We start from the raw sequence: 57,671 nt of genomic DNA, 5'->3' as shown, positions 1-57,671 counted from the left end.
TTTGCTCCTACCAGTCCGCATTCCTCTTCCACTGTGAAGATAAATTTCACCTTCCCATTGAAGGTTGAAGATAGATGAAGGGATTCAGCAATATGGAGCAGTACGGCCACACCTGCACGGTCATCCGCTCCTAAAATCCCCTTACTGCTGGACCAGATTTTCCCCTTCTTAATAATTTCGCGGCCTTCCTCAATTTCATCTACCGTATCTAAATGTGCATTCAATAGGATGACAGGTCCATGTCCAGTTTGATATGTCTTCTCAGCCAGGATATTGCCTGTTCTATCGATGGTGAGATGATCGACGAGGGGCCTTAATTTCTCCACTACATATTCCCTGGCCTTGGCTTCCTTACCGCTTGCACCTGGAATCATCAGAAGTTCCTCCAATTGATGCTGAAACATCTTTTCTCTGATGAATGTTTCTCCCTTACTAACCCAATCTGCTTCTATCAAGCTGAGCTTTTCTGCCAGATCAAGGAGATGGTTACGCTTTAAATGAAGTGCTATATGGTTACTGTTCTTCTGTTCACTTGAATAAATCTTTTTGATTCCTAGTGCCAATAACAAGCCCACTAACTCAATAAGGTTGCTTTCCTTTGTAATCATGACATGGGCAGGTCTTCTTTCATGCCCATCACAGGAGCCCATTGTATGAAAGCCGAGTCTATTCAATTGACGTACAATCCCACTGATATACGTATCTAGTTCAGCAACTTTCGGCTGTTCAATACCTGGGCGGAACCAAAGCCCTTCTCCATGTCCGCGCCCCTTAAAATCGACAGCCTTCAGCCACTTTTCTTCAGCGACCGCTTCATCAAACAGTATCACCCTTCCATTATTGAGGGCATAATTGACACCAGCACCATCCAGACTTAAGATAAGAAACTCAACATTTTCTTCAGTTTCCCTGCTGTAATCAAAGATATTTTCTTTCACCTCATACAATGACCATCCCTGTCTGACAAATAACTGATTCCACGTTTTCTTCATCTCATCATCTCCCCTTCGTTTGTAAATTAATTATCTCAAAAGGGCGATGACAGACCTGTCATCAGTTCAAAATGAAGGTTTCATCTGTTCGATGTATAATGATATATGGGATGCTTTGCTCGCAATAATAACCTGTTTCAGGGCTCCCAACTTTATTAACAATCATTCCCTTAGGGATCCCAATCTCCCTAAGCTTACGTCTAATCCTAGTGATATTTTGAATATATGTGTTTGAAGAAATTTCTCCACTGGCGTTAGAAACCGAAAAAATATCATAAAACACATTTTTCGTTAGTGGTTTGTTCTCTTCGCTTTTTATAAGAAGGAGTCTAAGAATCTCAGCATGATTTCCTGACAGGGTTGTCATCCGCCCATTGTATATCAAGGAAATACGCCTATCCGTAAAATCAAGGATTAACTTCCCTTTTATGTCCTGTGCTTCTTCACATTCCTCTCTGCCGCAATACTTTGTATTATTCTTAGAAACCATACAGTATTCGTGTTGACCTAAATACTGCTCATTATCCCTGATTAACTCATAATACGGAGATACTACGTAATTCAGGACCTTTTGCATTTCAGCTTTAAGGTTAAGAACTTTCAGTTCCTCATATGCCTTCTGGGCAATAAATAGTCCACAGTTTGCTAAGTATAGACGACAATTATAAAGCTGCTGCTCATTCATTTTGTACATTCCGTCACCTTCTCTTTCCTCATAACGGAGGGCATCCTGGAAATGTAGAAGTGCCACTGTATAGGATCTTTTCTTATAATGCAGAAATCCTAACCGATAATAAGCAATGGGTAAGTTCTTTTCGTAGAAAATTGCCCTTTTCATACAGCTTTCAGCTGTACGGTCATCCTTTTGATAAACTGTCTTCAAATATGTACCATGCTTTATGAGGTGAAATATGAGTTTATCTTTAATGTTATTTAAACTTGGTTGATATTCAGAGTCGGTGTCTCTCGCTATTTTTTTATACATAGTTTCATAGACTTGAATCAACTCATAATAAGAAGCATTTTCTTCAGTTTGAATTTTATCCTTTAATTCCTCTTCCAAATCCAGCAACTCTTCTATTGTTTTATTATTATTTACCGGCAAAAGAAGCACCCCTCTAATGTTTGTCTTCCACGGGTTAATGATCAATTTCATTGAAGAATATATCTTATAGGCCCATATTTCATACTTGGAAATAAACTCATATGCTTGCTTCAATAATAAGCGGTACATGATCACTTAACTCTCCCCATTCCTCCTTTTCACCAATTTTGAATGTTTGTGTATGCTTTAGGATCTCTTTTGATACAAAGCAATAGTCGATGTGGAACGGCTTATCAATCTTTTTGTGATGGTAATACGTACCTCTCCCCTCTGAGCCAAAGCTTTCTTTATATATATGATGGTAACAGCTTTCAATTTCATGGCCTCTTAATAAATCAATTATTCTATTGAATCCTTCTTTTCCCTGAATCCCTGAATAACTGGCAGGCAGTTTTTGATCAATGTTAAAATCACCTACCACCATTACCTGATTGTTAAGAAAGAAGTGCCGATATTCTTTCAAAGCAGAATAAAGTACTTTCCCATATGAGACTCCAGGAAGTCTTTTTGTCCAAACAGCAATCAACACAAAGTCAACCTTCCCAGACACCTTAATAGGAACAATCCATTCATACTTCATTTCATCGACTAACAGTTTAAGACTAATATCTTCCGAAAAGGAGAAAACACCTATGCCTATTCCGTCCTCTTTCCCTGCCCATATAACATCATTATGTTTAAGCGTATCTTTAAGACTACCAGGATGGATGCACTCTTGAATTAAAGCAATATCAGGCATAAGGTTCAGTATCTTTTCATGTTTCTCTTTCCTCAAGAATCCTCTTTGACAATTCCATGAAATCAGTTTCAATTTAATCCAACTTCCTTCCCGATGTGCTATTAGTTAAAATTAATATTTATACTTATACTCCGTTTTCCCCGCAGCAACCATTCTCCCATTCTTAAAAAACTCATTGTTTCCTATATTTTAAATCGGTTACAAATTTAATTGAATCAATCCTCCACCTCAATCAAAAACACCTTCTCCTGAAACCCCCCACGTTTCTCAACCTTATCTATCCGCCCTGCTTCCACTTCTTCTATAGAAGACCCATGTTGCACTGCCAAAGCACGGATAACCTCTAACAGATCAGCAAGCTCTTCCATTGCTTCACCATCTGTTTCGGCAGCACAGCACTCATCCAATTCCTCATAAGCTTTTTCTTTTAAATACTTTATGTAGTCTTCATCGTTAAGGACCTTTATTGAAAACTTCTTACCTTTACTTTCAATGATTTGTGGGATTTTATCCCTGACTAACTTATTGTAGGTGGGCATGTTGGTGACCTCCTATTGTTTGGATTATCTATATTTTAACATTTTGATAGGTGTTCATGAATTTAAATAGAGTCAAACATTCCACTTTCTGTCCAATTATTCAAGCAAACTTCTGACAATCCTTCCCTTATAGTTGATCGGCCAGTAGTAATTCTTTTGATAAAGACAGAGACAAAAAATAAACTTTATATATTTTACATATTTTGTAATAATCCAACTATCTGTTTGTGGTGCTCGGTTTTCCCCGATTTGATAATGATTGTAAAAAGGGGAGAAACCTTTGGTAAAAGAAGAAAATCAACAATTTGCGAAATTACTGGGTGAACATTTGAAACGGGGAAGATATGAACTTGGAATGACCCAGGCTGAGTTTGCTGAGACAACTGAATTGTCAGAAGAAGGCTACGGGATGATCGAGCGCGGGCAAAGAATCCCTAGTGCTCTAACACTGTGCATCATACATATTAAAACAGGAATTAGTATGGATTTGATTTTCAAGGAATTCGCTAAGATAAAAAATAGATGAAGTAAAGAAGATTGACTTGGTAGTCAATTGGGGGTATTAACATCAAAAAACAAGAATTCATCCTATTAAAAGATAAGCAAACATACAATTTTATGATTGTCGGATTTAACCGTAAACATGACTATGGGGAGGTTTATTTTACAGATCATGATAAAAAGACTTCTATTTATAGAGGTGCCGATGTGAAAGAAGTTATTAAGTTAGCCAAGAAAGAAAGCAGCAGCTTACACCAATAAGCTGCTGCTTTCTTTTACAATATTCCACCAAAGCTGTTACTTCTTAATCTTAATCTTCGACGTTTTTTCTCCCTCTACCCCATCACGATCAATCACAAGGATCTCCCAATACTCCAGGCTCGGTACAGTGATGACCAATTCTTCCTGATCCCAGCTGTACTTAAGTTCCTCCATTATCCCTTCTCGTTTGTCAGGGCTTGCTGCATAGACTTTCAGTTCCGGGAGTTCTTCAGCTGACTGCCCGATCGGGTATCTGACCGTCAGTTCTTTTTGAGTTTCAGGCTTGGCAGCCGCGTTTCTCCAATTAGAGTCGTTGTTTAAGAGATTGATAAGATGAACGACCTCATAGTCCTCAAAACCTTTATTGTCCTTGTTATTCCTGACGATTGACCAAATGCTGTTTTGCTCCCCGTTGTCACTCACGTTGACTTCTTTTCCGTCCTTCTCGACTTTTATTTGGGTATCTGTCTGGGTGCTGTCGTACAGAATGTTTTCATAGGCGGCGAAGAATTTGTAGTAATCTTTCATTGATTCTTTGAGTGATCCGCTCATTTTCTTGCTGCGGTTCGGGTAGTATTCGTGGGCCAGCATGTTCGGCCCTTCCTCGAATTTTTCGGCAGTGCCGATTTCGATATGCGTCGCACCCATTGCGGCGAGGCCTGCGTCCATCAGGCGGACGGAAGGTTCGTCGAATAATCCGATGGTCATACGGCGCAGGTGGATCGTTCCTTGTTGTCCTTCTTCCTGCTTCAGTGTGATTTCATGCTTTCCTGCCGACAGCTCAGGCAGTACGACATATCCGTCTTCGCTGTATGAATCGATATTGCCGGTGCTTTTAAAGACGACTTTGTAGGGCTTGCCGTTCTCATCAAGGACAGGCTCGCCGTCGACATAGATGGTTCGCTCCGTGTCGCTTCCGGCGTTGGCATACGTGAAGATGAAACTTGTTTCCCCTTTTTCAGCGACATCGACGTCGAAGGTCACTTCATCGCCCGTATGACCAAAGTTCAGCAGTGTATCCTTATAGATGTGCATCGGGGATAGACTGTCTGCCGTTTCTGCATGTATCCGTTGATTTCCTATTTGAAGATAATCCAGCTTGACGCCGTCATCATCTATATCCTGGACTTCCATCCTGATGATGTTCCGGCCTTCTTCCAGCTGAATATTCTTCATCTCAAGATCTTCCCATCCATTCGAAGATGAAAATACGACCTCGCCCGCTTTCTCTTTGTTGACAAAGACTGCACGTTGAGCCTCTCGTTTTGAAGCTGAATCATTGTTGTATCTCCATTTCAAGTCATATGAACCGGCTTCAGGCACTTCGACGGCAAAGTTCAGGAAGTCGCCTTCATCCTTGAAGTCATAGATATGCCCTGTAGTGGTGGTGATCCCATGGCCTTCAGGGGCAAAATCGGCTTCTTCCACCTGATACTCCACGCCGCCTGCATTCATACTGTCGAGATTGATGTATTCCCCGTTTGAAGCCATTTCGAAGATCACTTCATGCTCTCCAGGCGGTACCTTGGCGTTGATGGTCTTCTCCACCATGGCTCCGTCCCAGCCTCCCGGGGTGCTTGAGAACACCGTTTCGGAAACCGTCTTGCCGTCCACATATTGATTATTGGAAGGAATCAGCTCTCCGTCCACATAGATGTTGATATGAGGGTTATTCGCCGTCCTGTATTTGAAGCTGAGTGTATCGGTTTCTTCCTTATTGTTGACGTTGAACAGGACACGCTGGCCTTTGTTTCCGAAGTTATTCGTATAGCCAGGGTCGACCGATACTTCGCTTGTCCTTGAAACGACCGGAAGCCAGCCAAGTTCCGCTTCTTCAGCTTCTATTACTTGAGATCCAGATTCGATCTTATCGATGGCTATGCCTGTTTCTTCAGTTTCTTCTTCCATCTGGATGGAAATCTTATTTCCCCCGTTGTACAGATAGATGGATACTTCCGCTGTTCCCCATTGACTTTCTGCAGTTGGTGGCAGCGTCATAATACCTGCCTTCTTTCCATTAACAAAGATGCTGCGTTTCGTTTCTTCTCCAGGATTTTGATATCTGACTGAAATAGCCGTTTCTTTCGATTCCCCGGCATTCATCGGGAAGGAAATGAAGTCTCCCTGCTGTTTGAAGTCCGTCACTCCGGCGTCATCCGCTTTTACGAGAGGTTCCTGTGATGGTTCCCAGCCGACTTTGGCTTTCTCTGCCTGATAACGGTCCTCCCCTACAGAGAGATAGTCGATTTTAGCACCTGTATCATTGACGCCGTCGGCTTTCAGTTTGATCTTGTTCTCTCCCGCTTTGAGCTTGACTGCGGTCTCTTCCGTGGATTGAAATGATTCCCAACCGCCTGTCGGATCCAGTTGAATGGAATCGCTCGCCAGTTCTCCATTTACATACAGATGGCGGCTGACCGCTGTACTTTCCACTCCGTACTGGAAGCTGACCGGATACGTTCCGGCTTCGGCGGCATCGACGGTGAATTCAATGAAATCGCCATCCGTCTCAAAATTGTATACATGGCCATGCTTATCAACTTTACTGCTGATCAGTTCAGCATCCTCTGCTTCATACTCTTTCTCATAGTCTTCTTTTTTAAGGACGAGACTGTCTACGTTAAGCCATAAATTATTTGTGTTCAGTGACAGCTTGATCTCGTTTTCCCCTTCTTGCAGATCGGCTGTAAGGCTTGTTTCCGCAACCGGGTTCCCCCAGCCGGTCTTCTCACTGAATGGAATCGCGTCTTTTACGAGAGCGTCATTCACGTGGATTTTCCCGACAGGGCTTTCCCCGTTGTCATGGCCGTACTTAAGGTCCACCGTATAGGTGCCGGACTCTGGTGCATCGACCTTCCAGATGATTTGGTCTTCATCTTTCATCCCGAAATCCCCTACCCATCCAGGCATCTTCTGAATCCGGGAGATGAAATGTTCGGACCTCGGCACTCCCTCTACATCCGCGACGTTGTAATGCTCGCCGGTCGCCTGCTTGTAGTTCATGTATCCGGCAATGACGACTGCTTTCCCGCCGTTCGTTTCCCTTGTTTCTTCCACTACCTTCAGTAAGTCGCGGTAGTGATCTTTATCCTGCCAGATTTCGCTGTAGTCAAAGTCGGTCTGTGTAGACGGCCGCGGCACGTCACTATATCCGTCGTTGCCCCCGACCATATTGAAGGTGACAAAGTTCTTGGATTTATCGTTGTCGGTCAGTGAGCCCTTTACCGAGTTGATAAGAGAATCATAGTCTTTCGAGAAGTGGCGTTTATTGCCTTCATAGTCATAAAGATAATCGTTGTCATGGAATCCCCACTGATCGAGGTGCATCCCGTCGAAGCCGAATTCATTTACACCCCTCACAAACTCCCGGTTGATGTATTCCTGCCATTCGGTGTTCCCCGGGTCCTGGAGGTAGAGTCCGGTCGGCGGGTTCACCCAGTCGAAATAGAATCCTTCCTGGTCGCTTAAAGAAGGGTCCGGGAAACTAGCATTCTTCTTATACAGTCCCCATTCCTTCTTCACCCCGAAAGCTTCATAGTTTTCCCTTGCGGCATAGTTCATTTGATAAGCCATGGCTGCCGCATTGTATTTCTGCGCTGCATCGATCTGCTGCTTCACCGTGATCGGATAAAGCTTGCGTCCGAGCAGATCATTATAAGCCGTGTCTTTATCGATATCTTCAGTGATGAAGTTTCCGTCTTCATCAAGTACGGGGTTCCCTTCACTGTCGGTCTTCGAGTAGACGGATACATCATGGCGCCACATCCAATCATAGAATTGGAATCCATTCAAATAATACTCCTGGGTCAGCTGCTTCATCTTCTTTTCACTTTCGGCTGTTGTTTCTTGAGGGAATTCGGTTGCATAACCATAACGGGGATACTGGGTCCAGTCACTTGAGACATCGATGGCTGCCGTGACGATTTGGTCGGATCCCTTGAATGAGGCTTTTACTAGATATCCTTTAAAATCATCTGACGGCGGTGTCCAATCCACCTCTATCCCTTTCAGGCCGTTTTTCACGTGGATCTTCTTGCTGCCCTCCGCGACTTTTTCATTGAGATGATAGACTTCTAGTCGGAGATCGCCTTTCCACTCTTTTTCGGTGTTGAATAAGAGGGAGAGCTTCACTTTTTCACCGGGATTATACCTCGATTTGTCTACAAGGAATGCAGAGATCGGTTCTGCCGGGAGATTTTTTTTGCTTTGGGCTTTTTGCACGGTCTCTTTTTGATTGTCTTTGGCTGCAGCATCTTGGGGCAGCGTGAATGGTGTCAGGGCAAGGTTGAAGGCAACCAGGCCGGCCAGAGGCAGTTTCAATTTTCGATTGATATTCATTTCCTTCCTCCTCATGTATTGGCAGGGACTGAACCCTGCCGTATTTACCTGCTTTCGAGCGGCTGGACATTCCCCAGTTTCAGCTCAGGGGAACCCTGTTCAGGACTTGCCCACAGCACCGCATTCCTGATCACCTGCTGAATGTCTTTGTGATAATACGTCGGATAGGTTTCATGTCCCGGTCTGAAGTAAAAGATTTTCCCTCTTCCGCGCCGGTATGTACAGCCGCTCCTGAACACCTCTCCACCCGAGAACCAGCTGATGAAAATGAGCTCGTCAGGCTTCGGGATGCCGAAACGCTCGCCGTACATTTCTTCATTCTCGAGTTCGATGACTTCCGGGATGCCGTTCACGATCGGATGACCTTCCTCCACAACCCAAAGCCTTTCTTTGTCATCGGCTTCACGCCACTTCAGTTCGCCCGTCCTGGTGCCCATCAGCACCTTGAAGACTTTAGAATTATGGGCGGAGTGCAGCGGGATGAATCCCATCCCATCAAGGATCCGTTCCTTCACTTTCTCTACAATGTGGTCACTTACTTCATCATGGGCGATATGTCCCCACCAGATCAGCACATCGGTTTCATTGAGGATGTTGTCCGTTAGCCCGTGCTCCGCTTCATCAAGCGTTGCTGTCTTCACTTCGAACTCTTCCTGCAGGAAACCGGCAAGCGCCTGATGGATGCCGGCAGGATAGATCTCCTGTACAGCCGGATTCGTTTGTTCATGTCGATATTCATTCCAGATTGTCACTCTGATCATTGTGATTCCTCCATTTTTTCAAGTTCTTTTACGGCTACTTCTTTTCTCAATTGATCGGATAAGAGAACGGAATCGATCACCCGCTGTACGACGTAACCATCCCTGAATGTCGGCCTGTCCAGTTCTTTCTTTTCGTTTATGGCGTCCACCCACTTCCAAATTTCGTTCTTTTCAGTAAAACGCCATGGACGGAATCGTTCTTCGGATGGCTCGGCCGCATCATCCCACGGATATATGTTTGCTAGTTTTATATCCTCCCAGGGACCGTTTACCGGTGCGTACCTCAACCTGATTCCCAATTCGCTGGAGAGGAGCTGCAGAGCCCCTTTCCCGCCTTTCACCATCAAATCGATTGTCTGGTTCCGGTCCCCCTGGGTTGAAACCCAGCTGGTATAAAAGGATCCCTGGATTCCTGATGGAAACGAAGCTTGGAAGAAGGCGGAATCCGCAGAACGGTCTTTATCTTCCAAGTCGGCCGCCCTTTTCATACTGCCGCCTTCCAAATACGAAAGGGAAGCCGATACATGCTCGATGTTTTCACCAAGGATATAGTGGACTGCGTCTATGAGATGGGAACCCAAGTCAGCGAGAACACCGCCTCTTCCTCCCACAGAACTCGTGCCGCGCCATCCGGGCGGTCCAGATAATCCGTAATCACCCGAATATTCAAATTTGCCTTCATAGACTTTACCTATCAACCCACCCTCAATCAGTTCCTTCAACCGGACGACGGCAGGGTTCTCTCGATACGTAAAATTCACTCCATGGATGATGTTGTTTCGTTCTGCCGCTTCCCACATCGCCTTTGCTTGCCGAGCCTCCATTGCCAGCGGCTTTTCGCACATGACATGGATTTGCTTTTCTGCTGCCAGCAAGGCAATCTCGTGATGGCTGACGTTCGGGGTCACTATGCAGATGCCGTCAATGTCTTCTTCAAGCATTTCCCTGTAGGACCGGCAGCTTGACGGTATGCCGTATTTGGCAGCCAGCCTGTCTGCATTGGTTCCATTTTGACTGCAGATTGCCTTGAGGATGACGGAGGGAAGTTTCTTCAAAATAGGAAGATACCACAGGTCCGTGAATGAACCGGCTCCTGCGACGGCAATCTTTACTTTTTGATCACTCATACATATCTCCTTTCTATTCGTCTATGTTTACTGACTGGCCCTTTTCAGCTGACTCGATGATGCGCTCCAGCACTTTTTGATTTCGATAGCCATCATGAAAGTCAGGGATCCCTTCTTGCTCCTGTCCAGTCACTAAAGCGATGAAATCCTCCAGCTGTTGTCGTCTGTAGCCCGTCGGAACTTCCAGGACCTCTTTCGATGTTTGAAGCTCCTTGGCATCCACTAAACTAAGCAGGACTTCATCAGGTTTTTCACAATTCACGTATATCGACCCGATATCCCCGTACAATGTCACTTCATGCTGATTCCCGGACCCGATTGCATTTCTGGTAGTCAGGAATGTGCCCACTACATCGTTCTCAAGCTCGGCTAGGAAACTGGCGTAATCATCCACTTCTACTTTTCGCATACTGCCGCTTGCCGGATCCCTGCGTTCAGGTACAAAGGTGCTCATTAACGCAGAGACTGATTTGAATTCCCCGACAAGGAATCTTGCACTGTCAATCATATGGGCACCGAGATCTCCGAGGGCCCCGGTCCCGGTAACCGTCTTATTGAACCGCCATAAATACGGGACATCAAAGATCGGCGCACCGAACGATTGAAGATAGCGGACCTCCATATGCCGCAGGGTGCCGATCTTATTTTCTTGAAGCAATTTCTTCGCATATCGGAAAGCCGGTATATAACGGTAAGAAAACCCGACCATGCAGGGAATCGGTGTCTTCTCATAGAGTTCCGCCAGATATTCCGCTTCCTTGAAATTCAAGGTGAATGGCTTTTCTGCCATGATTGGTTTCTGATGCCGGATGCACAGTTCCAATACGTTCGCATGCAGATCATTCGGCACAATCGAAATTACAGCATCAACATTTGGATCCTGGATGAGCACCTCCATTTCATTGAACCGCTTCTCTTTCCCGATTCCCTCTTCATCTCCCACCTTATGCAGGAGTTCATCGTTCACATCGCATAGAGCGCTCAATTGAATCCGCTCCAGTTCAGAAATCATCTTCCGGTGTGCATTGGCCATTCCGCCAAGTCCGATCAGGCCGACCCTGATTGATTGATTTTTTGTCAATTTCGTTCCCCCTCCCCTTCTTACTTCCTATTGTAAAGAGAACCTTCGGACAGTAAAATAGCTAGAATGAAAGCGCTTAACTTATGACACTCACTTGTGTATATAAAACACTCTTTCAGTATGAAAATTAAAAGCTTTAAAAATATGAATTTTGATCAAGAAATGAAAATATATATAAAATTGGTGTTAGCACGTTATAATTGACGCACTTGTGTCAGAAAGGAATGGTCAATTGAAAAGAGAAGAAGTTTTAGCTGCCCTTAAAGCAGGAGAATTTGATGGTATTAGTCATACGTATCAACCATACAGTGATGGTTACAGTAAAAATAGTTATCAATTAGAAATGAGTGTATCCGGTGGTACTATTGAGGTTACGAAGATTACTACAGGCAAATTCTTTGACGGTAAGGAAAATGAACGATTTGAAGAAGAGAAAACTGAAACCTTAAGTGATTATAAAGCGATTGATTTTATAGAAAGTCGTCCGTATTACTTTTCACAGAGAAGACCCGATTTGTTTTAGACAGAGACCCATAACTCGTCCGAAGAGGAACTGTCTTGCCGTCTTCTTATTCAAATAATGCCAGCTAAAAAAAACGGTCAGTGGGACATTAACCTCTGACCGCTTTCATATGCAAATAACATTGTTTGCGCAGCGAATAGCTCAAACATTTTGTTTGTTAATCCAAAGTGTATAATTTCAAACAGAACCTGTACCCGCCCGCCTTTTTCCCATTATTAATTCAATCTATAAACTCTCGCTTCATACGGCCTCAACTGAAGTCCTTCTATACGCTCTTCTCCCGTCCCTTCGCCATAATTGCCGATCAAGAGGGAAGCCGATTCATACTGGATATCTTCGGGCAATGTAAATGTCGCTTGTTCCTCCGTGAAGTTGCACATGATGACCAGTTTTTCTTCCCCTAAGGAACGTGTGTAGGCATAGATCTGTGGATTATCCTCAAGGATAAGGTCGTACGTGCCATAGACGATAATATCATGCTCTTTGCGAAGGCGGTTCAATTCCTTGTAGTAGTAGAAGATGGATGACGGGTCTTTCAGCGCATTCTCCGCATTGATTTCCTTGTAGTTTGGATTGACTTTCAGCCACGGTGTCCCGGTCGTGAACCCGGCGTGTTCAGTGTCATCCCACTGCATCGGGGTTCTTGCGTTGTCCCGTCCCTTAAGGTAAATGGCTTCCATGATCTTATCGTGATCCTCTCCGCCTTCTGTCACTTTTTCACGGTACATATTGTGAATTTCGATATCGTTGTACTCTTCCAGGGAGTCGAATTTCACATTGGTCATGCCCAATTCTTCCCCTTGATAGATGTAAGGTGTCCCCTGCATCATGTGAAGGAAGGTGGCAAGCATCTTAGCCGACTCAACGCGGTATTCCTGGTCGTTTCCGAATCTCGATACCATTCTTGGCTGATCGTGATTGTTAAGGTAGAGGCTGTTCCATCCCTTGCCTTCAAGATCCTTCTGCCATTTGGTCATCACATCCTTGAGATCAGCCAGCGTCCAATCCTTGACGTCCCACTTCCCGCCGGGACCGGAATCGAGGTCCATATGTTCAAAGGTAAAGATCATGTTCAGCTCGGTGCCTTCTTCATTGGCATACCGGGCAGCATCCTCCGGGGACGCACCCGGGCATTCTCCGACCGTCATCATATTGTATTTCGAAAGCACTTCCCTGTTCATTTCCTGCAGATACTCATGTACACGGGGTCCGTTCATAAAATAATCCCCGCCCCAGTCATATTTCTTTCCGCCAGGTGTACTCGGGAGGCCGTCCTCTTTTGAGATCAGGTTGATGACATCCATCCGGAATCCGTCGACCCCTTTATCCAGCCACCATTTCATCATGTCGTAGATTTCATTTCTCAGTACAGGATTTTCCCAGTTAAGGTCAGGCTGCTTTTTACTGAATAGATGCAGGAAATATTCTTCCGTCGCCTCGTCATATTGCCATGCCGACCCGCTGAAGAAGGAAGTCCAGTTGTTTGGTTCATTTCCGTCCTTGCCGGGACGCCAGATGTAATAATCCCTGTAAGGATTGTCTTTCGATTTCCGGGATTCGATGAACCATGCATGTTCATCCGATGAATGATTGACCACAAGATCCATCATCAGCTTCATCCCTCTTTTGTGCAGGCCTTCCAATAATTCTTCCCAGTCTTCCATCGTCCCGAATTCGTCCATGATCGCTTTATAATCGCTGATATCATATCCATTATCATCATTCGGGGATTCATAGACGGGGGACAGCCAGATAACACCGACTCCCAGTTCCTTTAGATAATCAAGCTTGCTGATGATTCCTTGCAAATCACCGATCCCGTCTCCGTTACTGTCTTTGAAGCTTCTCGGATAAATTTGATAGACGACGCTTTCTTTCCACCATTTCTTCTCCATTTCCCTCTTCCTTTCTATGAGGCTCTTTTCGCAACCTTTGTTCTTTACACGCAAGAAAATACCGGAACTTGGGTATTTTCGGGTTGTATGCCCATTCCTTATTTAAGCTGGAGTTCGAATAGAGCACGTGCACTACTAGATTAATGGACGTAAAGCAACAATCATTTAGAAAACAGCCTTTCTATGATGAGAGCTGGCGGTCTATATCAGCCGCCGCTTTCTTCAGTCCTTCTTCCACACTGACTTCACCGCTGAAAATGTTCCTGAAGGCATTTGTCAGGATGGTATTGATTTCTTCCCACTGCGGAACCGGCGGCCTTAAGAAGGCTTCGTCGATGCTTTCGATATAACTTTTATAGTAAGGATACTCTTCTGCAATACTGGAGAGTTCCACCCGTTTGTTCGTCGGGAGCAGGCCTGCTTTTAACAAAAGTCCCTGAGGTTCTTCGGTCGTCATCCACTTAATGAATGTCCAGGACGCTTTCGGGTGTTTCGTCCCTTTCGTGATGACCGCATTCTCCCCGCCAAGGATCGATCCCTGCTCCCCGTTACTCGGAAATACGCCTGAAACCGTTCGCTGATTGACAAGGGCCAGGTCGTTTTCAGACCTTACGCTGTAAAACCACGGTCCTTCATCAATCATGAAATAATCCCCGGAGCCGACATTCTGCCACGTCTCCGGATAACCGCTGAGTGCCTCGGACGGGATGTTTCCATTTTGATATAGATCCAACAGCTCTTTAAAAGCTTTAATGCTCTCTTTGCTATCAAGATAGCCGCTTGCCTTCGTATACTCGTCGTTCATGAGTTTCCCGCCCAAACCGTAAAAATAGGGGAGGCTGTTCCAGGGGGAAACGTCACTGATCCCGATTTTCAGATTATTTTCCTTTACGATCTGGATCAATTCATCCATCTTTTGGGGTAGTTGATCCAGCCCAAGCTTTTCCACCGCTTCTTTATTGTAAATGGCTGCTTTTGTATTCGTGTTCAGGGGCAGACCGTAATAATCCTCCCCGAACCGGTTCGACTCAAGGGGATTTTCAAGGAATCTTGTTTTGACCAAGTCAAAGTCATCAAACTCACTGATTGTATAGAGTAAATCCAGGTGGACAAATTTAGGCATCCAGGTAATATCCATCCGGACGACATCGGGTGTCCGGTTGACAGAGGCCCGCGAAATAAGCGCTGACATCAGCTGCTTGCTATGCGGCTGCCTGACGGATTTGACATCGATCCCTGGATACTTTTCTTCGAATAATGGAATGATCTCGTTTTCAAAGATTCTCGTTTCTTCATCGCTGTAGGTATGCCAGACTTCTATTTCTTCCACACTTTTTTCATCAGATACATTCAGTTTCCTTGAATCGTCGATGATGTGTTGATTTCCGCAGGCGTTCAGTACCAGCAATAGGATAAGTATGATGGTTGTCCGGAATCGAAACATGTGAGAAATCCCTTTCCAAATCTATTTGTGATGCTCTGTCCGGTAATCCCCCGGCGAGTGTCCGGTGATTTTCTTGAATAATTTACTGAAGTACTTCACATCATTGAAACCTGATTCGCCGGCTACTTCATAGACCTTCAATGAAGTGTGGCTCAGGAGTTCTTTTGCTTTATTGATTCGGAGGCCGATGACGTAATCGATGAAATTGATATCCATGAAGCGTTTGAACAGAATGCTGAAATAATTCCGGCTGATATGGATATGGTCGGCGACGTGCTGCAGCGTCATCTCTTGTGTAAAGTGCTCATGGATATAGCCCAATGCCTTATCCAGCAGCTCATTATCCGTATGTGGATGCATGCTTTCCGATTCCAGAAACATGTCACATTCATTCCTTGCTTCATGGAAGAGTCCCGTCAATTCTTCCAGAGTTTCGGAAGAATCCATGCTTGAAATATAGTCCATCAACACACCTAGGTCGACCTTGTTCCAGTAAAGGGCCTTCAGGATATTCCCTGCTTCCTTCTTGATCAGGTCAGGGTGCATGTCTTCTTCCTTCCAGCGTGCAAACCTCGCCTCAAGGAACTTTTCAAGCGAATGTTCCCTGTGAAGCATGGCTTTTATCTCTTCAAGGCCCAGGGGCTTCTGATGCATTTCATTTCCTCTTTCATATGGAAAAATCACCGTATCACTTTGGAAAAAATACTGCTCGCCTGCCAGGAAAGCATGATGGTATCCATCGACCAATTTTCCCGGATCTGTAACCACGGCATAGCTGAACACAAGCTTCAGCGCCGTCTCCTTTTCAATCCTCTGCTTCAACTTGTTCACGGTATCCCGCGGTTCTTCCGTATTCCCCAAGAAGAAAATCAGTTCGTTTTCGCCTATCGGAAAGCAATACCCGTCTTCCGTTTCTCTGTAGAAACGCTCCTGAATTTCTTCGATGATAAGGTTTTTATAGAGGAAACCAAATTCATCCTGAAGCCGGTCAAGATCCTTAATGCTTCCAAGTAGTAAAAGCTGGGGCATGGGGAGATTTTCAATCCTTTGTTCAGATGCTTGGAACGGTTCTTTTCGCAGGAGAATCCTCTTAATGGATTGTTCCGTCTTCCGCCTTTCGTGAATCTTATTGGCCAGTTCCGCATAATCAAGCCGCTCTGTCACTTTTTCCTCCTCGAGGATTTTGTCTATACACTTATGGATGGTCTTGGAAAATTGCTCAGGCTCCAGTGTCTGTTTCAAGATATAATCAACCGCCCCGTGGGTAAGGCCTTCCCGAACATATTCAAATTCGTTGTAGCTGCTGACCAGCACCACTTTAAGCTTAGGGTTCACCTGAAGCGCTTTCTTCATCAGGGTGATGCCATCCATTACAGGCATCTTGATATCGGTGATCAGGATATCCACATGGCCGGTTCTTTCCATTGCCTCCAGCGCTTGTTTTCCATTTGAAAAATCACCGATCAAGTGAAGATTTTTATCTTCCCAGTCAATGGAGGATTTCAAGCCGAAGCGGATGATCGGTTCATCATCCACAATCATTACGTTATACACCATGATCACCCCCGGTTTTCTTCATCAATACAAGCTTCACCAAAGTGCCTTCACCGCTGCTGATTTCCATCTTCGAATCCGGACCGAAATAAAGCCTGATGGAATCGGCCACATGACTTAATCCGATCCCCACATAGGAGTTGTCCCCGTCTGATGTTCTTTGCACCCGCTGTAACATATCCTGCTCAACACCGACTCCATCATCCCTGATCTCGATTTGAATTCCGCCGGGGATATTCTTTCCGGTGATCCACACGGTCCCTTCCGTTCCGGTTGGCACGATTCCGTGAAAGATTGAGTTTTCCACAATCGGCTGCAGAAGCATCCTTGGGATTTCCCAGTCTTCCACGCCCTCTTCAAAATCCGTGACCAAATGGAACTTTTGCTCATACCTGATTTGCAGAATCACCATGAACTGTTCGACCAATTCCACTTCTTCCTTGATGGAGATGAAATTCCCGCTTTTCCCCATATTCCCCTCGAGGAGTTTCGATAATGCAGTAAGCGCGGTATTGGCTCTTTCCGTCTGCTTGAACTGGACAAGCCAGCGGATCGTACTCAATGTGTTAAAAAGGAAGTGAGGATTGATTCTATGTTTGATCGCCCGAAGGACGGCTTCCTGCTTCTGATGCTGTTCTTCTTTCACTTGCTCAAGCAGCTCTTCCACCCGGTTGATCATGTGGTTGAATTCGGAGCTCATCATCCCGATTTCATCCTTCGAATCCACACTCGTACGCACTTTCAAGTTCCCCTCACCGACAAGCTTCATCTGCTGCGTCAAAATCTTAACCGGATCGGTCACTTTCTTTGCAATAAAGCTCCCGACGAGAATCGCCAATATTCCGAAAATGACGGATGCACCAATGATGATTTTTTGAATCGAAATGATTTCACCGGTGATTTCAGATGTAGGCACCCTGCCGACAATCAGCCAGCCGTTCCCGATTGGTTCCGTAACGCCATAATAAGGGATATCCTCTTCTTCATATTCGAATTCCCTTTTTTGAGATAGGATATAGTCCCGCATTTCCTTATTCTCAACGGGTTTATGAAGGGACTCTAAATCATTATCAATCACAACTTCAGCCTGCTCATTCACCACAAAGAAATGGCCGGTCTTCCCAAGCTTGATCTGGTTGATTTTATCCAATATCGCCTTTCCGTCCAGGCCGACCTGGACGTAGGCGATGTTCTCCATCGTATCAAAGTCTTTCAGCACCCTGGTGATTGGCAGGACAAGATCGGTGTTTTCGCCGGCTCCGCTGAACCGGTCATACTCAAGCCCACCCCAGACCAACTCTCCGTCTCTTCGAACAGCTTCCTCGGCCCAGTCCATCTCATCGACGTTCACTTGTGAGAGCTTATAGGGGGAAAATGTCCCGCTCCCCCAGCTCTTCCCTTCTTGCTTCAATACGTAGAGGATCCTCACGAATGAACTCGTATAAATATTTGAATTCAGATAGGAGGTCATATACTCTTGATTTTCTTCTTTCCCGGCGGCTGGGGAGCCGCTTTTCAAATCATCCTTCACGATCTCCTGTATTCGTTCATTACTATAGATCAGGTCGGACATATCACTCCCGTTGGAGAAGATAAAGGACAGAGATTCCGCTGCCTGTCTGGCAATCTGTCTTGATGATTCCCTTACATTTTCTTTTACGACGTCCGAGGCAGAACGGTAGAAGAACACACTATTGAAGACTGTCGGGATTAAGCAAACGACTAATATGGTGAGAATGACTTTTGCAGCCAGACGTTTCTGTAGAAGCTGTATCATCTGCTAATCCCTCTTTCCGTTACTCTTGTTATCTATCATATCTCTCCTTGGAAACGGGAGCAATAGAGCCTATTTATAATCGATTACAACCATGTCCCAATACTTCAGGGATGGTACAGTGAACGTAATCGAGTCCCCTTTTTGCTTAAAGTCGATTTCAACTGGGGAACCTTGGTAGGCATCAGGTGTCGCCACCCAGACCTTGTCCGCCTTTCCGTCTACTTTCACTTCCACTTCGATGTCCTTCTTTTCTTCGGGTTCGGGCTGCGTCCCTTGGTTATCGCGCCACTCCAGAGAAGCGGCATCAGTGAAATTAATCAGATGGATGAGCTGCTTATCCTCTTTCTTTTTGGAAAATGACCAGACCGAGCCGAGCTTCGGCTGATCTGAGACGGTTAAATCACCCTTTACTTTCACTTCTTTTTCCGTTTCCTCCCCGCCGTCACGCAGGAGATTTTGATAGGCGACCAGGAAGTCATAATACCTTGTCAATTCGGTGTTCAGCTCTTCACTCATACTTAATTTCTTGTGAGGGAAATACTCTTTCGAGAGCATATTTTCACCAAGTTCCAAGTGAGCCCCTCCCGATGCGAAAATAACCGCATTCGTCATCAGAACGCCTGGTGTATTGAATTCTCCCATCGAGTCGGATAAGTCATAGTTCATATAGGCAGCGAGGATCGTATTCAGCTTCCCTTTGCTGTATTTACCATTCTGATCGATGACGCCTTTAAGACTCGAATACGTTTTGTGCCCATCCCAGAGTTCCGAATACAGGAAACTGACCGGTGCCTGTGACGCGATGTAGCCCTGTGCATACTGCGAAACGGCATTCATCACTAAATCTGTCCCAAGTTCCTGTTTGGCTTCCTTCAAAAACGGCACGTAGGTGGCCGACAGGTCGACCGTCTTTCCTTTTGCATTCCAAAGTACGCCACGGTCACCGAGCTGATCGACGTGCCACCCGTCAAAGTCCAGATGGTCAAACACTTGTTTTTCTTCATTGATAATGAAATCCTGCCATTCTTTATTGGAGGGATCCATCAGGTAAATATCACTCGCCCAATTATCAGGGAGGGGATGCTTATCCTGCTCTTCGGCATCAGGATCCTTGAAGAGGCCCCACTCTTTTTTCACTCCCTCACTTTCGGCATTTTCATAGCTGCCGAACAGGAGATTATAATTCATCGTCTTCATATTCTTTTCATGTGCAAGGGAAATGTAGCGTTCGATCGTTTCCCTGGAGACTTCCCGGTTGGCGATATCCGGCCAGGTTTCCGCAACCTTGCCGTCTTCCATCTTTAACGGCTTCTCGTGTTTATACTGCCAATCGTAAAATTGCAGCCCGTTGATGTGATAACGGTTTAACCTGTCAATCACATCTTCCTGCTGACCTGCTTCCATCTCAAAGAAATCAGCAAGATAGCCGTACCTCGGAAACTTAGCCCAATCGGATGATACATCAACCCCTATGTTCTGGTGGTCAATGACCTCATCTCCTTGTTTCACATACACTTCTACCATATATCCTTTGAAATCCTCTTTCTTGGGTTTCCATGACCAAGATATGTCTTGACCTTTTAAGTCTATTTCTTCTTCTTTCACCGTTTCGTCCAGATGCTTATACTGAACTAGTATTTTTCCTTCTTCTACTTTTTCGTTCAGGGATAATGATAGTTTCACAGAATCCCCCGGTGCATAGGCGGCTTTATCCGTGGTCAGCTCTTTCACCCATTTCCCCTGCTGAATCGTCTCCGATTGAAAAACAGGTTCAGAGTTTGAATTCATACACCCGAAAAGCATTGCTGCTGTAAGTGACATGCTTGCCAGAACGGCCAGGCTTTTCTTTTTTCCCATTCTTTTCACCCTATTCCTCTACTATGAGTTATCCTTTAACCGCTCCTTCTGAATGCCCACTCTGTACAAACTTCTTCTGGAAGATAATATAAATGATGATCACCGGCAGGATCGCAATCAAGGAAGCCGCGAAAATCCATGACCAGTTGCTTGCATATTTCCCCTGGAACATCATGAGCGCGATCGGCAATGTCCTCATCGCTTCATCCTTGATGATCGTCAGCGCCACGAAGTACTCATCCCATGTCCCCGAGAATGAGAAGATTGCCATGGTACCGAGCGCCGGCTTTGAAAGAGGCAGATAGATCCTTCTGAAAATCGTCCAGTTCCCGCCTCCATCCATCAAGATGGATTCTTCCAATTCCTTCGGTACCGTCTCAAAGAAGCCCCTCAAGAAGAAAGTAGAACCGACTACACCGCCGCCGATATACAACAGCCACAAGCCCCAATATGTGTTCACAAGTCCGAGGTTTTTGATGACGGTAAATTGAGGCACGATCGCAAGAACAAGCGGAATCATCATCGTGAATAAAAAGACCCTGAATAACAGTTCCTTGCCCGGGAACGTAAACCGGACAAAGGCATACGCCGTCAATGCTCCAAGGAAAACACTTCCGACCGTCGCAACGCCTGCGACCAGCAAGCTGTTCATAAAGTAACGAAAGAAGTTGTTCTTATTCCAGACAATTTCATAGTTTTCAAAATTGGGTACTGCCGTGAATACTTCCTGCGGCTTCGGAAGTGAGTATGCGCCGTTTATAAACGTCGTCATCACCATATAGATAAAAGGTGTGATAAAGACGATGACTCCCAATATGAGAAACAGATAAACAATCAATTTACTAAAAAAGTTCCCATTCATACTTTTCCCCTCCTCTTCTATCTACATGAATTTCTGATTGCTCAATTTCTTCTGCTGCGTGAATGTAATCAGGAAGATCGTCAGACCCATTATTACACCGAGTGCTGAAGAATAGCCAAAGTTGAAATTGCTGAATGCCTGCTTGTAGATCATGCTCTGCAGCACTTCTGTCTGCCCCATCGGTCCGCCGTTTGTGATGAAGTAGACCTGCGGGAAGAAGTTGAACGCACCCATGACCAGGTTAATAATGACAAAAGCTGTAATCGGTCGAAGCATCGGTATCGTGACAAAACGGAACGCTTTTATCCCGCTTGCCCCGTCGATCGCCGCCGCTTCATATAGATTCTTTGGAATCCCCTGGAGCGCTGCCAGATAGATGACCACAGTCCATCCTACCGTCTTCCAGATATGGAACAGCCAGATGACGACCATCGCCGTCCACTGGTTTTGCAGCCAGCTGATCGGTTCATCCACAATCCCCAGATTCACGAGCGCGAAGTTGATCAGTCCGTTTTCCCCATCTGCAAACAGGTAGCGGAAAAGGAATGCAACAACGATCCACGACGTGATGATCGGCAGATAATACAATGTCCTGAACGTAATCTTGTACTTAACAAATTGAATATTGATCAACACAGCAAAAAACAACCCTAAAAACCAGTTGATCGGAACCGTAACGACCGTGTTGAGAAACGTATTCCTGACGGCGTATGCAAAAGCCGGATCTGAGAAAGCCTTTTTATAGTTTTCCAGCCCGACAAACGGACTTTCCGTACCCGGAAGAATGTTATAGTCCTGAAAGCTCATGACAATCCCTTTGATGAGGGGATAGATGACAAATATACTGGCCCCGGCAAGCCCGATGAGTAGAAACGGCGAGACATCTAGCCACTGCTTCGCCCCTTTTTTGAACCGCTGGGAAAATGGTTTTTTTTCAGTAAGAATAATATCACTGTGATTGTTATTTAGATTCGGGTCCATCTTGATCCCTCCTTATGTCCTTATGAATGAAAGAAGATACTGCACCAAATAGGTGAGTACCTTCTCTTGTCAACATTACTGTTGAAGAATGGCATCCGCTTTCTTCGCTGCATCATCCATTGCTTCTTTCGGTTTCATCTTCCCGCGCATCACTTTCTCAAAGTTCAAGTTAATGACCTCTTCAATTTCCGACCACTCAGCAATCGGTGTACGCGGCAGCGCTGTTTCCAGCTGCTTGACATATTTCTCAACAATCGGATTCTCAATCACTTTCGGATCATTCGCAGCGTTCTTATTCGTAGGAATCAATCCTGCTTCAGCCATCAATTTCTGAGGCTCTTCTGTCAACATCCATTTCGCAAACGTCCATGCTTCTTCAGGGTGTTCGGAACCTGCAAATGTGACAAGGTTCTCACCGCCGATAACAGAACGGCTTCCACCAGGACCTTCAGGAATCAGTCCGCTGACTGTTTGTTCTTCCGGATTGAATTTGCTGCCTTCTTCATTTCCAAGAATACTGTAGAACCAAGGGCCGTCATCCAGCATCAGGTACTGACCGGCTTTCATTCCGTCCCAGGCGCCAGGTTCACCGCCAAGAATGGTAGGAGAAAGCAGCTTATCCTTCTGCCATGAAGCCATTTCTTCAACCGCAGCAACGCTTTCCTTACTATTTAAAAACCCGTCAAACTTTGTATAATCATCATTCGTCAACTTGCCGCCAAGACTCCAGAAGTACGGAAGGAATCCCCACGTATTGCTTCCGCCGATGCCGATCCCGCCTTTAGCTCCGGCATCCACTGCCTTCTTCGCTGCATCCTTCAACTCATCCATCGTCTTAGGCGCTTCCGTGTAGCCAGCTTTTTCAAGTAGACCTTTATTATAGATTGCTATTTTCGTATTTGTATTGACCGGCACGCCATAATACTTACCATCATAGATGTTCGTCGCCATCGGAGCTTCAAAGACACTGTTCTTCACATCCTCGAACCCTTCCATGCCGCTGACTTCCTGTAGGGCGCCCATCTTCGCAAACTCAGAAACCCACACAATATCCATACGCATCAAATCAGGCGCTTCCCCGCCGGATACCCCCGCGATCACCTGCTGCTTCAATCCTTCATAGGGCATCCTCGTAAGCTTCAACTCAATCTCAGGATGCTCCTTCTCAAACAATGGTTTGATCTTCTCATTAAGAATGACCTCTTCCTGATCACTATACGTATGCCAATAATCCAACACGACCTTGTCGCCACTGCTCTCAGACCCAGTCTCACTCGATCCCCCGCTGCATCCTCCAGCAAACAACATCGTGGATATCGCTGCACCCGTCATAAACTTCTTCCAAGCATTCATATCCTTAACCCCTCCCTTTTCGTTACCTTCATTTTCCGTGAAAGCGCTTTATTATAAAACCGCTTACATTTTTGTGTTGGTGTAATTTATTTGATTGTTTTGGGAGGGTGGTTTGTAGGAGAAATAAAAAAAGTGTCATATATCTCTGTTTTAGAGGGATATGACACTTTTCTGAATCACATAAAAACAATTTTTATTCCTTTTGAAGACACGCAATTACTTAAGGCAAGAGGATTCAAATAAAATTCAGCAGGAGATATGTTTTGACACATTCCAAAATTACTTTACGCACTTACTCATAATAAGTAAATTATAACTCATTTACTATTAAATTTAATTGAATTTTATAATCAGACAGTTTCCCATCAGATGTACTGGAAGTTTGGGTAGCAATTCTAGGTGATATTACAAATCGTTTTAGATTACTATTATTATATATATCAGTAAAGTTCATTTCCAACTTTATAGATGGTATAACTGAGCTATCAAGTTGTTCTTCTTGGAATAAGTGGAGCAGAAGAGATAATATTTCTAAATATGAGAATGGTATTTTCAAGGAATATTCCTTCCCTTTTAAATATACGGATGTATAATCTTTCAAATCCTCTTCAATAAATGTAACTCCATTCTCTGTATTAAGTATACTTTCTTCTATATATCTATGAACCTTACTTGCCCCAAATGAAAATGTACTAATAAATTGTATATGTCTTGTGACATCCAGTTCCCATTTAATATTAATATTTTTAGCATGACCCTGTCCTACGTTAGAAATTATTAATTCGGGTTGTTTCTCATCTTCAATAAAGTTTCCATATCCTGTACTTGGGTTATACTTCAAGTAAATCAACTTACTTGCTATAAAGACATCTGGTCTATTCATGTCATATCTTTGTTGTTTCATTTCCTCTAACTGTTTTGAAGACAAGACAGTTGATTTTTTAGCCACACTTGCTGAAATCATTGCGGCTATAGCCGCCCCTACTGTAGCTACCATCCCAAATAGAGTTATAAGAAGCTCTGCCTGTTCTTTTATATCCAAATTTCTCTTCTCCCTTTTAACTAAGTGTATCTTTACCACTATGCAGTTATACCAGTATAAAAGCAATTAGACATTAACCTGACTTCGAGTCCTTTTCCAACAACTGTTTTTTCGCCTCTTTTAAATCTATTCTTGCTTTTTGTCCATGCTTTTGTAATAAATGGAGAAGGTTTCCTCCGTTTAAGAGTGTAATGGGCTTTCCTTTAGCAAAATCATACGCGTCAGGTCCATAATCAGCAGTGGAAACCAAAATACCTTTGTTAGCTCCTTCGTTCATTAAGGTTCCGTACAAATCACGGACTGCAGACACACCTACAGCGTTTGTGTATCTTTTTGCTTGAATGACTACCTTTCCACCACGAATCGGGTCGGGATCGAATGCTACTGCATCAACTCCCCCATCTTTACTGGCTTGTGTTATTTTAACCTCCCCACCAGAATGATTAAACTCCTTTTCAAATAACTCTCTAATTAAATGCTCAAAATCTTGCCAGTCCATTGCCGCCAAATTTTCACTATCATCTATCGCATCAATTACGTCATATGAAGAAACAAATCTAGGGTCATCACGATCTATCTTTATGATAGGTGCCACTGGAGAAAGGCTGTGTAACTTACTGCTTCCAATACCCTTTAAGTTCTTAAAACACGATTTAGGGTCAACAAGTGAAAGATTAATTTCCATGAATTCTTTCTTTGTGGCTTGAACCGAAAGAATACAAGCATTTACCTCTTTACCTGTCGACTTATCAATTGATTTGACCCATCCATTAAAAACGATTGAGTCCAGTGCACTGATGGTATCGGCTTCAAACAACTCGTGTAGTGACCTTAATGTAATCTGGTATAGTAAATCATCGTATAGCTTCTTTTCAGTTGCCGCTGACAATCGAACTTCCTTATACTCATCTCTTGATTGAATATACTTCACTTCCTTTAGAGTAGGGATATCCTCTGGGGTTGGAAGTGAATAATCAACAACCATTATTTTATTTACATGGTTATAATCAATATCATATTCTTGCGGAAACTCATCTGGGTATGAAGAATTTGCAAGGACCATATCACCATAATCAACTATTGCGGTTGGACAGGAATTGAAATAATTTTCTTTCTGTGCTTCAACAGCATTATTTTTCTCATCTTGTTCTAATTGAAACTTTGCTTTTTCTTCTTCCCATTGAAGAAGGGCTTTTTCATATTTAACTAATCTTTCCTCATTCTCTTTATGGATTCTTTCTTTTTCTAGTTCCCAGCCCTCGTAAGTCTCCTTAAACAATTCTTCTGATAAATTCACCTTTTTTGATTTCATTGAGGGAAATATCTTATCAAGAATATTCAACTTAGGCTGAAATCTTTCCATATTTTTTTGAGGCTCTTCTGGAGCATCAAGTGCTTTTGGCTCTTTAGGTTTTGTTTTACTGAATTTTGTTTTATCCTTTAACTGATCCCAATCAATTCGATCATCTACCTCTAAAGTAAAAAGGAGTATATTTTCAATTTCTTTAATCTTTTCTTCAGCTTCTCTCGTAAACTCAATAGCAAGTTCCTTTTTAGCCTCTTTCTCTCTTATGATGTTATCTCTTTCAGCCTTTTTCTTCTCAGCTTCTTTTTTCTTTTTCCACATTTCATCCCACTGATTCAACTGAGCTTTTGCCTTTTGTTCAACTACATAATAACTGTCGCCCTTAATGACTCTATATTTGTTAAGTCCCTTATGTCTAACTTCACTTTGATACATGTACTTAGCTGCCATTATTACCCCTCCTTGATTTGTGGTTCATACCCCTTTTATAACTATTCAATATTACAATTAAGAATGTCAGTTTAAGTTTCTTATAAAGAACACAACAATAATCCAATAATTTTCACCATTACATTCCCAGATCTATATTACTACATATAAGGTTATAAATGGAAATTCAGGTGAGTAAAAACAGGAAGCCCCCATTAAAAAATTCTTTAGGGTGCTTCCTGAAATCTTTATCATATGTTACTATTTTTACCTCTTAACCATGTATTAGTGTTTAAATAAAACCTATTCCTCTATCCCAACGGACCAACCACCATCCGCCTTAATCACCAACGCATAATACCCATCCGTCTTCAGTTGCTGGCGGGTAGAACCTTCATACGCCCCGATCTCATTCACCATCAGTCCTTGGCCATTGAGCATGACGATGAAGTTAGAAGAACCACTGTGTGAGAAATTGAATTTGTAGTGGCCGCTCTTGATATTGAAGAATACGACGTCATCACCAGTGCCTTCCAACGTGGTCGGGGCATCGGCTATTTTTACTGGAGGTGATTGATAGACCGTATATTCCCACGGGCCTCCTGCTTTAATGTTTAAATAATATGTTCCGTCCACAGGGATCTGTGCAAAAGTCTTCCCCTTATAGCTGCCGATTTCATTGACAAGGAGTTCCAGGTCATTCCCGTTTTCATCCTGCAGCTGAACGATAAAGTTCGAACCGCCGGTATGACTCCCATCGAAGATTGCCCAACCGGACTTTAATTCGATCCCGTCAGACGCTGTATCTCCATTCCCGCTCACTTTGATCTTCGATTCCTCGAAATCCTTTTTGGCTTTCTCTTTCGCTTCAGCCTCTGCTTTTGCCACCATTTCCGACTCATACTTATCCACTTCATCCATCGAAGCAAACGGCAGCACCTCCATGATGGATTCACCGTCTGTTGTCGCCACAAGAATTCCGTCAGTGGCTTGGAGGACATATCCAACATTCCCATTCCCGATCGAAATACTTTTCGTTTGTTCGACGTTCAACTCTTTTTTCGCTTTCTTAAAGTCCTTATCACTCATCCCGGCTGTAACAGCGGCCTTGACTTCTTCAAGGGTGGCCGGCTCTTTTTCAGGCTGCTTCTCTTCTTTCTGATCGGCATCCTCTTCCTTTGCCGCCTTCACTTCCCCTTCATCCGATTTCACATCAGTAGTGGCTGTTTCGCTTGTCGGACTGTTCAACACCCCAACCATAAACAAAACAAAAAGCCCTGCAGCAATCCCAAATCGTTTCTTCGCCTTTCCGGACTTCTTGACCAAAGCCACCAAACCTAACACGATAAAAATCAGGAACCCCAAGATCCCAATTCCAGCCAATGTATCAAACATAAAAACCCTCTCCTCTTCTCATTCATTTAGACATCCACTCCAGCAAGAACTTCTGTCCCACTACAATCGAATTAGTTATTTACATATTCAGGATACAACAAGGCCCTTTTAAAAATTTGATTAGGTGAATGAGAAATAGAAGAATATATTTTAAGAATGAACGTCAGGTTTTGGTTAAGTTCATATAAAACGGAAAATAAAAACCTTGTTGAATTGCAAGTAGGGCCTGTCCCCGTAAATCTAAAGCGTTAGTGCCGGGTTCCAGGCCCCAAACCTTCTAACCTTCTGGTACTGAAACAGCGAATAATGACAAGGGAAGCGAGGGGACGGTTCTACTGCTTCCGAAGCAAGAGAACCGTCCCCTCGCTTCCCCCTCGCTTCCCTTTTAAAATCGTTTACAGAAGTTCAGGGGCCTGCCCCTCCGAGTTAATTCGTAATCGGACTGGGGTCCAGGCTACAATTTTCTTAAATTGAATTTAACCCCGGTTCTTTTGTTCCATCTCTTTCTCGTATTCTTCAAAAAATTTCTTTACCTCTTCTTTATTAGATGAAATAAAAAGAGGATGTTTATACCCTTCTTTGAAACCCTTATATGCGGTAAGCTTAAAGACCCCTATAAGCGGGTATTCAGGAAAAGCTGGTAAAGGAGTACCGTAATCTTTGGCCCAATAGGATGACATCACACCCGATTCGCCTAGGGAACGATACACCCAAAACTCATCTTCTAATTCTGTATATAGATCGTCCTCATGACTGTCACTATCAGCATCCCCTTCATAAATAATGAAAAGTTCAAGACTGGAATAGTAGCTGGGATCTTTCCCTTTGGGTTGTTTAGGGCTGCTGCTTTTTCCGAATAACTTGCTGAAAAATGCCATAGACCCGTCTCCTTTCAATCATCATTTTTGCTGATTATATTACGCTCATGTTTTTCATTAAGTACTGAGACTTTATCTGTTCTATTGTAAATAAATAACAATAGGGTGGTTTATTTACAGTTTAATAGAACGAAATCATATAGCCAAGCCCTGGGATATGGGGTTCTACTCAATGACAGTTGTTCCTGCCGGCCCAGCATGGGTATTCAATAAGGAAGCTTTAAAAAAGAGGGCCTGTCCCTCAACACGCTAATACTTTAGTTGACCAGGGATCATACCCCGAAAATTATACGAGTGATAAATATTAAAATCGACACTTTGTGAATAACAAAATCAAAAATAAAAATACGTACATTATAAAAATAATTATATATATCTTTCGTGTATTCTACCCTTAAAATGAAATTTTTTCATTAAATCGGCAAATTACCCTTGAATTTCTCTTTCTTTATAAGTAAAATCAAAAACGAACATTTTATATTGGCATTTCGTGAATGTTCGTGTTTAATCAAGAAGATGACACAAAAGGAATTAAACATCTAAGGAGGACAATTAAAAATGAACATTCTTAAAAGCGCGAAATCTTTACTATTGCTTGTAGCAATAGGTATTTTACTAGTTGGATGCTCACAACAACAAGAAGTACATAAGGAAGCAGAAGCAGAGGAAATGAAGAATGAAAATATCGTTGGGATTATTGGTCCAATGGCAGAAGAAATTGAAATATTACATTCTCATATGGAAGTGGAAAATACTGAAGAAGTTGCCGGGATGACGTTTTACGAAGGAACATTAAAAGGTCAAAATATTGTTCTGGTTCAGTCAGGAATCGGAAAAGTAAATGCTGCAATGGCTGCGCAGCTTTTAGTAAGTCAGTTTAATGTAGATAAACTAATTAACTCTGGAATTTCTGGTGCGATCCACCCGGATGTTAGCCTTGGAGATATCGTCATTTCTACGGATACTGTTCAGCATGACATGGATGAAACAGCAAAAGGGTACAAGCCTGGTATTATTCCTCGAATGGACATTGGCTATTTTAAAGCGGATGAAGAACTTATTTCCCTTGCGGAGGAAGCCGCTAAAAACCTGCCTGAAGAAACAAAAATATTTAAAGGACGAATTGCAACTGGTGATCAATTTATCGCGAATGCTGAGAAGAAAAAATGGATCTATGAAACATTTAATGCCTATGTTTGTGAAATGGAAGGGGCAGCAGTGGGCCAGGTTGCTCGCTTAAATAACGTTCCTTATCTTGTCATCCGCTCAGCTTCTGATGACGCTGGTGAAGAAGCTGTGATGAAATGGGAAGACTTCAAACAAATGGCAGTAAACAACTCCTCTTCAATCATTGAAAATATGCTTGCAAATATGAAGTAATCATAATAAGTCACTTCCTTTTTCAGGAAGTGACTTTTTCAGTTCCACATTTTCAACCACTTAATTTTAAATGGATCAATCACTTCTTCATCCCCGTGCAACACAGCTAATATAATATGCAGCATTGTCTTGACTCACTCAATATTATGTTTTCTAAGCTCCCAGGCAATGTGCGCACTTTCCTCTAATTCTTCTAATGCAAAAAATGCTTCCATGATCTTATTCCCAGCACTACCGGACCGTGATGGTGACCGGTGTTTTTAGTAATTAAAAGTGATTATAGTGAACAAGTGGATTCCTTAGCCGCATATATACTTTGTATACCAGATCACGTCACGGGCTATATCCAACGTATAAATGAGAAGACATTCGCATATGCATTATAGAACCGGCACCTGAAAAGGGAGTCAGTTCTTTTTTTGCCAAATGAACCCTTACCGTTTTACACGGTATGGGTTTCTTATTTGAAATGCGATTTTATTCAGATTAGTAAAAATTCAATGGAAAATAAGAATTTGCGGTAAAATGATTTCGGTCATTCAGAAAGATATTTTAGGAGTGTCAAAAAAATGAAAAAGAAGATAAACGGCTTACTTTTGCTTTTAACGAGTATGGTTATCGTTGGTTGTGCCAACGCAGAAGGTGCAGCCCCGCCAGATAAAGAAGCAGAGCCGAAAGTAGAAGCCACGGAGACTACTGATATAAAAGGTGAAAAGGAAGAAGCTGCTCCGGAGGCTGTGGATGAGCCTGAATCAGAGGAAGCAGTCGAAGAAGAAACCCCAACCGAAACAAATGAGGCAGGGTTTCCAGGATTCAATCTCCTTGAAGTCGATGGTGGTGATTTGTCCGGGTATCGCGGGCCGAACGTCGTCGTTGACATTGGTTTTGGGGACCGTGAGTATTGGGCATTCACGAATGAATACGGACAACTGGTGCGCGTCATTGCAGACGCAATCATTTTACAGGATGACAGCACGGAGCCGGTATCATCGTCTGGCAGATACTACTCTGATGAGGCAAAGGTTCCCGGCGTCGAAAGTGATTTATTGGATGAAGGACATATCATTGCTGATTCTCTCGGAGGGGTATCGAATGCGTATAATATCACCCCTCAAGACAGCACGCTTAACCGGCATGGTGATCAAGCGTATATGGAAAAAAGTATCCGGGACGCAGGTGGAGCCACTGATTTCGAAGCCATTATCACCTATCCAAATACGGAAACGCAGATTCCTTCAAGTTATCAGTATACCTATACTTTAAAAGGAAACATAATCGTTGATAATTTCGACAATGTGAACCCTGATGAAGTAAACGAATCACTCGGTCTGACAGAAAGTAAGCCTTCCAGTTCAGAGAGCACCAACTCTAACTCAACGAATTCAAACACAGACGGCGATATCTCAAGCATTGATACCGACGGTAGTGGACTGGTGACAATCAAAGAAGCAAAAGCAGCCGGCTTCAGCATGCCAATCACAAGCGATCACTGGTTATACCCTCATATGCGGGATAATGATGGAGACGGGATGGTCGGGGAGTAGAATATTGGTACGAAGCCATAACAAAAAGCTTGGGAGTTCCCAAGCTTTTTTCGTGGTCATCATGTCAGCTGCCGCTTGAAGTCGTTTAATCAATGACACTACCTTAATTAAACGACGCCCCCGATGAAGCCGAAGACTCATCCGCCTTCACACAATCAATCGCAACAACCAGTGCAATTGTAATCGCTTCCATCTCTTCATCGTTTACTCGCACCCTGTAGCTATCGCCCCAAGTGAACCACTCCTTGCCCACTTCGCCTACGACCTTGCCATGCTTCAATACCTGAAAGTTCATATCCCACCAATTCCCCTGCACTTCAATGCCCGCCGCATCAATCGTATAACGTGCTTTTAAAAAGGAGAACTCCTTTTTGATCGTCAATACGTCTTGACCATTCACCTCAACCAAAAACTTCGGTAAAAAGCTGAACACCTTTTTCGTGATGAGTGCCACTTCTTCCCTGCTTGTATTCATAATGGAGAACGTCTTCGGGACCTTCATAAAACTTCCCTCTACATAATATCGATCCTTCTCCTCCTGATCCTTCACCGTGAATTTCTCGCTGAGACTGAATACCTTTTGTTTTATATATAGCTGTCTCATGATTCTGCCTCCCCCTAAAAAGTCTTTACTTTATTTACGATTGAAACGGGCGTTGGTTCCAAAATTATGCATTCCTTATTATCACTCATCCGCTTTTCTTCAATCCTTATTACCGTCTTAACCATCACTTACCGTTATATCTATTAGTTTTATTCAGAATTTACAGATTATAATATGTAAAATTATGTTAGTATATAAGTGGATTCTTACTTTTAAGCAGGAGCCTTTTAGAAGCGCGGGAGATAGGTTTTGAATCCTTATATTCAATTAAATAAAGGAGAGATAAACAATGAGTAAATCGTTCATTGAACAAGTCCATTACATTAGAATCCCTGTACGAGATTTAGAGGAGTCTGCACAGTGGTATAGGGACGTGTTGGGACTGCAATTGCTGACCATTACAGAGGATCCATATGCGGTTATAAAAATAAATGATGGACCATTTTTACTTATCTTAGTCCCAACTGCTGATGAAACCTATGCACATTTTACAATGAATAATGAGCCAGCCTTTAACATTGGCTTTACCAGTCCTGAATTATCTAAATTCCATGAACATCTAGCAGATCATGGCGTCAGGGTTGAGGATATACAAGAAGATAATGGACATGCCTATTTTCACTTTTACGATCCAAATGGGAATAAACTTCAAGTGCACTGGTGAGTTGCGCCCCAATAACATGGGCCTGCTCCCGGGCATGCATGCTTTCGTTTACCGGGGGACAGACCCATATGATTGGATTATGAAGCGGAGTTTTCTTATAAAATGTTCCTATCTCCCCTCACCCTTAAAACTCACTTTTCTTCTTCCGATTTCTCAAGAACGCAACCAGAAGAAGGAAGATAGGAATGATCACTAAGAGCGGAATATGTAAGACAAACATCACGATCTTTAATCCTTCATGGATATGCTCTTGGAAATTGCTCGCAATCGTCATCGACATAAATAAGACGACGAGACCCAATGGATAACAGAGCCGTGAAGGCGATTTAACCTTAAATAAGCTGGCGGATCCTATGACAGCTGCATAAAACAACACACTTATCTTAAAGAAAATCCCAATCACTAAGGCAAGCATAAAAAACACATCCAGGCGTTCCAGGAAATCAGCTACCTGGATAGTTTGAACCGTACTAAGAAGCGGAAATTGGGAACGTGCAGTCAGGTCTACACCAAGCACGCTAATGTTAATGAGCATCGTAAGAATCAAATTGATTCCACTTAATCCTGTTGCACAAAACATCGTCAGCCTTACCTTCTTGGGATTGTTCAAATACGGCAATATCATGGTGAACACAAACACTTCTGCAAAGGGGAAATATAAGGTTTGAGTAAATACCACTTTCAGGACAGGGACAATTCCTTCTTCAAGTACGGGTTGTAAGTTGGTCATATCGATTAAACCAGAACTCACAATCAATATAAACCCAATGACCGAAAGCATAAACATTAGGATAAAAAGCAGTTCTCCCGATCTCGCGATGACCTCGATCCCTTTTCGCACCATATAGATAATGACCAGTATTAACAATGCATTTGCAATGAACAGCGGAGTTTCAGGATAGGCAAAGGTTAACAGCATTTCACCAAAATCGCGAAGGATCCTGGAGGCATCATACATAAAGTAAAAAAGATAAAGAAAGGCAATGACGGCGCCAGGCACTTTTCCCACGATCTTTTGTATGTACTCTGTAGGCAAAAGGTCGGGATAATACCAATAAAGTTGATGATAGACAAGTAAAAGAACAAAACTGACTGCCATTCCCAGCAGAATGGCTAACCAGGCGTCCTGTTTTGCGTCTATCGCAAGGGGTACTAGTAAAGCACTCCCCAGTTCAAACAAAACCATTAAGACAAAGAGCTGGCTGGCACTGATTTTTGCTTTCTCCACTCTGCTGGTACCTCCTTTTCATCACTGTTGGTTTTCTTCGATACTTGAAAGAAACGATTTATTTCGTAAGCCGGCACGACGGATGTAGGCTTCGACCGTAATATCCACCTTCAATTCTGGAAAATACACCTCATTCCACATCGGCTTCAGCCTCTTCCAGTCATTCGGATTTGAACGTCGGATGACATCTCCAAACTCAAAGATATCTGCTTTATTTTCTTGAGCCTGTTCAATCGCTCTTTTTATTTCTTTTTTAACCTCTTTTTCCAATTCTTTTTCCATTTTTGATATAACCTTCACATCTGTTATATCCACCGGTACATTCATTTCCCCTATGGCTCCTTCCATGCGGGTATGAATAGAGATCGTGGGGCGGCCATTCTTCACATCCGCTGATACATCCGTTTTTTGACGGACAGTTTGATAGGAGATGGCATCTTTTTTTCCTTTCCAATCGATGTTGATGTTTGTCCCTTTGATTTTATCCAGAATCCATACCGTTCCTCTGGCTTTTGTCCCATACAACCAATCGACTAGTTTTCCTTCTTTTATTATGGCGATCCCACTGGCTTGAAGGGTAGATTCAGGCTCACTTTCCTGAATGTTCTCTAACTGGCTGGCATGCTTGGGATTTCCTGCAAGACGGAACCCTGATACCACGGTATCCCCATTTGGGGATTGCAGGCCCTTCATGACGTCTTGAACCGATGTCTTAATGCTTTTCCCCCCAATCTTTTGGGTGAATTCCAGGGTTTTCAGCACCTTGTTAGCCGGTATCTTATCAACGGGGGTTAATGCCTTCACTAGTTCTTCTGCAGTTGATTGATGCGTAATCACCATGGTTGTGGTAATTCGAAATTCATGATCCCGATCGATCGCATCGATGATTGTATCCACTCCTTCTTCTCTTGCCAGGTTCTCCCCGACGACCACCAGGTTAGTATGTGCATAATATATTCTTCGGGATATTTTGCTGGATGCACTCCTGCTTGCTTCCACCAAATTATTACCTGTAGCCGAATAGATTGTAACAGGCGGGCTTTGATTACCACCCCCGCGTATGCCTCCAGCCACATTCCCGGGATTGATAATTTGAAGTGTCAGGGCATATTTCCCTTCTTCTGTTTTATCTACTCCCATGGCCGCCACGATTGCAAGATCAGTTAACTCTTTTTTGCTCCAGCAACCTGATAACAAGACGGCGATTGTCATCCACACGATAAGGAAAACCAGCTTATGCTTCATTTCTGCCACCTTCTTCAAAATCCCGATTGACCATACCGCGGGATGCAGGAGGCTGAGGACGCTGACTCTTACCTTCCCGTCGGGTATTCGCACTTATTAAGCGTGGTCTTTGTCTTAGTGTCCACCATGGCAGCCTTATGAATGTATCTCCATTATTTACAGGAGTAAAGGGAGCAAACGGGGCCATATAGGGCACCCCGAATGAACGTAAGCTGCATAGATGGACGACCATCATCAGAAGGATTAAAATGATTCCGTAGAAACCAAATGTGGCTGCACTTATCATAAACAAAAAACGAAGCAACCGGACAGAAATGGCCATATCAAAAGACGGAGTGGCAAAACTGGCAATCGCCGTGATCGATACGATAATGACCATAGCAGGTGACACAATGCTCGCTTGAACCGCTGCCTGTCCAATAACAAGGGCGCCGACAATGGATACAGCCGACCCAATCGCTTTAGGCAGGCGGATCCCTGCTTCCCTTAAGATTTCAAAGGTTATTTCCATAAGTAGAGCTTCCACGAATGCGGGAAAAGGCACGGCTTCCCTCTGGGCTGCAATGGCCACTATGAGTGTTGTGGGAACCATTTCCTGGTGGTAGGTTGTGACTGCCACAAAGGTAGCAGGGGCAATAAGCGAAATGAAAAACATCAAAATACGTAAAAGTCGGATCGATGTCGCAATATCAAAACGCATATAATAGTCCTCAGCCGATTGGAAAAATTGAATAAACACAGCAGGGGCAATCAGTACAAAAGGCGTTCCATCGACAAAAATCGCAATCCTTCCCTCAAACAGATTCCCTGCCACAACATCCGGTCTTTCGGTGTTGAAAATAGTTGGAAATGGCGTCATGGTTTGATCTTCAATTAATTGTTCGATATAGCCTGATTCCAAAATGCTGTCAATGTCAATCTTGTTTAATCGCTGGCGGACTTCTTCAATCACTTGATCATTGGCAATGCCGTTTATGTACATAAGCGTCACATCTGTTTTGGTCACGCGGCCAACCTTAAAGGACTCCATCCATAAATCGGGAGTCTTAATAATGCGGCGTACCATGGATGTATTCGTCGCAATCGACTCTGTAAACGCTCCTTTGGGACCGCGGACCACCATTTGAGTGGTGGATTCTGATATTGGACGTTTTTCTCCACCTTGCGTACATGCACTCAGAGCCTTGGCTATACCATCCACCAGGACAATGGTATCACCTGCCATTAAGGATAAAAACAGGTCATCCCAAGTATTGAAGGATGACACGTTACCAACCGTCATCATGTCTTCAGAGATCCGATCCAACGCATCCTCCTGAATCACTTTTTCTTTATCATCATCTTTCATCATGGATTGCAGTAAGAACTCTTCAATCGATTGATTGTCTACGATTCCTTCGATATACACAATGGCTGTTTTAATATCGGAGTATCTCCCCAATTTCAATTGACGAACGACGACGTCTGAACTGTTGCCCGTTTTCTGTCGAATGATGTCAAGGTTGGCTGATAATGACTCTTGTATATGGTCTTCCGAGTGAACCGCAGCTTGATTTTCAGCATCCGGCTGCAGTTTCTTTTTTCGTTTTCGACCTTTAAAGAACGAAGACATACAATCAGGCACCCTTCTTTTATTTTTTATTACTTTAACCCTATCAGGGGTTATTATGTAATTTTTAACAAAAGATATGACTGTATGATACCGGACCAAAAAGAAAACCTAGTAGGAGGAGAGTGATCCGCATGAAAATCATGGGTATATCCCTTTTAATGTTGGGATGTTTAATGGCTTTTTCCCTAAGCCTCGATATCCTGCAGGGGTTTGATATATCGCAGGCCTGGCAAAATACGGTCAGTCCATTTCAGGTAATGGAAGTGGTCGAATTATTCGTGCTCTATTTCCTCCTATTTCTATTTTTCGCTGAAACTGCCTATTATTTTATAAAGGGCAAAAAGAAAACAGGTAGGTAATCATGTCCCGGAGACCCTTCTTAGGAATACTTTTTTAAATCCAAGAAAAAAATTATAATCAACAAACATAGAAAGAGGTGTATTTTACATGAAGAAATCTCTGCCTTCCATCCTCTTAATGATCACGTGTACACTTGTTCATTTATATTTCACACATCTGGGACAAGAACTGAACCGGAAACGCTTTATTGTAAGCGGCATCGCGTTAACCCTTTTTGGTATTTTGTATTCAACTTTACAAACCATCATTATTATAAAAGCTGGTAGAAGGACGAATTAAAAGCATTAGTAAACAAAAATTTAATCGATACCCAAGGAGAATAGCAAATGACACGACATACGAATCAAGCATCGAGGAATAACTCAATTTTTTGGATAGGGATAGGAAGCGCTATCCTTACAAGCATCTTCAGCACAATTATCATCTCGTTACTTTTAAGAATCGATAAGAAGACTCATTAAAGAATGGTTAATAAATCCATTGGCTGCTCCCTACTCGGGGCTTTTTACACTCCAAATATTTAAAATAAAAATAACACCACATAATGAAATCCCAAAAAGGACCAATTCCCCGGATTCATTAACCGAAAAACTGGTCCTGATTTTATGACGACTATGAACTTACCACTTCTTATTCATCTTATTTAAAATACTTCTTCCTCCAATTAAAATTGTAGAAATTAAGGAATACGGTTACTATGGATATAATCGATCCTTCAACCACGTTTCTCTTTCTAATTCATAACGCAGTCTTATATGTTTGCGGTCTTCATCCGCTTGCCAAAACTCCACAGAATTTGCTTCCACTCTGTACAAAGTCCAATGCGGGTCTACTTGATCTGGATCCAGTTTCATCTGTTGGATTTGCTTGCTTAATGCCTCTTCAAATTCTTGCTGATCATTTAAAATGGCACTTTGTTTACCCAATAAAGCAATGGCCCGGGCCACTGTACCCCTGCTTAAAAAATCCTTGCTGTTCTGTTCTTCATCCATTTTCATTGCTTTTCCCCGTATCCTGACCTGCCTTCCGATAAGCGGCCAGTAAAAAGTTAACGCCACATAGGGATGAGCCTCGATCTGTTTCCCTTTTTCACTTTGGGAGCTGGATGCAAAATACCAGCCCTTCTCATCAACATCTTTCAAGATGAGTATACGCGCATCCGGGAAACCGAAGTTGTCTATTGTAGAAAGAGTCATGGAGTGAGGTTCAGGAATGCCTTTATCAACTGCTAATTGGAACCAATCCAGAAACAGTTCATGCGGTGATTGGGGTGCATCATTAACATTAAAATAAGGGAAAGGTCCCGTAAGTGTCTTTAAATTTCTTATCCTATTCATCATGCTCCTCCAATCTACCGATTCTGTTCAGAGTGTGCCCCCCACCGTGTTTGGCGGACCACACACTCATTTAAAAAGACAGGTACTTTTTTAAATGAGTGTACCCCAGAAATTATTTAAAAATAAGTAATCATCATTATGAAAAAACTGATAACGTTAAATAGCACGGAGCCATAAAAAACCGATCCTACATTTGCTTTAAGTTCATTGTCTTTTTGGATCTTCCACCCTGCCTCACTTGCTTCCATAGTGGCTCCTTTTGATAAGGCCCCTCCACTGCTGTTAAAGAAGAAAAGGGCAACCGATAAACCAAGGCCAATAAAAAAGCTCCACTCACCATATGTAAAAGAAAAAATGATACTTGCCACCCAAACAATTAAAGCTATGACGGCAGCTGACACGAATGATTTTCCGATTATTTTTTTCAAATAATCCCCCCTCATTATTAGTATTCTACGGATTATGAATTAAAAGAGTTTCATTTTTTCAGTTGAAAATATCATTCCGTTCGTTCAGGATCAGATCTCCGCCGCTGGGGACAGACCACAAAATCTTTGGAAACAGACCATTTTTTCATAAAAATACATGCAAAACTCGAACGTTTCTTCTAAATTCAAGTTTTCATCCACCCCAACCCAATCATTTACTGCCGAATTGCCCCCATTTCTCACCTAATCAAACAAAATCCAGTCCCACCTTCCCCACGCTCACTCTCTTATTATCGATTTCTTCAAAAGTATTATCGAAATTCAAAGATTAATTATCGAAATGAGGATTGTCGCTGCTATCTATAATCTATAATCCAGTTAAACGATCGGGTTACCCTCGTTATAATCGAATTCGTTCTGATATTATCTAACAAATTCAATTAAGACAGCATCCCTCAACTAAATCATAAGCAGCCAAGTCCCTATGATTCCAGTAAATCGGGCTCTGCCCCAGACCATATCCCCGCACGCTTCCCTCTCCCCTCACCCATTACGATGAATTCATTTATTTATATAGTTTTCTTTTCACCAATGTTAAGAAAACCAAGACTTCCCGCCTACAGAAAAATGGTGAAATCTGCTAACGTTCTCCCAATTATAGAAATATTTAAACAATAACCCATCTTTTTACCCAGGAATGCCGACCCTCCTGTTCTATCCTCCATTTACATTCATTTACAACAAATTAAAAATGGTCTCCTATACTATGAGTTGTTACATTCAATCGATTCTTGAAAGGAGTCATCAGCATGACAAATGAGAGACCGATGGAAAATTGGATTCAGAAACTTAATGAAGAGACCTTACATAAAGGGGTCGACCGCCGAAGCTTCCTTCAAGGCGCGGGAAAAGTCGCTGGCATTTCTTTAGGAATGGTGATTGCGCAGTCGATGGGCGGCTTTTCTGTGTCTGCAGAAGAAGAGGGATTACAGGATTATCCGTTTTTACTTGGGGTGGCTTCCGGTGACCCGCTTCCTGACAGTGTCGTGTTATGGACACGTTTAGCCGTCGACCCGCTTAATGGCGGCGGTATGCCTGACCGTAACATTCCCGTGAAGTGGGAGATCGCAAAAGATGAACATTTCCGCCGCATCGTTCAGCGCGGTACGGAAGTGGCAAGTCCGGCCCTCGCACACTCCGTCCATGCCGAGGTAGGGAACCTGGAAGCAGGCACAGTATACTATTACCGGTTCAAGGTCGGGAAGGATTTCAGCCCGATTGGAAAAACGAAAACCCTTCCTGGACGGAATGCAGATGTTGCTAGCCTCTCTTTCGCCTTTGCTTCCTGCCAGCAGTATGAGCACGGCTATTATACTGCCTACAAGCATATGGCAAAAGAAGACCTCGACCTCGTTTTCCATCTTGGAGACTATATTTATGAATATGGTCCGGATGAGTATGTAGCAAAGACAGGTAATGTACGACATCATAAAGGACCGGAAATTCGTTCTCTTGAGGACTACCGGAACCGTCATGCCCAATACCGTTCGGACAAGGATTTGCAGGCTGCTCATGCGGCTTTCCCTTGGGTGGTCACATGGGATGACCATGAAGTGGAGAACAACTATGCCGACATGATTCCTGAAAAAGGACAGTCTGTCGAAGAGTTCGTAAAACGGCGTGTCGCTGCTTATCAGGCCTACTATGAACATATGCCGCTGAGACGATCGTCGATGCCGCACGGAGCGGACATGCAGCTTTACCGTCAGTTCTCATACGGAAACTTGGCTAATTTCATGGTTCTCGATTCCCGCCAGTATCGTTCGGATCAGGCGAATGGGGATAAAAGCTCTCCACAGACGGCAGAGTCCCTGGATCCTTCACGCACATTATTAGGCGCCGAGCAGGAAGAATGGGTCCTTGATCATCTGGGCAAATCCTCCACTTCCTGGAATGTACTTGCCCAGCAGATCTTTTTTGCCAAACGAAACTATGGCCCAAGTCCTGATCAACCTCGTTACAGCATGGATGGCTGGGACGGCTACACACCAGCGAGGGAGCGCATCACTGAATTTGCCCGCAAGAAAAACATGGATAACCTGATCGTCCTGACGGGTGACGTCCACGCAAGCTGGGCTTCCAATATCCTGGCAGACTTTGATGATCCGTCTTCCAAGATGCTTGGCGCCGAATTTGTCGGCACGTCCATCACCTCAGGCGGGAACGGGGCGGACAAGCGCGCAGACACGGACCGGATCCTCCAGCAGAACGAACATATTAAATTTTTCAATGATTATCGCGGGTATGTCCGCTGTCATGTCACACCGACCCAGTGGAGAACCGATTACCGGGTCGTTCCATTCGTCACCAATCCAGGTGCGGATATTTCCACGAGAGCCTCATTTGTTTACGAAAAGGATGCAGAAGGATTGAAGGAAATATCTGCATCCACCGTCCCTCAAGGGCAGCAGATGTCTGCAGAAGTGGAAGACGATCGTCATGAAGCGCACAACCGCGCCCACAAAAAGCAGGCCAATAAAGGCAAACAAAAGCAATTGAACTAGCTTAATCCAGCTTAGAGGAGGCAAAGGCAATGAATGATCGCAACCAGCAGCTGATCGGACACTTGGAAGAACTGCGGAGCCGGGCCATCAAAACTGTGCTGGCCTTTATTGGATTTCTTATAGCCGGGCTGGCTTTTGTGAAGCCGATCTACGGGTGGCTGATCAGGGGTTTGGACACGAAACTGGCGATTCTCGGACCAAGCGAAATTTTGTGGGTGTATTTGATGATAGCTGCTGTCTTTTCACTGGCGGCCACCATCCCTGTCGCTGCCTATCAAATCTGGCGGTTTGTCGCCCCGGGTCTGAGTCCAAGAGAACGAAAAGTGACGGTTCGCTTCATTCCAGCCTTGTTCTTTTTGTTCATCTTCGGCCTCTGTTTCGGTTACTTTTTACTTTTCCCGATCGTCCTGGGTTTCTTAACCACCCTGTCAGCCGGACAGTTCGAAATGATGTTCACGGCGGAAAAATACTTCCGCTTCATGATACACCTTACTGTACCTTTTGGACTTTTATTTGAAATGCCGTTGGTGATCGTCTTCCTGACGGTACTTGGCATTTTGGATCCGGCCAAATTGAAAAAATCAAGAAGGATCGCCTATTTTATGCTGATTGTCATTTCCGTGCTGATTACGCCGCCGGATTTCCTTTCGGATATACTCGTCATCCTGCCGCTTCTGCTCTTATATGAAATCAGCATAACTTGTTCAACAATTGTGTATAAGAAGCGCGCTTCCCGTTCGGAGGAGTCAAATGCAGGTCAAGAGAATTTAGTTCTAAGGAGTGAAAAGACATGATTAAACACGATATGAACAGAAGAGACTTTTTGAAAGCAAGCGGGATTGGCACAGCTGCGCTTGCCCTGGGTTCCACTGGATTGATGTCCCTTGGTGGAAATAAAGTATTTGCCGGTACTTCGCAGAACAGCAAAGCAGCCGGCGGTTATGGTCCGCTTGTCAAAGACCCGGGCGGCGTGATGGATCTTCCCCGCGGCTTCCAATACAGAATTATTTCTGAAGAAGGACGGGCACTATCGGACGGCAGGCCAGTCCCTGCCAAGTTCGATGGGATGGCCGCCTATGCAGGCGCCCATAACTCTACTATTCTCGTGAGAAACCATGAATTGAGCGGAAACAGCAAATACCCCGTTATCGGGAAAAATCCTTACCGTCGTGAAGAATCTGGCGGAACCACTTCCTTAGTGGTCGGACCTGATCGCCAAGTAAGGAAGGAATATGTCTCTTCTTCCGGTACCATCCGTAACTGTGCAGGCGGGGCGACTCCATGGGGCACATGGCTCACTTGTGAAGAAACGCTCGAAGAAGGCCACGGCTATGTGTTCGAAGTAGATCCAAACAACCCTGAAGATAAGATTTCAAAAACTCCGATCCGCGACATGGGTGCCTTTTCCCATGAAGCCACGGCCATAGACCCGGCAACCGGGATCGTCTATCTGACCGAAGATGCCGGTCCAAGTTATTTGTACCGCTTCCTTCCCAATGACCGCAGCCAAAGGGTCGGTGCCCTGCAAAAAGGCGGAAAGCTTCAAGCGGCGGCTTTCGAAGAGATGAGCATGGACGAAACAAGCCAGTTCCATACAGGTCAGAAATTCGGGATTGTATGGAAAGATGTAGATCCTGAGAAACCGACCCTGGATGCAGGCAGAAAAGGATGCATTGCCTTCAGTCGTCTGGAGGGTGCTTATTTTGAAGGCGGCGTGTTCTGGTTCGATGATACATCTGCCGGGGACAAAGATCTGGGCCGCGTCTACCGCTATATTCCGGCCACCAATACACTGGAGCTATTCTATGAATCTACTGCACAAAATGATCTGGAAATGCCTGATAATATCTGCATCACTCCATGGGGAGATCTGTGGATAGCTGAAGACGGCGGCGGTGTCGACCGTGTCATCGGGATGACACCGGAAGGCGAAACATACGTGTTCGCAGAAAATAAAGTAAACAATTCCGAGCTTGCAGGGCCGACGTTCTCTACAGACGGCCGGACATTCTTCATCAATATCCAGTCACCGGGGATGACCTTTGCCATCTGGGGACCATTCGCCAGAAAAAATGCATCCCGCAGAAGACTGATGGGCCATGCCGCCCCGCCGGCTGCCTACGCACCGAAAATCTCTGACAAACTATCAGGCTTTGCAGAAGTTCAGGGAATGACGGACTTAGAAGCAGCAGCGTTCGAGCGCCACGGTATGCCAATTCTATAAAACCAACAGGAGGCGAAAAGTATGCTAACGAATATCGGAATTCCAGGATTAATCCTTGTATTGGTGATCGCGCTGATCATCTTCGGCCCTTCCAAACTCCCGGAAATCGGACGGGCTTTCGGAAGCACATTAAAAGAATTCAAAAGCGCCACCAAAGACTTAGTCAATGGACACGATGATGAGAAGAGTCCTCCTGCAGACGAAGGACAAAGACTGAAAGCCGTGGAAAAAGAGAAACAGCATACGGGGAGCTAACATTCAGCGTAAAAAAACGTCCAGGGTTTTTTAACTCTGGACGTTTTTGATAATGGAAATCGTTTGGTTTATCTATTAACTCTCTCCTCTTTCTCTCTCAAATAATTCTCATACACCTCTCTTGCCTTATCCGGCTTCGGCATTTCCTTCGCCACTCTTCTATGTATATCATTCAATAGATAAAGCCCCCTGAACAAACAACCTGCAATGATGCCAAAAGCAAGGACGCCGCCAACCCAAGGTCCCGATATAAACAAAACCAAACCTAGTATACTCGCTAAAAAAATCGATAGGATCAAGTACAAATGAAAAAATCCCCTTTTCCTGAATATTTGTTCCCCGTAATCTCTGACAGTTTTCAACTTCACTGACATTCCTTCCTCATTACGTCAAAAGTCTGAACCCCCTTCAATCTTTCCTACGAAGAAAAAACCTGTAATCACCCGTATACTATATAAAAAGAGGAGCTTCACAAAAACCAACCAAAGGAGAAAAGAGCTATGAAACTATTTCATTACCACTACTGGACTGACAAAGTAAAAGAAATGGAACACTTTTATCAGCAGCTCGGCTTTGAAACCGTGCTGAGGGTCGGCAGACTGGATGGTGAGATGCAAACCTTCAATCCCCCGTTGACCTGGGATGATTTTAAAGGAAAAGAGATTGCCTTCAGGATCATCGAGATGGTCAAAGGCCAGACTAATATGACATTCGGACAGGGCAAGCGTGACCGGTTCGACCATATCGGTGTGATGGTGAACGAAGAAGAATACAGCGGAATTATTGACAGGGCGGCCGAACTGGACTGGACCGTTAACGAAGGCGAACGGCGAACCTTCATTTCGACTCCATGGAAGTTCCGGATAGAGCTTCAACGAAGAAGTGATGTGGTGGCGGAGGAGCAGCATACAGTAATTCGTCAAATGAAAATGGATGTTCCTTTTAATGAACACCCAGGATTGCTTGCCCGGTTGCTGGATCTGGATGTACTTCAAGAGGATGAGTCGTTTGTAAAGGTTGGGAATGATGAATGGAGCATTGTCTTCAATAAAGAGATGGATGTTCGTTTGAATGCTGTTCATTTTACAGGTGACGGGATGAATGAGGTGGATCCTGTTGGGGTTAGGTTGAACTGACCAAGTTCTCCCCAGACATCAAAAAGGGTCTGCCTCTAACGGGTGCGGTTTAGGGGGTGTGCTTGATGCCACATATATTAAAATTTATAACCTTTTTGAACCATCCGATACATCCTCCATTAATAACTGTGAATAAATTAACATTGTATCCAACATAAATTGTGGTTTGATGGAAGGATTACAGGAAAGTTTCTCTAGATGTATTTACCTGTACCTCTCTTCAAATAACACCACCCCTCGATCCCGATGTGTTCTTCATTGTTTATTTCCATTTTGTAAGGGAAAGACACTACTAACACAATAAAAGGAGGAATTCATTATCGCACACGATCCAAAAAAAGCAGCCGCCCAAATGAATGAAGATAAAAAAGAGGAAATCCTTCAGCATTTCGACTCTTTTAAGAATTACCTTGGAAATCAGGTTCAAAGGGGAGAGAAGCTGGGTCTTGGTGAGGAGGCTCTTTCGAAGGGTGCTAAACGCGTTGCAGACTATTTAGCGGAGCACGAGGAGCCTCGAAACCGGGAACAGAAAGTGCTGAATGAGATGTGGAACGTGGCCAATAAAGAAGAGCGGGAACATATGGCTCATGTACTGGTCAAGCTTGCTGACCAAACCAATTAAATCACGCAGTAACGCCCGCATCGATTTAGACCGCTGCGGGCGTTTTTTTTGTCTTGTAATATAAATTGGTACTGACATAACAATTTTCAATTAAAGCCCCCCGTTAATGGAATAAGCCTATTATTCACAACGACTGAATACTCTTTCAAATTCACTATCTATTATTAGTTGTTATCGCGGGACCAAAAATCCCCCCCATTTAAACACTCACCTTTTTTTATTTTTCTCAGGAGAGCGTATGGATGCCTATACTGTACGAGAATAGTAAGCTACATCGGTAACTCTGCCTCTTAGATTCGATTCAGGCAACACCGCTACCAAAGTAAATCCGAGTTTTTCAATTAACTTTATTGACTGCATATTTTTATTATCTATAGTAGCAGATAGGCGTTTAAGGTTTAATGTGCTTTTACAATGCTTAATGACCGCGGAAACCGCTTCATACGCAAAACCGCTTCCCCAATGCTCCCTCATGAAGCGATAACCAATTTCGCCAAGATAACCTTCTGCTATTTCTGGAATCATTACATCACCGATGAATTCATCAGTATCTTTTAATGCGACAGTCCATTTTGTTTCAGTACGGTTCCTAACCATTTCTACCATTGAGTGTTCATCACGAGGGGGATTACTTCCAAGAAATTCTCTTACCTCATCATTGTTAAACATCTTAAGCATATTGGGAATGTCTTTTTCCGCTCTCGGACGTAAAATCAATCGTTCTGTTTCAATTTTCGGTGCTTCTTTTTTTACCATGATTTATTCCAGCCTTTCGTACTTATATAAATAATCTGTCTTGTGAACGGTATTGAACTTCATCGTTTGTTATCTCCTTATGAAATTTATAATATAATTCGATACGATTATTTTTTCTTCACTTTCCAAATCCTCCTTTTGCTTGTTTTCCCATCATCCTGCCGAATACTCGAAAAAGGCAATAGCGTATCAATTATCAGAACTTCAGTTATTTCGCCTGTTATGTATACATAAAGACCTACAAAATAAATGCATATTATATAAATGAAATAACATTAAGAAGTAATTATTTCTTATCTTTTCGTTCAAAAATGATCGGTGCTATATTTAGTAAGATAGAAACAATTGTCAAAAACCATAATGCCCTTGCCATTCCAGGTACTACATCCGATAAAGCCGCCCAGTCTTCTACTTGTACCCACCGGGACACATAGCTGTAATCTGCACAAAGTGTTAATGCTGTAAATGATAATCCCATCGCCATAGCAAGCTTATAATCCTTTCCTGCTTTATACATATAAAGATTTATAATAGTTGCTGCTATAGCAATAACCCCTAATATTACCCACATAACCTACCCATACCTCCATTATTTTCAATATCCATTATTTTCAATCTTATCACATAAATCCTTCCAAATGGACCCGTAAAAGGAAGGTTCTCCGCTGGAATAGTCATTTAACACCCTTTTTTTCAGCTGGACAATCATGATTGTCCACTTGATCATGAAGCTGAAGTGTCAATTTCTCAAAAATAAAGCAGGTCTAATTCATATGCGAATTAGACCTGCTATCTGTAATTCCCTCTTCCAAAACTGAACCCCTTAGTCTGCCAGTGCTTTACCGAGGGACAGACCCGGATCTTTTATAATGCTCCCGAAGAAACTCCATGATTTCCTCATTGATTTCGCCCTGACGTTCTGCCGAAGGAAAATGCCCCATCTCCAGTCCTCTGAAGGAAACGAGTTGAGGAATGATATCCTCCGCCTTCTCTTTCAACCTGCCCGCAGGAAAGAAAATGTCCTGCTCCCCCGCAAACACCATGGTTGGGGCAGAGTAATGCTGCAGCTCTTGTTTCTCCGACAGCTTCGGCATGTCCTGTTCAAGTTTTACATGCTTGAACACGTCGCCAATGATGTCCCTGTCCAACTTCTTCATGGAACCGGAAGCCATGATATCAGCGATCCGGTCCAGGGACTTCTCTGACCCCGCCGCTTTAAATAACATCATCGGTACCAGGATGTCCTTGATCATCCTGCCTTTCGATCCCATTTTGATCCCTGCCGGTGACACGAGCACCGCACAGTCGATTTTTTCCGGCATGAACACAGCCAGCCTCAGGATGATCCCGCCTCCAAAGGAAGGACCGACAAATGCGCATGTCTCGATTTCTAATTCGTCCATCAGATCACTGACCCAGCATGCATAGCTGTGATCTTCACCGGAAATCCGCGTCTCGGCACTGAACCCTGGATGGCCGATCGTATCGGGCGCATACACCCTGTACTCTTTCACAAGCGGCGAGAACCAGGACATCGTCATTGGGTTGATGCAGTTGCCTCCTTGAAAGACGAATAAAGGTTTTCCGTCAGCGGGTCCTGCCGTAAGCAAATGCGTCTTTCCGAATCTCGTGTTTATGTACCTTCTCTCCACGGGGAAGTCCAGAGTCTTTAAATAGTCCTGATAGTGCCGCTGGATGCGTGCCTTCCCTTGTTCACTCTTATAAATCGTTTCTTTTCCCATTTGGTCCCCCATCTCCCATCCGATCTGCCCGCTTATTTCTTGAAGTTCGTGCAGGTTACGTTCTTTCATTATATTCCATAAAGACATCATACATCACCTGTGCTATAGTATCCTAGTATTCCATTTGAACGGAGTGATGATATGAATAAAACAACTGTGAAAGAAATCACCTTGATCATCGTCGGGTCCCTCTTCTTTGCCCTCGGGGTGAACTTGTTTGCGATTCCGAACGAACTTGGGGAAGGCGGCGTGACGGGGATCTCGATGACCCTTTATTATGTCCTTGGCTGGTCACCGGGTATCACGAACTTCGTCATGAACGGGGCGCTGCTCGCCATCGGATACAAGGTGCTCAACAAACGGGTGACCTGGTATACGATGCTTGCGATTTTCTTCACGTCCCTCTTCATTAAATTCACTGAAGGTATGGGAGAATCGGTCGATATCATGCTAGGTACTGTCTTTGCCGGTGTGTTCATCGGGCTGGGGCTAGGTCTTGTCCTGCGCTCGGGAGGAACGACGGGCGGCTCGACCATCATTGCCCGCATGCTCAATCAGCATTTCGGCTGGGCGGTCAGCACGACGATGTTCGTCTTCGATATCCTGGTTGTACTCGGTTCTTCTTTTGTAATCGGGATCGAGAATACGATGTATACTGGAATCTCCATCTATATCAGTACGAAAATTTTGGACTACCTGATTGATGGTTTTGACACCAGAAAGGCTGTCACGATTATTTCCGCCCATACGGACGACATCGCAGAAAAAGTGAGCGCCGAAATGGACCGCGGAGTGACCGTCATCAACGCAAGAGGACATTATTCAAAAGAGTCCAAGGATATCCTGTATGTGGTGATCAATAAGCAGGAGCTGTTCCTCTTGAAAAAGATGATCCAAAAGATAGACGAGAAAGCCTTTGTGGTTGTCCATGATGTGAGGGATGTGTTCGGGGAAGGGTTTACGTTTCCGAAGACGTGATGGTGTTGGATCCCGGGACAGTACTCCCTATTCAGGCTATAATATAAATAGCTTTTGCATGGATTCTTAAAGAAAGGAATGAACGAAATGGAATTCATACAGCTTGATCTGACATTTACATTTAATGACCACGAAATGTCCATTCACCCCACTGTCATAAGCTGTGAAGGTGATGTGACATTGGTCGATTGCGGTTACCCGGGCATGCTCCCATTATTGGAGAAGGAACTTACACGTAAAGGAATCCCGCCCGGATCCATCACCCGAGTGATCATCACTAATCATGATGACGACCATATGGGAGCCTTGCATGAGTTAAAGGAAAAGTATCCTGCCATCAAAGTGGCAGCAGGTGAAATAGAAAAAGACTATATCGATGGAAGCAAGAAGTCGCTCCGCCTTATTCAGGCAGAAGACATGCTGGACGTATTGCCAGCAGAACAAAGAGACTTCGGGTTATCCTTCATCGATCGCCTCAAACAGGTAAGAAGCGTCCCCGTCGATATCGTACTGAGGGACGGAGATCTATTGAAATGGGCCGCGGATTGCAAAATCCTATTAACACCTGGGCATACACCAGGTCACATATCCATCGTCAGCGAAAAACTTGACGCTGTCATCACAGGGGATGCCGCTGTTATGGAAAATCATGCTTTGGCGGTTGCCAATCCGCAATTTGCCCTGGATTTAGAAGCGGCCGAAGAATCACTTAAAGAGGTCATCAATTTAAACATGAAGTATTATTATTGTTTTCATGGCGGGATGTTTGTGAATAAGAAAACAAGCAGGTGACATTTGTCCCTGCTTGTTTTTCGTAGGATAACCGGAGGTGATGCCTGCCGCATTAATGTTTTTGTATACTGAGGGCAGCCCCCAGATCTTGAGTTGACTCCAATTTCTATCTAAAATGATCTTTTTTCTTTAAAAAATTGACCTTTTTCAAGAAATTCATGCCCTTGCCTCTATCCGATCCGACAACTAACAGCTCAATTGCCCCCTTTCTTCAACCAATCAACTCAAAATCAGCTGCCTGTTGTAGCCCGCTTACAGCTTATTATCAATTTCTTTCATTTTATTATCGATATTGAAAGATTTATTATCGAAAATGACGATTCTATTATCGAATTGTACAAATTGGCTTTGTTCAATTATCGAATTTGTGGTTATATTACCGCTCTTAATCTCGTTAAAACCAATTCAATATAGTTATTATCGAACCTGGCAAGCATAGGCGATGAGGATAACAATTAATCAATATTCTTTCTATAAACCACATAAAAAATGAAAGATTCTATTTACGCTACTTCCTAAACCGGTACCCCACACCCCAAATCGTCTCGATAAACTCAGGCGATGAAGGGTCCTTCTCAATCTTCTCCCTGATCTTCCTGATGTGAACCGTCACCGTCGTCACATCCCCCAGAGAATCATAGCCCCAGATGCGTTCGAATAGATGCTCCTTGCTGAAGACCCGGTTTGGATTGGTGGCGAGAAAATACAGGAGGTCGAATTCTTTGGCCGTCACGATCTTTTCTTTGGAATCGACGAAGACCCGGCGTGAGTCAGGGTCGATGACAAGATTGTGGAATTCAATCGCCTTGTTCGTTTCTCGGTTGATGAGGCGCTCGTACCTCGCGATATGAGCTTTGACCCGGGCAACGAGTTCACTCGGCGTGAAGGGTTTAACGATATAGTCGTCTGCACCGCGGTCGAAGCCCCTGATTTTATCGATGTCTTCTCTCCTGGCGGTAACCATCAGGATCGGGATGTCGAGAAACTCCCTGAGCTGCTTGCACAGCTGGAAGCCGTCGATATCCGGCAGCATCAGATCAAGCAGGATTAGGCTGTAGGTATTATCCCTCGCGAGAGTGAGTCCTTCCCCGCCGGTTACTGCAAGGTCGCAGGCAAAGCCGTTCACATCGAGATAGTCCCGTTCCAGTTCCGCGATATCCGTTTCATCTTCTATGATCAGTATGTGCTTCATCTTCCCTCACCTTTTTCAATGTAAAATAAATGCTCGTCCCAGCTCCCTGCACGCTCTCTGCCCAGATCCTGCCGCCGTGGCCTTCCATGATCTTTCTAGCGATGGAGAGGCCGAGCCCGCTTCCGCCGGTTGCCGAGTTCCTGGACACATCCGCCCTGTAGAAGCTTTCAAAGATGCGCTGCAGATCCTTTTCAGGAATACCGTTCCCGTTATCCCTGATTTCCACTTGTACTTCTTTCTCCAGCTCGGTTAGTGTGAGAAGGATTTCTTTCTGTTTTTTATCGTTATACTTCAAGCCGTTCTGCGTGATATTCTTGATGGCCCTGCCCAGCTTTTCCCTGTCAGCTTCCACTAGGTATGAACCGGATCCATCATAGAATACCTGCACTTCCACACCCTCATTGGAAAAAGAAAGCTCCTCGGTGAAATCCTCCACATACGAATCAAGGCGTACCGCTTCAAATTGAAACGGCAATTGGTCCATGTCGAGCTTCGAATAGAGGAACAGTTCGTCGATGAGTCCGTCCATGTCATGGGCATTCTTCTTGATTTTCGCCATGTAGCGGCCCAGTTTTTCGGGTGTGTCCGCGATGCCGTCCTCAATTCCGCTCACATACCCTTTGATCGAGGTCAGCGGTGTTTTCAGGTCATGTGAAATGCTCGCGATCAGCTCCTGGCGGTTCTGTTCGTACTGCCTTTGCACCTCTTCCGCTTCCTTCAGCTTCAGGCGCATCTCTTCAAATGTGTTCGATAATTGACCGAGCTCATCCTTCTTATCAGATGCCGCACTCACGTCGAGATCTCCCTGACTGATCTTCCGGGCTGCGAATGACAGCCGCTTGATCGGTTCGATGATGCTCTTTGACATGTAATACGTCAGCAATCCGTTAGTTAAGACTAAGATAGCCACGAGCGCACCGAAGCGGAGAGTCAGGAAGATTTGCAGATCCTCCCCGTGGAACATATAAAAGAATACATACCCTGCTACGATTTCCACGATCAGCAGACCGGCAATGGGAATCAAGATCATCCCGATATTCGATAACAGCAGCCTCTTCTTGATCGACATATTCATCACCTGCTTTCCTTCCAGACTGAGGACGGACTGCCGCAGCCGACAGCCCTATTCGTTACCTCTCCATTATTCGTCCATCTTCGATCATTAATACACGGTCGCAAAGGTGAAGCACCCGTTCATCATGGGTGACCATCAACGCGGCCTTGTTTCTTGACTTCACTTCTTTTGCAATTATCTCGACGACCTTCTTCCCGCGCTCTGAATCCAGGCTCGCCGTCGGCTCATCGGCGAGTATCACATCCGGATCGTTCATGAACGCCCTGGCGATCGCCACCCGCTGCTTTTCCCCGCCAGAAAGTTTGTCGGGATAGTTCTTCAGCCTGTGGCTCAAGCCTAAGTGCTCAAGCATTTCGAGCGCCCGGTCATCATCCTTTCTGTTTCGCCCTATATCATGCACGAGGTGCAGCTGTTCTTTTACCGTCAAATAAGGGATCAGGTTCGCCGCCTGAAAAATGAACCCGATCCTGTTCAGCCGGACAGAAGGCAGCTGCGACGCCCGGTAACCCGAAATATCTTCTTCATCAATCATTACCTTTCCAGCGGTCGGAGTCAACAGGGCGCCGATGATCGACAGCAATGTACTCTTCCCGGAACCCGACGGCCCGACAATCGCAGTGAACTCCCCGCGCTTCACCTCAAATGAAATGTCCTTCAACACCTGGACCATCGTATCCCCGTCTCCAAATGACTTCGAAATGTTCTCCAGTTTTACAATCTCTTTATTCATCATCCAACCCTCCCAATCGCTTCAAGCGCATCCGTTTTTGCCACTTGGCGTACCGATAATAATGCACCAAGCAGATTTAATAGAAGAAACAGTCCTGCCGTGCCCGCCAGCAGTCCCGGTGTCAGCCTGAATGGCATATCCTCCGGGATGACCCTCGTCATTCCATACACCAGCGCCCCGCTGAAAACTAGACCGATCACCGTCAACAGACTGACCTGGGTCATGATGCTTCGTGCGATATAGCCGGTCGTCGCGCCGATCGCCTTTAGTACCCCGAGCTGATGCAGCTTGTGAATCGTAATGACATAAAAGAAAACCGTCGTCACAAACGCCGAAATGATAAACAGGAACACCACAATCATCCTCAGCGATCCCTGCGTTTCGGTATAACCAGGGATCCCTCCGACCGCTTCATCGATCGTCAGGATATCAACCCCATCAAGTGCTGCCTCCGGTCCCGAATAGAGAACCGCGTTATACATTGTTTCAGATCCCCGCTTCTCCTGAAGTCCGGTACTTAGGTCTGTATATACGACTGGAATATTGGAATACATCTGATCCTTGGAGAAGCCTGCGATAGTCAGCTCCTTGCTGGTACTCTGATCGACAACCTTATCATTCAACTGATAACCCTCTTGTTGCAGGCTCTCATCCGCAATCACTTCATGGGCTTCCAGCTCACTGATATTCTTCCCTTCCACGATATCCATCTCCGGATACGCATCTGTATCAACAGAAAAATATGTGACATCTACTTCTTCCTTGTCACTGCCTTTAAAAGAAGACATCATCGTGATAGACAATGGAGAAACCTCCCCGTCCACCGATTCATCAATCTGATGCACTTGCTTCTCACTCAGACTGGAACCGACAATCGCATCATCCGCTTCTTCATTCAGCACCACGTAGTCTGCCTCCAGATTCCGGACCGCCGCACTGTCCCCAAACCCCAGTCCATTCGCCAAACCGCTGATAAAAAACACCAGAAACAACACCGCCGTCATGATGAGCGCAATCAACGTATACCTTACTTTCGAATGCTTTAATTCCTTAAAAGCCAGAAACATCTTTATTCACTCCTTTTCTTTTCTACACTTTTTTGATCCATCAAAGGAACCGCCACCGCGCAAATCACCGCTGTAACATACGGAAGATACTTTATCCCAAACGGCTGATCGAACACTGTCATGCTTACAATCCCAATCACACTCGACAATGCAATCCCCAAAATAAACCCGCCAAATACTCCTAAAAGAATGGCCGTAAATGTTCTCATTCCACTTCACTCCTCGCTATTTTTATGAAAAATCAAACGCCACGCATTTCTAACGATCATCCATGCCTGTCCCGCGATCATGACTGCGATCACCGGATGCAGCGCACCGGCCCACGGGAGCGTCCTTGTGATATTGGCCGTAAAATACATCAGGAAGATCGAAACCATCAACGCAAGAACCTGAACCAAATACGTACGAGGCATCCTCCCAATTCCTGCAAAAACAACCATCAGTACCGGAACCATGAATCCAAAATAATGAACAAACTCAGCGTGCCTGCCCCAATTCACTGGATTCACAAACACCGCCGCCCCCGCAATCATCACCTGCGCAAGCACAGCCGCAGCAAAAAACATGGAAAGCAGCAGAAAACCAATTCTTCCAATCCGCGCTCCAAAACCATATCCTTTCATCCGTCACCCTCCCTTTCATTTGAACTACACACATCATACAAATCACTTCTAAACGAATCCTTATGAGATTCTTAAATAATTCTTAAATGTGGTAGGAAGGCAACAAAAAAAACGACAGTCCGAAGGAAACTGTCGTTTTATTCATCACACTAGCATCAAAAACCCACACAAAAAGCCAGGGAAATGTCGCTAGCTTTTTTATTTTTGTATATTAATTTGTTCAATCATTACTCTCTTTCGTCTACCCATTACTTTGGAGCGAATCTTTTTTTATCATACCAGATACATTTCCGATATAGATTTATTTTTAATGAATCCAAAGTGTTCATAAAGTTTAATCGCTGGATTATCTTTGATTACAGCTAAACGGGTAGCCGGGTACGCTTTACTAGATACGTCTATAGAGTGGGTTAACAAAAATCGTCCAAGCCCCCTCTGTTGATGTTCTGGGTCTACGGCTAAACTCATGATGAGGGGATCGTTTTCAAACTCCATGTGCAGGCAGACACCGACAATGGTGTTCGTGCTTTTATCTTCAATAACCCTTGAACACTCATCCATGATGGGATTGCTTTGATATTTTTCTATGAATTCCTCTACGTGATTCATGTAATCCTCTTTCGTTCCAATCTGTTTATAAGCTGGATTTGCTTTATAGGATTTCATAAGTAAACAGGCAATATCATTTTTATCTTCCCATGTAACAGATCTCGATCTATATCCTTCAAGAAGCACTGCATTCATTGATTGTGTAGGACGAATCATCCAATAATTCACTTCACGAACCTGGCATCCTTGTTGTACATATGCTGGGACATGTTCTTCTACAATGTCCCTAAGGTAAATTTCATCTTCCGTCTTCGATACCTTTTTTAAATAATGTAAAAGCTTGTGGACTAACCGTTCATAATCCTCATAAGGCGGCACTACAAATAAATCTGCCATGAAATTAGGTTTTAAGAAGACACCGCCAACGATGGTTTCATCTTTCATGATGAAATATCCGCAGTCAAAAATGGATACTATTTCTTTCATTGCAGCCGAGGATCTTCTAAAAAAGTAGTCTGCATATTTTTGTCCATAGTAAATGGAATAATACCGGATGTATTCTTGAGGTTCTTGATAAACTAATCTTAATCCCTCTTCTAAATCAATTCGTTTTTTTAATAATTGACCTTGCTCACTCATTTACTCTCCCCCTCCACTTCAACCAAAATGTCCAATACATGAAGAAGGGCAATAGCCGGAGATCATGATTTGATCTTCAGTTATTGCGCCCGATTGTTTACTATCACCTTTTTATTCAAAACCAAATGTTCGTCAACGAAACCCAGAAACCATCATAATGGCTGATTCCTAATGATAGGTTATTGTCTTTTTACATGATTCTTCCTACTTTAATTATACTACTAAGGATAAATGATTTATAGACTACTCTTTCTATAGATCCTGCCCTATACTGTTATATACAAATCTAAAGAATATGAGGTGTATCAGTATGAATGACAAAAAGAACGTCCTGGATCAAGGCCCTTTCTTTCATGGTACTAAAGCAAAACTAAACATTGGGGATCTATTAGAACCGCAGCATTTATCAAATTATCAAGACAAAAAATCGAACTATATCTATTTCACTGCAACCTTAGATGCGGCTAAATGGGGTGCTGAATTAGCAGCCTCTCAATCAAAAGAAAGAATTTACATTGTAGAGCCATTAGGGGATTTTGAAAATGATCCGAACGTAACCGACAAGAAATTCCCTGGAAACCCCACACGTTCTTATAGGTCTAAATCGCCTTTGAAAATAATAGCAGAATTACGTTCATGGGAAAGACATTCCGATGAACAAATCAATCATATGCTTACCTCTTTAAAAAAGTTACGTGAACAAGGGAAAGCAATCATTTACGATTGATCTCCACATTTTTTCTTCATCACCCACATACAAAGAGTTTATTCCAGGGAATCAGCAAGGGTATATCTTTCGTCATGAAAGGTGTGTCATCCCTTCCCGGATGCTTTTGGCTTCTTTAACGATTGAATGGATCAGTGTCGACACGCTTTGTTCTTTAGCTAATCTGGGACTTTGCCCAGACCAAAGGGACATAAAAGCATCTTTGCCTTGTAGTGAAGATGCTTTTCTTATACTTTTAGTCAATGAATTCTGAATGGGGAAGTCCGGCAATAGCGCTTCCCATTCCTGCATATCACTCGTGAATTTATTCTTTATACCTCTTGCCCATTTACCGGAAAAAGAACGCGTCAAGATGATGTGATCTTCTTCGGTTTGTAGAATTGCCTCTTTATGCAGACGATTAGCACCACTTTCAGCACACGTTATAAATGCTGTCCCCATCTGGACTCCTTGAGCTCCCAGGCAGAGGGAAGCCATCAACCCCCTTCCGTCCATAATCCCACCAGCGGCAATGACGGGGATTTTAACAGAATCAACTACTTGTGGAATAAGGGACATTAATCCAACTAAACTTTCTTCAGTGTCCTTGATAAAGTTTCCTCGATGTCCGCCGGCTTCACTTCCTTGAACCACCACCATATCCATCCCTTTGTCTTCAATTTCAATTGCTTCCGAAACAGTGGCAGCTGTTCCAATCAATATAATATTTTGCCGTTTCAACTCATGAATGATTTCCTCGGAAGGGATACCAAAAGTAAATGAACAGACAGGGATTTTTTCTTCCATCACCACGTTGATTTGTTCATTAAAAGAAGCTACTACTTGTTTAAACTGAGGAATGTCGAGACGCTCAGGTTC

The 57,671-nt window shown here is 43.9% G+C and carries 54 protein-coding genes (2 of these 54 cut by a window edge); 16 read left to right on the top strand and 38 right to left on the bottom strand.

The window, feature by feature from the left end; translation table 11 throughout:
* The 4 genes from HWX64_RS21680 to HWX64_RS21665 form a co-directional block, all read right to left on the bottom strand.
* Positions 1 to 992, bottom strand: partial view of a M20/M25/M40 family metallo-hydrolase gene (locus HWX64_RS21680; protein ID WP_175991549.1) — the 5' portion only. It extends 409 nt beyond the left edge of the window; only the first 992 of its 1,401 coding nucleotides appear in the window; the start codon lies at positions 990 to 992; its stop codon lies off the left edge, out of view.
* Positions 993 to 1,053: 61 nt separating this feature from the next.
* A complete protein-coding gene (locus HWX64_RS21675) occupies positions 1,054 to 2,226 on the bottom strand; it encodes a response regulator transcription factor (protein WP_175991548.1) in 1,173 nt (390 codons plus the stop codon).
* Positions 2,195 to 2,836 carry an endonuclease/exonuclease/phosphatase family protein gene (locus HWX64_RS21670; RefSeq protein ID WP_175991547.1) on the bottom strand — a complete coding sequence of 214 codons (642 nt, stop codon included), beginning with the start codon at positions 2,834 to 2,836 and terminating at the stop codon, positions 2,195 to 2,197. Before HWX64_RS21670 ends, HWX64_RS21675 begins: the two co-directional genes overlap by 32 nt.
* Positions 2,837 to 3,051: 215 nt before the next feature.
* Complete coding sequence (locus HWX64_RS21665) at positions 3,052 to 3,375, bottom strand: nucleoside triphosphate pyrophosphohydrolase (protein WP_175991546.1); 324 nt, start codon at positions 3,373 to 3,375, stop codon at positions 3,052 to 3,054.
* A 280-nt stretch (positions 3,376 to 3,655) separates the two neighbouring features.
* On the opposite strand from HWX64_RS21665, the gene HWX64_RS21660 reads away from it, so the two are divergent.
* Entirely contained in the window at positions 3,656 to 3,901 is a 246-nt protein-coding gene (locus HWX64_RS21660) for a helix-turn-helix domain-containing protein (protein ID WP_175991545.1), read from the top strand.
* A gap of 272 nt (positions 3,902 to 4,173) precedes the next feature.
* Here HWX64_RS21660 and HWX64_RS21655 read toward each other — a convergent pair whose 3' ends face one another.
* From HWX64_RS21655 to HWX64_RS21640, 4 genes are read right to left on the bottom strand one after another with little or no spacing between them, the layout of a single operon-like run.
* Positions 4,174 to 8,475 carry a glycoside hydrolase family 66 protein gene (locus HWX64_RS21655; protein ID WP_175991544.1) on the bottom strand — a complete coding sequence of 1,434 codons (4,302 nt, stop codon included), beginning with the start codon at positions 8,473 to 8,475 and terminating at the stop codon, positions 4,174 to 4,176.
* Between the two features lie 44 nt (positions 8,476 to 8,519).
* A complete protein-coding gene (locus tag HWX64_RS21650; protein ID WP_071616886.1) occupies positions 8,520 to 9,236 on the bottom strand; it encodes a ThuA domain-containing protein in 717 nt (238 codons plus the stop codon).
* Positions 9,233 to 10,363 carry a Gfo/Idh/MocA family protein gene (locus HWX64_RS21645; RefSeq protein ID WP_175991543.1) on the bottom strand — a complete coding sequence of 377 codons (1,131 nt, stop codon included), beginning with the start codon at positions 10,361 to 10,363 and terminating at the stop codon, positions 9,233 to 9,235. Before HWX64_RS21645 ends, HWX64_RS21650 begins: the two co-directional genes overlap by 4 nt.
* 13 nt (positions 10,364 to 10,376) lie before the next feature.
* A complete protein-coding gene (locus HWX64_RS21640; protein WP_175991542.1) occupies positions 10,377 to 11,444 on the bottom strand; it encodes a Gfo/Idh/MocA family protein in 1,068 nt (355 codons plus the stop codon).
* 232 nt (positions 11,445 to 11,676) lie between these two features.
* Here HWX64_RS21640 and HWX64_RS21635 point away from each other — a divergent pair, with 232 nt between their 5' ends.
* On the top strand, positions 11,677 to 11,967 hold the full coding sequence (locus tag HWX64_RS21635) for a hypothetical protein (protein WP_175991541.1): 291 nt from the start codon (positions 11,677 to 11,679) through the stop codon (positions 11,965 to 11,967).
* A gap of 215 nt (positions 11,968 to 12,182) precedes the next feature.
* Here HWX64_RS21635 and HWX64_RS21630 read toward each other — a convergent pair whose 3' ends face one another.
* The 12 genes from HWX64_RS21630 to HWX64_RS21575 all read right to left on the bottom strand — a co-directional run bounded on the left by HWX64_RS21630 (position 12,183) and on the right by HWX64_RS21575 (position 28,740).
* On the bottom strand, positions 12,183 to 13,862 hold the full coding sequence (locus HWX64_RS21630) for an alpha-glucosidase (protein WP_175991540.1): 1,680 nt from the start codon (positions 13,860 to 13,862) through the stop codon (positions 12,183 to 12,185).
* A 181-nt stretch (positions 13,863 to 14,043) separates the two neighbouring features.
* Positions 14,044 to 15,306 carry an extracellular solute-binding protein gene (locus HWX64_RS21625; RefSeq protein WP_175991539.1) on the bottom strand — a complete coding sequence of 421 codons (1,263 nt, stop codon included), beginning with the start codon at positions 15,304 to 15,306 and terminating at the stop codon, positions 14,044 to 14,046.
* A gap of 21 nt (positions 15,307 to 15,327) precedes the next feature.
* Complete coding sequence (locus HWX64_RS21620) at positions 15,328 to 16,863, bottom strand: response regulator (RefSeq protein ID WP_175991538.1); 1,536 nt, start codon at positions 16,861 to 16,863, stop codon at positions 15,328 to 15,330.
* Entirely contained in the window at positions 16,853 to 18,637 is a 1,785-nt protein-coding gene (locus HWX64_RS21615) for a sensor histidine kinase (RefSeq protein ID WP_175991537.1), read from the bottom strand. Before HWX64_RS21615 ends, HWX64_RS21620 begins: the two co-directional genes overlap by 11 nt.
* A 69-nt stretch (positions 18,638 to 18,706) precedes the next feature.
* Positions 18,707 to 20,494 (bottom strand): glycoside hydrolase family 66 protein, encoded by a 1,788-nt coding sequence (locus HWX64_RS21610; RefSeq protein WP_175991536.1) that lies wholly within the window; start codon positions 20,492 to 20,494, stop codon positions 18,707 to 18,709.
* Between the two features lie 28 nt (positions 20,495 to 20,522).
* Entirely contained in the window at positions 20,523 to 21,356 is an 834-nt protein-coding gene (locus tag HWX64_RS21605; protein ID WP_032085926.1) for a carbohydrate ABC transporter permease, read from the bottom strand.
* A 21-nt stretch (positions 21,357 to 21,377) separates the two neighbouring features.
* Complete coding sequence (locus HWX64_RS21600; protein ID WP_175991535.1) at positions 21,378 to 22,337, bottom strand: carbohydrate ABC transporter permease; 960 nt, start codon at positions 22,335 to 22,337, stop codon at positions 21,378 to 21,380.
* A gap of 75 nt (positions 22,338 to 22,412) precedes the next feature.
* Positions 22,413 to 23,690 (bottom strand): extracellular solute-binding protein, encoded by a 1,278-nt coding sequence (locus HWX64_RS21595; RefSeq protein WP_175991534.1) that lies wholly within the window; start codon positions 23,688 to 23,690, stop codon positions 22,413 to 22,415.
* Between the two features lie 310 nt (positions 23,691 to 24,000).
* Positions 24,001 to 24,732, bottom strand: coding sequence for a hypothetical protein (locus HWX64_RS21590; protein WP_175991533.1), 732 nt, complete (start codon positions 24,730 to 24,732; stop codon positions 24,001 to 24,003).
* A 73-nt stretch (positions 24,733 to 24,805) separates the two neighbouring features.
* Positions 24,806 to 26,488 (bottom strand): restriction endonuclease, encoded by a 1,683-nt coding sequence (locus HWX64_RS21585; protein WP_175991532.1) that lies wholly within the window; start codon positions 26,486 to 26,488, stop codon positions 24,806 to 24,808.
* A gap of 282 nt (positions 26,489 to 26,770) precedes the next feature.
* The gene (locus tag HWX64_RS21580) at positions 26,771 to 27,862 is read right to left on the bottom strand and encodes a hypothetical protein (protein WP_175991531.1); all 1,092 of its coding nucleotides are present in this window, start codon (positions 27,860 to 27,862) and stop codon (positions 26,771 to 26,773) included.
* A 476-nt stretch (positions 27,863 to 28,338) separates the two neighbouring features.
* Entirely contained in the window at positions 28,339 to 28,740 is a 402-nt protein-coding gene (locus tag HWX64_RS21575; RefSeq protein WP_175991530.1) for a hypothetical protein, read from the bottom strand.
* Between the two features lie 558 nt (positions 28,741 to 29,298).
* Between HWX64_RS21575 and HWX64_RS21570 the strand changes: the two genes are divergently transcribed.
* Together HWX64_RS21570 and HWX64_RS21565 are read left to right on the top strand one after the other, a co-directional pair.
* Positions 29,299 to 30,120 carry a 5'-methylthioadenosine/adenosylhomocysteine nucleosidase gene (locus HWX64_RS21570; protein WP_175991529.1) on the top strand — a complete coding sequence of 274 codons (822 nt, stop codon included), beginning with the start codon at positions 29,299 to 29,301 and terminating at the stop codon, positions 30,118 to 30,120.
* 569 nt (positions 30,121 to 30,689) lie between these two features.
* Positions 30,690 to 31,664, top strand: a complete 975-nt coding sequence (locus tag HWX64_RS21565; protein ID WP_254871240.1) for a DNA/RNA non-specific endonuclease — start codon at positions 30,690 to 30,692, stop codon at positions 31,662 to 31,664.
* Positions 31,665 to 31,767: 103 nt separating this feature from the next.
* Here HWX64_RS21565 and HWX64_RS21560 read toward each other — a convergent pair whose 3' ends face one another.
* Positions 31,768 to 32,268: an LURP-one-related/scramblase family protein gene (locus tag HWX64_RS21560; protein WP_175991528.1), complete on the bottom strand. Its 501-nt coding sequence runs from the start codon at positions 32,266 to 32,268 to the stop codon at positions 31,768 to 31,770.
* A gap of 289 nt (positions 32,269 to 32,557) precedes the next feature.
* Here HWX64_RS21560 and HWX64_RS21555 point away from each other — a divergent pair, with 289 nt between their 5' ends.
* Complete coding sequence (locus HWX64_RS21555; protein WP_175991527.1) at positions 32,558 to 32,932, top strand: VOC family protein; 375 nt, start codon at positions 32,558 to 32,560, stop codon at positions 32,930 to 32,932.
* Between the two features lie 124 nt (positions 32,933 to 33,056).
* Here HWX64_RS21555 and HWX64_RS21550 read toward each other — a convergent pair whose 3' ends face one another.
* From HWX64_RS21550 to HWX64_RS21540, 3 genes are read right to left on the bottom strand one after another with little or no spacing between them, the layout of a single operon-like run.
* A complete protein-coding gene (locus tag HWX64_RS21550; RefSeq protein ID WP_175991526.1) occupies positions 33,057 to 34,160 on the bottom strand; it encodes a GerAB/ArcD/ProY family transporter in 1,104 nt (367 codons plus the stop codon).
* Positions 34,161 to 34,181: 21 nt separating this feature from the next.
* Positions 34,182 to 35,405 (bottom strand): Ger(x)C family spore germination protein, encoded by a 1,224-nt coding sequence (locus HWX64_RS21545; RefSeq protein ID WP_175991525.1) that lies wholly within the window; start codon positions 35,403 to 35,405, stop codon positions 34,182 to 34,184.
* Complete coding sequence (locus HWX64_RS21540) at positions 35,395 to 37,017, bottom strand: spore germination protein (protein ID WP_175991524.1); 1,623 nt, start codon at positions 37,015 to 37,017, stop codon at positions 35,395 to 35,397. The genes HWX64_RS21545 and HWX64_RS21540 overlap by 11 nt, the downstream gene beginning before the upstream one ends.
* Before the next feature lie 131 nt (positions 37,018 to 37,148).
* Here HWX64_RS21540 and HWX64_RS22025 point away from each other — a divergent pair, with 131 nt between their 5' ends.
* Positions 37,149 to 37,376: a hypothetical protein gene (locus HWX64_RS22025; protein ID WP_254871239.1), complete on the top strand. Its 228-nt coding sequence runs from the start codon at positions 37,149 to 37,151 to the stop codon at positions 37,374 to 37,376.
* A gap of 88 nt (positions 37,377 to 37,464) precedes the next feature.
* Positions 37,465 to 37,656 carry a hypothetical protein gene (locus tag HWX64_RS21535; protein ID WP_175991523.1) on the top strand — a complete coding sequence of 64 codons (192 nt, stop codon included), beginning with the start codon at positions 37,465 to 37,467 and terminating at the stop codon, positions 37,654 to 37,656.
* Positions 37,657 to 38,072: 416 nt separating this feature from the next.
* Here HWX64_RS21535 and HWX64_RS21530 read toward each other — a convergent pair whose 3' ends face one another.
* Both HWX64_RS21530 and HWX64_RS21525 read right to left on the bottom strand, forming a co-directional pair.
* Positions 38,073 to 38,714: a pyridoxal 5'-phosphate synthase gene (locus HWX64_RS21530; RefSeq protein ID WP_254871238.1), complete on the bottom strand. Its 642-nt coding sequence runs from the start codon at positions 38,712 to 38,714 to the stop codon at positions 38,073 to 38,075.
* A 116-nt stretch (positions 38,715 to 38,830) separates the two neighbouring features.
* Positions 38,831 to 39,142: a hypothetical protein gene (locus HWX64_RS21525; protein ID WP_254871237.1), complete on the bottom strand. Its 312-nt coding sequence runs from the start codon at positions 39,140 to 39,142 to the stop codon at positions 38,831 to 38,833.
* 809 nt (positions 39,143 to 39,951) lie between these two features.
* Here HWX64_RS21525 and HWX64_RS21520 point away from each other — a divergent pair.
* From HWX64_RS21520 to HWX64_RS21505, 4 genes are read left to right on the top strand one after another with little or no spacing between them, the layout of a single operon-like run.
* Entirely contained in the window at positions 39,952 to 41,706 is a 1,755-nt protein-coding gene (locus HWX64_RS21520) for an alkaline phosphatase (RefSeq protein ID WP_175991520.1), read from the top strand.
* A gap of 29 nt (positions 41,707 to 41,735) precedes the next feature.
* Positions 41,736 to 42,500, top strand: a complete 765-nt coding sequence (gene tatC, locus HWX64_RS21515; protein ID WP_175991519.1) for a twin-arginine translocase subunit TatC — start codon at positions 41,736 to 41,738, stop codon at positions 42,498 to 42,500.
* Complete coding sequence (locus tag HWX64_RS21510) at positions 42,497 to 43,930, top strand: alkaline phosphatase PhoX (RefSeq protein ID WP_175991518.1); 1,434 nt, start codon at positions 42,497 to 42,499, stop codon at positions 43,928 to 43,930. Before tatC ends, HWX64_RS21510 begins: the two co-directional genes overlap by 4 nt.
* A gap of 21 nt (positions 43,931 to 43,951) precedes the next feature.
* A complete protein-coding gene (locus HWX64_RS21505) occupies positions 43,952 to 44,185 on the top strand; it encodes a twin-arginine translocase TatA/TatE family subunit (RefSeq protein WP_175991517.1) in 234 nt (77 codons plus the stop codon).
* Positions 44,186 to 44,253: 68 nt separating this feature from the next.
* On the opposite strand, the gene HWX64_RS21500 is transcribed toward HWX64_RS21505, so the two are convergent.
* On the bottom strand, positions 44,254 to 44,553 hold the full coding sequence (locus HWX64_RS21500; protein WP_254871236.1) for a hypothetical protein: 300 nt from the start codon (positions 44,551 to 44,553) through the stop codon (positions 44,254 to 44,256).
* A 132-nt stretch (positions 44,554 to 44,685) separates the two neighbouring features.
* Here HWX64_RS21500 and HWX64_RS21495 point away from each other — a divergent pair, with 132 nt between their 5' ends.
* Both HWX64_RS21495 and HWX64_RS21490 read left to right on the top strand, forming a co-directional pair.
* Positions 44,686 to 45,321, top strand: a complete 636-nt coding sequence (locus HWX64_RS21495; protein ID WP_175991516.1) for a hypothetical protein — start codon at positions 44,686 to 44,688, stop codon at positions 45,319 to 45,321.
* A gap of 352 nt (positions 45,322 to 45,673) precedes the next feature.
* Entirely contained in the window at positions 45,674 to 45,943 is a 270-nt protein-coding gene (locus HWX64_RS21490; protein WP_175991515.1) for a DUF3243 domain-containing protein, read from the top strand.
* A gap of 246 nt (positions 45,944 to 46,189) precedes the next feature.
* Here the strand turns inward: HWX64_RS21490 and HWX64_RS21485 are convergent, their stop codons facing one another.
* From HWX64_RS21485 to HWX64_RS21475, 3 genes are all read right to left on the bottom strand, one after another.
* Positions 46,190 to 46,699: a GNAT family N-acetyltransferase gene (locus HWX64_RS21485; protein ID WP_175991514.1), complete on the bottom strand. Its 510-nt coding sequence runs from the start codon at positions 46,697 to 46,699 to the stop codon at positions 46,190 to 46,192.
* Positions 46,700 to 46,985: 286 nt separating this feature from the next.
* Positions 46,986 to 47,270, bottom strand: coding sequence for a hypothetical protein (locus HWX64_RS21480; RefSeq protein WP_175991513.1), 285 nt, complete (start codon positions 47,268 to 47,270; stop codon positions 46,986 to 46,988).
* 268 nt (positions 47,271 to 47,538) lie between these two features.
* On the bottom strand, positions 47,539 to 48,531 hold the full coding sequence (locus HWX64_RS21475) for an alpha/beta fold hydrolase (RefSeq protein WP_254871235.1): 993 nt from the start codon (positions 48,529 to 48,531) through the stop codon (positions 47,539 to 47,541).
* Between the two features lie 51 nt (positions 48,532 to 48,582).
* On the opposite strand from HWX64_RS21475, the gene HWX64_RS21470 reads away from it, so the two are divergent.
* Together HWX64_RS21470 and HWX64_RS21465 are read left to right on the top strand one after the other, a co-directional pair.
* Complete coding sequence (locus tag HWX64_RS21470) at positions 48,583 to 49,419, top strand: YitT family protein (RefSeq protein WP_175991512.1); 837 nt, start codon at positions 48,583 to 48,585, stop codon at positions 49,417 to 49,419.
* 87 nt (positions 49,420 to 49,506) lie between these two features.
* Complete coding sequence (locus HWX64_RS21465; RefSeq protein ID WP_217703503.1) at positions 49,507 to 50,211, top strand: MBL fold metallo-hydrolase; 705 nt, start codon at positions 49,507 to 49,509, stop codon at positions 50,209 to 50,211.
* Positions 50,212 to 50,719: 508 nt separating this feature from the next.
* Here the strand turns inward: HWX64_RS21465 and HWX64_RS21460 are convergent.
* The 7 genes from HWX64_RS21460 to HWX64_RS21430 form a co-directional block, all read right to left on the bottom strand.
* Positions 50,720 to 51,403 carry a response regulator transcription factor gene (locus tag HWX64_RS21460; RefSeq protein ID WP_175991510.1) on the bottom strand — a complete coding sequence of 228 codons (684 nt, stop codon included), beginning with the start codon at positions 51,401 to 51,403 and terminating at the stop codon, positions 50,720 to 50,722.
* Positions 51,375 to 52,472: a cell wall metabolism sensor histidine kinase WalK gene (locus tag HWX64_RS21455; protein ID WP_175991509.1), complete on the bottom strand. Its 1,098-nt coding sequence runs from the start codon at positions 52,470 to 52,472 to the stop codon at positions 51,375 to 51,377. The genes HWX64_RS21460 and HWX64_RS21455 overlap by 29 nt, the downstream gene beginning before the upstream one ends.
* Before the next feature lie 61 nt (positions 52,473 to 52,533).
* Positions 52,534 to 53,208 carry an ABC transporter ATP-binding protein gene (locus HWX64_RS21450; protein WP_175991647.1) on the bottom strand — a complete coding sequence of 225 codons (675 nt, stop codon included), beginning with the start codon at positions 53,206 to 53,208 and terminating at the stop codon, positions 52,534 to 52,536.
* Positions 53,208 to 54,275 carry an ABC transporter permease gene (locus HWX64_RS21445; protein WP_175991508.1) on the bottom strand — a complete coding sequence of 356 codons (1,068 nt, stop codon included), beginning with the start codon at positions 54,273 to 54,275 and terminating at the stop codon, positions 53,208 to 53,210. The genes HWX64_RS21450 and HWX64_RS21445 overlap by 1 nt, the downstream gene beginning before the upstream one ends.
* A 2-nt stretch (positions 54,276 to 54,277) precedes the next feature.
* A complete protein-coding gene (locus HWX64_RS21440; RefSeq protein WP_175991507.1) occupies positions 54,278 to 54,484 on the bottom strand; it encodes a DUF5957 family protein in 207 nt (68 codons plus the stop codon).
* Between the two features lie 6 nt (positions 54,485 to 54,490).
* Positions 54,491 to 54,898 (bottom strand): DUF6220 domain-containing protein, encoded by a 408-nt coding sequence (locus HWX64_RS21435; RefSeq protein ID WP_175991506.1) that lies wholly within the window; start codon positions 54,896 to 54,898, stop codon positions 54,491 to 54,493.
* Positions 54,899 to 55,171: 273 nt separating this feature from the next.
* Positions 55,172 to 56,086 carry a GNAT family N-acetyltransferase gene (locus tag HWX64_RS21430; RefSeq protein WP_175991505.1) on the bottom strand — a complete coding sequence of 305 codons (915 nt, stop codon included), beginning with the start codon at positions 56,084 to 56,086 and terminating at the stop codon, positions 55,172 to 55,174.
* A gap of 310 nt (positions 56,087 to 56,396) precedes the next feature.
* Here HWX64_RS21430 and arr point away from each other — a divergent pair, with 310 nt between their 5' ends.
* Positions 56,397 to 56,813: an NAD(+)--rifampin ADP-ribosyltransferase gene (gene arr / locus HWX64_RS21425; protein ID WP_175991504.1), complete on the top strand. Its 417-nt coding sequence runs from the start codon at positions 56,397 to 56,399 to the stop codon at positions 56,811 to 56,813.
* Positions 56,814 to 56,885: 72 nt separating this feature from the next.
* On the opposite strand, the gene HWX64_RS21420 is transcribed toward arr, so the two are convergent.
* Positions 56,886 to 57,671: the 3' portion of a nitronate monooxygenase family protein gene (locus HWX64_RS21420; RefSeq protein WP_175991503.1), read on the bottom strand. 321 nt of this gene lie beyond the right edge of the window; the window shows 786 of its 1,107 coding nt (coding positions 322–1,107); the start codon falls outside the window, past its right edge; its stop codon occupies positions 56,886 to 56,888.

The organism is Bacillus sp. Marseille-Q1617 (genome assembly GCF_903645295.1).
Taxonomy (GTDB): domain Bacteria; phylum Bacillota; class Bacilli; order Bacillales; family Bacillaceae_B; genus Rossellomorea.
This window is presented reverse-complemented; position numbering and strand designations above follow the sequence as displayed.

Excerpts from the sequence above, each read along its gene's own strand:
- HWX64_RS21675 (WP_175991548.1), bottom strand. The coding sequence starts at position 2,226 with ATGTACCGCTTATTATTGAAGCAAGCATATGAGTTTATTTCCAAGTAT.
- HWX64_RS21670 (WP_175991547.1), bottom strand. The coding sequence starts at position 2,836 with ATGCCTGATATTGCTTTAATTCAAGAGTGCATCCATCCTGGTAGTCTT.
- HWX64_RS21665 (WP_175991546.1), bottom strand. The coding sequence starts at position 3,375 with ATGCCCACCTACAATAAGTTAGTCAGGGATAAAATCCCACAAATCATT.
- HWX64_RS21655 (WP_175991544.1), bottom strand. The coding sequence starts at position 8,475 with ATGAATATCAATCGAAAATTGAAACTGCCTCTGGCCGGCCTGGTTGCC.
- HWX64_RS21650 (WP_071616886.1), bottom strand. The coding sequence starts at position 9,236 with ATGATCAGAGTGACAATCTGGAATGAATATCGACATGAACAAACGAAT.
- HWX64_RS21645 (WP_175991543.1), bottom strand. The coding sequence starts at position 10,363 with ATGAGTGATCAAAAAGTAAAGATTGCCGTCGCAGGAGCCGGTTCATTC.
- HWX64_RS21630 (WP_175991540.1), bottom strand. The coding sequence starts at position 13,862 with ATGGAGAAGAAATGGTGGAAAGAAAGCGTCGTCTATCAAATTTATCCG.
- HWX64_RS21625 (WP_175991539.1), bottom strand. The coding sequence starts at position 15,306 with ATGTTTCGATTCCGGACAACCATCATACTTATCCTATTGCTGGTACTG.
- HWX64_RS21620 (WP_175991538.1), bottom strand. The coding sequence starts at position 16,863 with ATGGTGTATAACGTAATGATTGTGGATGATGAACCGATCATCCGCTTC.
- HWX64_RS21615 (WP_175991537.1), bottom strand. The coding sequence starts at position 18,637 with ATGATACAGCTTCTACAGAAACGTCTGGCTGCAAAAGTCATTCTCACC.
- HWX64_RS21610 (WP_175991536.1), bottom strand. The coding sequence starts at position 20,494 with ATGGGAAAAAAGAAAAGCCTGGCCGTTCTGGCAAGCATGTCACTTACA.
- HWX64_RS21605 (WP_032085926.1), bottom strand. The coding sequence starts at position 21,356 with ATGAATGGGAACTTTTTTAGTAAATTGATTGTTTATCTGTTTCTCATA.
- HWX64_RS21600 (WP_175991535.1), bottom strand. The coding sequence starts at position 22,337 with ATGGACCCGAATCTAAATAACAATCACAGTGATATTATTCTTACTGAA.
- HWX64_RS21595 (WP_175991534.1), bottom strand. The coding sequence starts at position 23,690 with ATGAATGCTTGGAAGAAGTTTATGACGGGTGCAGCGATATCCACGATG.
- HWX64_RS21585 (WP_175991532.1), bottom strand. The coding sequence starts at position 26,488 with ATGGCAGCTAAGTACATGTATCAAAGTGAAGTTAGACATAAGGGACTT.
- HWX64_RS21580 (WP_175991531.1), bottom strand. The coding sequence starts at position 27,862 with ATGTTTGATACATTGGCTGGAATTGGGATCTTGGGGTTCCTGATTTTT.
- HWX64_RS21575 (WP_175991530.1), bottom strand. The coding sequence starts at position 28,740 with ATGGCATTTTTCAGCAAGTTATTCGGAAAAAGCAGCAGCCCTAAACAA.
- HWX64_RS21570 (WP_175991529.1), top strand. The coding sequence starts at position 29,299 with ATGAACATTCTTAAAAGCGCGAAATCTTTACTATTGCTTGTAGCAATA.
- HWX64_RS21565 (WP_254871240.1), top strand. The coding sequence starts at position 30,690 with ATGAAAAAGAAGATAAACGGCTTACTTTTGCTTTTAACGAGTATGGTT.
- HWX64_RS21560 (WP_175991528.1), bottom strand. The coding sequence starts at position 32,268 with ATGAGACAGCTATATATAAAACAAAAGGTATTCAGTCTCAGCGAGAAA.
- HWX64_RS21555 (WP_175991527.1), top strand. The coding sequence starts at position 32,558 with ATGAGTAAATCGTTCATTGAACAAGTCCATTACATTAGAATCCCTGTA.
- HWX64_RS21545 (WP_175991525.1), bottom strand. The coding sequence starts at position 35,405 with ATGAAGCATAAGCTGGTTTTCCTTATCGTGTGGATGACAATCGCCGTC.
- HWX64_RS21540 (WP_175991524.1), bottom strand. The coding sequence starts at position 37,017 with ATGTCTTCGTTCTTTAAAGGTCGAAAACGAAAAAAGAAACTGCAGCCG.
- HWX64_RS22025 (WP_254871239.1), top strand. The coding sequence starts at position 37,149 with ATGAAAATCATGGGTATATCCCTTTTAATGTTGGGATGTTTAATGGCT.
- HWX64_RS21535 (WP_175991523.1), top strand. The coding sequence starts at position 37,465 with ATGAAGAAATCTCTGCCTTCCATCCTCTTAATGATCACGTGTACACTT.
- HWX64_RS21530 (WP_254871238.1), bottom strand. The coding sequence starts at position 38,714 with ATGAATAGGATAAGAAATTTAAAGACACTTACGGGACCTTTCCCTTAT.
- HWX64_RS21520 (WP_175991520.1), top strand. The coding sequence starts at position 39,952 with ATGACAAATGAGAGACCGATGGAAAATTGGATTCAGAAACTTAATGAA.
- tatC (WP_175991519.1), top strand. The coding sequence starts at position 41,736 with ATGAATGATCGCAACCAGCAGCTGATCGGACACTTGGAAGAACTGCGG.
- HWX64_RS21510 (WP_175991518.1), top strand. The coding sequence starts at position 42,497 with ATGATTAAACACGATATGAACAGAAGAGACTTTTTGAAAGCAAGCGGG.
- HWX64_RS21505 (WP_175991517.1), top strand. The coding sequence starts at position 43,952 with ATGCTAACGAATATCGGAATTCCAGGATTAATCCTTGTATTGGTGATC.
- HWX64_RS21495 (WP_175991516.1), top strand. The coding sequence starts at position 44,686 with ATGAAACTATTTCATTACCACTACTGGACTGACAAAGTAAAAGAAATG.
- HWX64_RS21490 (WP_175991515.1), top strand. The coding sequence starts at position 45,674 with ATGAATGAAGATAAAAAAGAGGAAATCCTTCAGCATTTCGACTCTTTT.
- HWX64_RS21485 (WP_175991514.1), bottom strand. The coding sequence starts at position 46,699 with ATGGTAAAAAAAGAAGCACCGAAAATTGAAACAGAACGATTGATTTTA.
- HWX64_RS21480 (WP_175991513.1), bottom strand. The coding sequence starts at position 47,270 with ATGTGGGTAATATTAGGGGTTATTGCTATAGCAGCAACTATTATAAAT.
- HWX64_RS21475 (WP_254871235.1), bottom strand. The coding sequence starts at position 48,531 with ATGATGTCTTTATGGAATATAATGAAAGAACGTAACCTGCACGAACTT.
- HWX64_RS21470 (WP_175991512.1), top strand. The coding sequence starts at position 48,583 with ATGAATAAAACAACTGTGAAAGAAATCACCTTGATCATCGTCGGGTCC.
- HWX64_RS21465 (WP_217703503.1), top strand. The coding sequence starts at position 49,507 with ATGGAATTCATACAGCTTGATCTGACATTTACATTTAATGACCACGAA.
- HWX64_RS21460 (WP_175991510.1), bottom strand. The coding sequence starts at position 51,403 with ATGAAGCACATACTGATCATAGAAGATGAAACGGATATCGCGGAACTG.
- HWX64_RS21455 (WP_175991509.1), bottom strand. The coding sequence starts at position 52,472 with ATGTCGATCAAGAAGAGGCTGCTGTTATCGAATATCGGGATGATCTTG.
- HWX64_RS21450 (WP_175991647.1), bottom strand. The coding sequence starts at position 53,208 with ATGAATAAAGAGATTGTAAAACTGGAGAACATTTCGAAGTCATTTGGA.
- HWX64_RS21445 (WP_175991508.1), bottom strand. The coding sequence starts at position 54,275 with ATGTTTCTGGCTTTTAAGGAATTAAAGCATTCGAAAGTAAGGTATACG.
- HWX64_RS21440 (WP_175991507.1), bottom strand. The coding sequence starts at position 54,484 with ATGAGAACATTTACGGCCATTCTTTTAGGAGTATTTGGCGGGTTTATT.
- HWX64_RS21435 (WP_175991506.1), bottom strand. The coding sequence starts at position 54,898 with ATGAAAGGATATGGTTTTGGAGCGCGGATTGGAAGAATTGGTTTTCTG.
- HWX64_RS21430 (WP_175991505.1), bottom strand. The coding sequence starts at position 56,086 with ATGAGTGAGCAAGGTCAATTATTAAAAAAACGAATTGATTTAGAAGAG.
- arr (WP_175991504.1), top strand. The coding sequence starts at position 56,397 with ATGAATGACAAAAAGAACGTCCTGGATCAAGGCCCTTTCTTTCATGGT.